This window comes from Companilactobacillus ginsenosidimutans, assembly GCF_001050475.1.
Taxonomy (GTDB): domain Bacteria; phylum Bacillota; class Bacilli; order Lactobacillales; family Lactobacillaceae; genus Companilactobacillus; species Companilactobacillus ginsenosidimutans.
Genome location: NZ_CP012034.1, coordinates 1,726,955 through 1,784,625, shown reverse-complemented (window position 1 = coordinate 1,784,625; position 57,671 = coordinate 1,726,955). Strand labels below are relative to the sequence as shown.

At 37.2% G+C, this 57,671-nt stretch carries 29 protein-coding genes, 2 tRNA genes and 3 rRNA genes (2 of these 34 running past the window's edge); 28 read left to right on the top strand and 6 right to left on the bottom strand.

Translation table 11 applies throughout. From position 1 onward, the window contains the following. The 3 genes from ABM34_RS08995 to rpmH form a co-directional block, all read right to left on the bottom strand. On the bottom strand, nt 1–466 hold the 5' portion of the coding sequence (locus ABM34_RS08995; RefSeq protein ID WP_048705143.1) for a YidC/Oxa1 family membrane protein insertase. 389 nt of this gene lie to the left of the window's left edge; the window shows 466 of its 855 coding nt (coding positions 1–466); its start codon is at nt 464–466; the stop codon falls past the left edge of the window. Nucleotides 467–480: 14 nt separating this feature from the next. Beyond that, nucleotides 481–825 carry a ribonuclease P protein component gene (gene rnpA, locus ABM34_RS08990; protein ID WP_048705141.1) on the bottom strand — a complete coding sequence of 115 codons (345 nt, stop codon included), beginning with the start codon at nt 823–825 and terminating at the stop codon, nt 481–483. Between the two features lie 68 nt (nt 826–893). Beyond that, complete coding sequence (gene rpmH, locus ABM34_RS08985; RefSeq protein ID WP_025085419.1) at nt 894–1,034, bottom strand: 50S ribosomal protein L34; 141 nt, start codon at nt 1,032–1,034, stop codon at nt 894–896. 519 nt (nt 1,035–1,553) lie between these two features. Between rpmH and dnaA the strand changes: the two genes are divergently transcribed. From dnaA to ABM34_RS08920, 13 genes are all read left to right on the top strand, one after another. Further along, complete coding sequence (gene dnaA, locus ABM34_RS08980; protein WP_083988293.1) at nt 1,554–2,936, top strand: chromosomal replication initiator protein DnaA; 1,383 nt, start codon at nt 1,554–1,556, stop codon at nt 2,934–2,936. Nucleotides 2,937–3,095: 159 nt separating this feature from the next. Next, nucleotides 3,096–4,232 carry a DNA polymerase III subunit beta gene (gene dnaN, locus ABM34_RS08975; RefSeq protein ID WP_048705140.1) on the top strand — a complete coding sequence of 379 codons (1,137 nt, stop codon included), beginning with the start codon at nt 3,096–3,098 and terminating at the stop codon, nt 4,230–4,232. A gap of 282 nt (nt 4,233–4,514) precedes the next feature. Next, a complete protein-coding gene (yaaA, locus tag ABM34_RS08970; RefSeq protein ID WP_048705138.1) occupies nt 4,515–4,724 on the top strand; it encodes a S4 domain-containing protein YaaA in 210 nt (69 codons plus the stop codon). Nucleotides 4,725–4,730: 6 nt separating this feature from the next. Beyond that, entirely contained in the window at nt 4,731–5,852 is a 1,122-nt protein-coding gene (gene recF / locus ABM34_RS08965; RefSeq protein ID WP_048705136.1) for a DNA replication/repair protein RecF, read from the top strand. Then, nucleotides 5,852–7,804 carry a DNA topoisomerase (ATP-hydrolyzing) subunit B gene (gene gyrB, locus ABM34_RS08960; RefSeq protein ID WP_048705135.1) on the top strand — a complete coding sequence of 651 codons (1,953 nt, stop codon included), beginning with the start codon at nt 5,852–5,854 and terminating at the stop codon, nt 7,802–7,804. The genes recF and gyrB overlap by 1 nt, the downstream gene beginning before the upstream one ends. A 19-nt stretch (nt 7,805–7,823) precedes the next feature. Continuing rightward, the gene (gyrA, locus tag ABM34_RS08955; RefSeq protein WP_048705133.1) at nt 7,824–10,433 is read left to right on the top strand and encodes a DNA gyrase subunit A; all 2,610 of its coding nucleotides are present in this window, start codon (nt 7,824–7,826) and stop codon (nt 10,431–10,433) included. A gap of 204 nt (nt 10,434–10,637) precedes the next feature. Beyond that, nucleotides 10,638–10,934 (top strand): 30S ribosomal protein S6, encoded by a 297-nt coding sequence (gene rpsF, locus ABM34_RS08950; protein WP_048705131.1) that lies wholly within the window; start codon nt 10,638–10,640, stop codon nt 10,932–10,934. Nucleotides 10,935–10,970: 36 nt separating this feature from the next. Then, complete coding sequence (gene ssb / locus ABM34_RS08945) at nt 10,971–11,552, top strand: single-stranded DNA-binding protein (protein WP_048705130.1); 582 nt, start codon at nt 10,971–10,973, stop codon at nt 11,550–11,552. Nucleotides 11,553–11,576: 24 nt separating this feature from the next. Then, nucleotides 11,577–11,813: a 30S ribosomal protein S18 gene (rpsR, locus tag ABM34_RS08940; RefSeq protein WP_010625570.1), complete on the top strand. Its 237-nt coding sequence runs from the start codon at nt 11,577–11,579 to the stop codon at nt 11,811–11,813. Between the two features lie 146 nt (nt 11,814–11,959). After that, on the top strand, nt 11,960–13,981 hold the full coding sequence (locus ABM34_RS08935) for a DHH family phosphoesterase (protein WP_048705127.1): 2,022 nt from the start codon (nt 11,960–11,962) through the stop codon (nt 13,979–13,981). Between the two features lie 15 nt (nt 13,982–13,996). After that, the gene (gene rplI, locus ABM34_RS08930) at nt 13,997–14,452 is read left to right on the top strand and encodes a 50S ribosomal protein L9 (protein ID WP_048705125.1); all 456 of its coding nucleotides are present in this window, start codon (nt 13,997–13,999) and stop codon (nt 14,450–14,452) included. A 7-nt stretch (nt 14,453–14,459) separates the two neighbouring features. Continuing rightward, nucleotides 14,460–15,836, top strand: coding sequence for a replicative DNA helicase (gene dnaB, locus ABM34_RS08925; protein WP_048705123.1), 1,377 nt, complete (start codon nt 14,460–14,462; stop codon nt 15,834–15,836). A 19-nt stretch (nt 15,837–15,855) separates the two neighbouring features. Beyond that, the gene (locus ABM34_RS08920; protein WP_048705121.1) at nt 15,856–17,139 is read left to right on the top strand and encodes an adenylosuccinate synthase; all 1,284 of its coding nucleotides are present in this window, start codon (nt 15,856–15,858) and stop codon (nt 17,137–17,139) included. Nucleotides 17,140–17,196: 57 nt separating this feature from the next. On the opposite strand, the gene ABM34_RS08915 is transcribed toward ABM34_RS08920, so the two are convergent. Further along, complete coding sequence (locus tag ABM34_RS08915; protein WP_048705119.1) at nt 17,197–18,123, bottom strand: hypothetical protein; 927 nt, start codon at nt 18,121–18,123, stop codon at nt 17,197–17,199. Between the two features lie 76 nt (nt 18,124–18,199). On the opposite strand from ABM34_RS08915, the gene ABM34_RS08910 reads away from it, so the two are divergent. Beyond that, nucleotides 18,200–19,498 carry a hypothetical protein gene (locus ABM34_RS08910; protein WP_048705117.1) on the top strand — a complete coding sequence of 433 codons (1,299 nt, stop codon included), beginning with the start codon at nt 18,200–18,202 and terminating at the stop codon, nt 19,496–19,498. Nucleotides 19,499–19,506: 8 nt separating this feature from the next. After that, complete coding sequence (locus ABM34_RS08905) at nt 19,507–22,131, top strand: transglycosylase domain-containing protein (RefSeq protein ID WP_048705115.1); 2,625 nt, start codon at nt 19,507–19,509, stop codon at nt 22,129–22,131. Nucleotides 22,132–22,188: 57 nt separating this feature from the next. Here the strand turns inward: ABM34_RS08905 and ABM34_RS08900 are convergent, their stop codons facing one another. Together ABM34_RS08900 and ABM34_RS08895 are read right to left on the bottom strand one after the other, a co-directional pair. Then, complete coding sequence (locus tag ABM34_RS08900; RefSeq protein ID WP_048705113.1) at nt 22,189–22,662, bottom strand: threonine/serine exporter family protein; 474 nt, start codon at nt 22,660–22,662, stop codon at nt 22,189–22,191. Nucleotides 22,663–22,673: 11 nt separating this feature from the next. Then, nucleotides 22,674–23,432 carry a threonine/serine exporter family protein gene (locus ABM34_RS08895; protein ID WP_048705112.1) on the bottom strand — a complete coding sequence of 253 codons (759 nt, stop codon included), beginning with the start codon at nt 23,430–23,432 and terminating at the stop codon, nt 22,674–22,676. Between the two features lie 239 nt (nt 23,433–23,671). Here ABM34_RS08895 and ABM34_RS08890 point away from each other — a divergent pair, with 239 nt between their 5' ends. From ABM34_RS08890 to ABM34_RS08835, 13 genes are all read left to right on the top strand, one after another. Continuing rightward, the gene (locus ABM34_RS08890) at nt 23,672–24,829 is read left to right on the top strand and encodes an LCP family protein (protein ID WP_083988291.1); all 1,158 of its coding nucleotides are present in this window, start codon (nt 23,672–23,674) and stop codon (nt 24,827–24,829) included. Between the two features lie 66 nt (nt 24,830–24,895). Beyond that, on the top strand, nt 24,896–26,437 hold the full coding sequence (locus tag ABM34_RS08885; protein WP_048705110.1) for an ABC-F family ATP-binding cassette domain-containing protein: 1,542 nt from the start codon (nt 24,896–24,898) through the stop codon (nt 26,435–26,437). A 445-nt stretch (nt 26,438–26,882) separates the two neighbouring features. Next, nucleotides 26,883–28,456, top strand: a 16S ribosomal RNA gene (locus tag ABM34_RS08880). Nucleotides 28,457–28,541: 85 nt separating this feature from the next. Then, nucleotides 28,542–28,616 (top strand) — tRNA-Ile (locus ABM34_RS08875). A gap of 27 nt (nt 28,617–28,643) precedes the next feature. Next, nucleotides 28,644–28,716 (top strand) — tRNA-Ala (locus tag ABM34_RS08870). Between the two features lie 152 nt (nt 28,717–28,868). Then, nucleotides 28,869–31,787: ribosomal RNA gene (locus ABM34_RS08865) — 23S ribosomal RNA — on the top strand. A gap of 70 nt (nt 31,788–31,857) precedes the next feature. Continuing rightward, nucleotides 31,858–31,974, top strand: a 5S ribosomal RNA gene (rrf, locus tag ABM34_RS08860). Together the 16S, 23S and 5S rRNA genes with 2 tRNA genes alongside form the textbook arrangement of a ribosomal RNA operon. Nucleotides 31,975–32,277: 303 nt before the next feature. Further along, entirely contained in the window at nt 32,278–32,421 is a 144-nt protein-coding gene (locus ABM34_RS13250; RefSeq protein ID WP_157023285.1) for a hypothetical protein, read from the top strand. Nucleotides 32,422–35,561: 3,140 nt separating this feature from the next. Beyond that, nucleotides 35,562–43,079: a hypothetical protein gene (locus ABM34_RS08855; RefSeq protein WP_048705108.1), complete on the top strand. Its 7,518-nt coding sequence runs from the start codon at nt 35,562–35,564 to the stop codon at nt 43,077–43,079. Between the two features lie 39 nt (nt 43,080–43,118). Beyond that, entirely contained in the window at nt 43,119–54,071 is a 10,953-nt protein-coding gene (locus ABM34_RS08850; RefSeq protein WP_157023283.1) for a hypothetical protein, read from the top strand. 497 nt (nt 54,072–54,568) lie between these two features. After that, a complete protein-coding gene (locus ABM34_RS08845; RefSeq protein ID WP_048705105.1) occupies nt 54,569–56,182 on the top strand; it encodes a helix-turn-helix domain-containing protein in 1,614 nt (537 codons plus the stop codon). Nucleotides 56,183–56,423: 241 nt separating this feature from the next. Then, nucleotides 56,424–57,617, top strand: a complete 1,194-nt coding sequence (locus tag ABM34_RS08840) for an MFS transporter (protein ID WP_048705103.1) — start codon at nt 56,424–56,426, stop codon at nt 57,615–57,617. A gap of 8 nt (nt 57,618–57,625) precedes the next feature. Further along, nucleotides 57,626–57,671 carry the beginning of an alpha/beta hydrolase gene (locus tag ABM34_RS08835; protein WP_048705097.1) on the top strand. It continues 863 nt past the right edge of the window, so 46 of the gene's 909 nt are visible here — the first part of the coding sequence; the start codon lies at nt 57,626–57,628; its stop codon lies off the right edge, out of view.

Sequence of the window (57,671 nt, the reverse complement as noted above, 5' to 3'; positions counted from 1 at the left end):
CTTGATAAAGAGCAAACATAACAGGCAACTGAACTAATAATGGTAAACATCCCGCGACTGGGTTAACCCCGGCCTCTTTATATAATTTCTGAGTTTCTTCACGTAACTTAGCTTGAGTGTCAGCATCTTTAGCAGAATATTTTTCTTGTAGAGCCTTTGTTTGAGGCTGAATCTCCATCTGCTTATTCATACTGCGGATTTGGAACCAGTTAAGTGGTAACAAGATAATTCTGATGATAATTGTGAAGATGATAATAGCCCAACCGGAACTGTTACCTACTAATGAACCTAGCCAAAGAATGAATCTTGAGAAGTTCCACAAAACAACGTGGTCCCAAAAACCAGTACTGTGACTTGTAATAGGCTCATTAAGATTTGAACAACCGGCCAGCACTAAAACAACACTCAGAAGCAGTGCTACACCTATGTATTTCCTTAATCTTTTTTTATTCACTTTTGCACCCATATTATAAATTTAATTTAGTCTTCTATTATTTTACCTAACTTTAGAACATGTACGATGTTTTTCTTTGTTTCAAACATATCTAATTTTACAGATGGCTTTCTCGCGATAATTAGAAAATCCAATTCTGCTGGTAAATCAGGTTTTAATTCTAATAGAGATTGACGCACGTATCTTTTGATTCGATTACGTCCTACAGCTGTATGTGAAACTTTCTTACCTACAGAAAGACCAACGCGAAAGTGTTTTTGCCCTGGCTTTTCTATTTGATAGAGGACAAAGTTACGGTTTGCGACAGAATGGCCTTGTGAGTAGACATATTGATACTCATTTTCTTTTTTAATACGATAGCTTTTTCTCATATGTCACCAGACTAATCTCTTAAGTTTGTAATAAAAAAAGACCACCAAAAATTAGTGATCCTTCAAAACTAAGCTGATAATACTTTTCTGCCTTTTTTGCGACGTCTTGCAAGAACCTTGCGACCATTACTTGTACTCATTCGTTTCATGAAACCATGGACGCGTTCGCGATGACGCTTCTTTGGTTGATATGTTCTCTTTGTTGTCATCAATCAAACCTCCTGAATTAATTTATCACTTCTCCAGACAATTGCTTAAACAGTTTATCATGTTTGTCAAAAAATTTAAACAGCAAATTTACGTCTTTCCTTAAATAGTAGGAAAACCTTAATAAGTTATCAACCATTTTGGCCTGTGGATAAATTGTGGACGAAAGTTATTAACAAAGTTATCAACAGGTCCGTGAACAGACTTTTATGCAGAATAATTTTACTGTGAATTAGTTATCCACAGGTTTTGGAATTTGGTGGTTAAGTTGTCTTAATCCCAGTAGAATAGGACTTCTTCATGTGGATAACTGTGGAAAACTCTGTGAATAAGTTGAATTGTTAACAAAAATCCACAGAATTCTTACAATTGTTTTAACAAGTTGTTAAGTAAAAATAAATTAAACATACGTTCTGTGGAAAACTTTTTTATTGAATGATAAACTTTAATTTGTCTTTTTAGGGGAAATAAAACTTATCCACAGATATAGATACAGAATTTCAAAGATTGGAGGGGACTTTTTGCAGGAACCAAATGACTCATCTACACAAGAATTAAAAAAGTTTTGGAACTATTTCACTTCAAAAATCAAAAAGGAAATAACTTCTACTAGTTATTCAACCTGGGTTGAAAGTGCAAAACCACTATATATTGATGGCAACGATATTCATATTTCAGTTCAATCAGAATTACACAAAGATTATTGGGAACGTAATTATGTAAAAAATATTGCGATCGATTCTTACCAATATAATGGAACTGAATTGAATCCTATCATCGAAACTGAAGAAGATAGGAAAGAATCAGAAAATTCGTCTGAGCCTGCTCCTCAGAATGATAGTGATAGCAACAATACTGATTCATCTTCGCATTTATTTGAAAATACACATTTGAATCCAAAATATACTTTTGACACATTTATTGTTGGTGGTGCCAATAATATGGCTCATGCTGCTGCCGTCGCTGCTGCAGGTGAACCTGGTCAAATTTATAATCCGCTATTTATTTATGGTGGTGTAGGTCTTGGTAAGACCCATCTAATGCAAGCCATTGGACACGAGATGTTAAAGAATAATCCAAAAGCCCGTGTTAAATACGTGACCAGTGAAACTTTCACTAATGACCTGGTTGTTTCGATTGGATCAGGATCTCAGGATGCATTCCGTGAAGAATATCGAAGCTGTGATTTGCTATTAATTGATGATGTTCAATTTTTCGCAGATAAACGTGGAACTCAAGAAGAGTTTTTCCACACATTTAATCGTCTTCACGAAAATAATAAACAAATCGTCTTAACTTCAGACCGTCTTCCAAATGAAATTCCCAAGTTACAAGAACGTCTAGTTTCTCGTTTCAAATGGGGTTTATCTGTTGATATAACAGCACCTGACTTGGAAACTCGTATCGCAATTTTACGCAACAAGGCCAAGGCAGAACATCTAGAAATTCCAAACGATACTTTGTCTTACATTGCTGAGCAAATTAGTACTAACGTCCGTGAACTAGAGGGCGCCTTACTAAGAGTTCAGGCATACTCAACTATGAGAAACGCTGATATAAACAAGGCTTTGGCTGCTGATGCACTAAAAGCTTTGAAATTGTCTAAGGCAAAAGGTGGTTTAACTGTCACCACTATTCAAAATAAAGTTGCAAAATACTACCATGTTTCAATTGCTGACTTAAAAGGTAAGAAACGTGTTAAGACTATTGTTTTACCGCGTCAAATCGCTATGTACTTATCTAGAGAATTGACAGATCGTTCACTTCCACAAATTGGAATGGAGTTCGGTGGTAAGGACCATACGACAGTAATGCACTCGTGTGATAAAATAGGTGAATTAACCGCAAAAAATGATGACGTCAAACAAGCAGTCGAAGAATTGCGTGACGAATTGAAAAATTAGATTGTGTATAACTTTGAGTTAATGACAGAGTTATCCACAGCTGTTAATAACATCATTTTTTCAACTGTCACATGGCGCCAACGTAGTTTTCCACAGAATTAACAGGTTCTACTACTACTTCTATCTATATATTAATTAATTAAAAGGGGAAGTTAGATAATGAAATTCTCAATTGACCGTACCAAATTCATTAATCAGACTAATAATGTTCAACGAGCTATTTCAAGTAAGACGACAATTCCTATACTTACAGGTATGAAATTAGATCTTGCTGAAAATGGTTTAACAATCACAGGTAGTAATTCAGATATCTCAATTACTTCATTCATTTCTAAAGAAGATGCAGACAACGATTTAACAATCGAGAGTCTAGGATCAATCGTTCTACCAGCTAAATTTTTTAACGAAATTATTAAAAAGCTACCTGGGGATAACTTTAACTTAGAAGTCTTGGACAACAACCAGACTTTAATTACATCTGGAGTTTCTGAATTTACTATTAATGGATTAGACGCTAATAACTATCCACACTTACCTGAAGTTGCTACAGAAAACCAATTGATTTTCCCAACTGATTTGTTCAAAGAAGTTGTTAATCAAACAGTTATTGCTGTATCAAATCAAGAAAGTCGTCCAGTGCTTACTGGTGTTAACTTCATTATTAACGCCGATGGATTAACATCTGTTGCTACTGATAGTCACCGTTTGGCTCAAAGAAAAATTGATATCACTAGTGATGAAGAATACAACTTGATCATTCCTGGTAAGAGTTTGACTGAATTAGTTAGAACTATCAGTGATTCAGTTAAAGAAATCTCAATGTCAATTTCTGAAAACCAAGTTCTATTCAATTTTGACAACGTTATGTTCTATTCACGTTTGTTAGACGGTAGATATCCAGAAACTGATCGCCTAATTCCTGATGACTCAAGTACTACTTTGACTTTTGATTCATCAAATCTACTTTCTTCAGTTGAACGTGCTTCACTTCTTTCACACGAAAGTAGAAATAATGTTATCAAGTTAGTAATTAAAGCTGCTGACAATAAAGCAACTCTATTCGGAAATTCACCTGAAGTTGGTACTGTTGAAGAAGCACTCGACTTTAAAACCCTTGAAGGTGAAGATTTAGATATTTCATTTAATCCAGATTATTTGAAAGATGCACTTCGTTCATTTGGTGGAAACACTGAAGTTGAGATCAGTTTTACATCTGCTCTTCATCCATTTACCATTAGACCAATGGAAAACAAGGACACCTTTGTTCAATTAATTACTCCAGTTCGTACATTTTAAAAATATCCACATGTGGATAACTTTTTTAAGCGAAATACAACGTCACATTGTAAAAAAGACAGAAACCGTCAGGTTCCTGTCTTTTTTCTTGACCAAATGAAATTTTAATGCTGTATTTTTTGTTCTGCGTGTTTTTTAGGCTTTTTTAATATCCCAGTACTGAGATAGTTGAAAATCGCTCCTAGAGCCCAAAATATGCCTTCAAGTTGTTTTTTAGTTTAAAAACATCTATAATATAGAATATGTCATTAATGGATAAATCTAATAAAAAGGGTGTTAAAAATGTCGCAAAAAATCGCAATTGAGACCGAATTTATTACTGTTGGACAGTTTTTGAAGGAAGTCGGTATTATCGGTACTGGTGGACAAGCAAAATGGTACTTACAAGAAAATTCGATCACTGTAAACGGCGAGCCTGAAAATCGTCGAGGAAAGAAACTTCACAAGGGCGATACTATCGTTGCTGAAAGTCAGACTTTTGAAATCGAATAGCATTACTTGTTCGTAAAAGAACTTGAGCTTCAGAATTATCGCAATTATGAATCTTTAAAGATTGATTTTTCGCCTAATATTAATGTTTTTTTGGGACGTAATGCACAAGGCAAGACGAATTTATTAGAAGCTATGTATTTTTTAGCTTTGACCAGAAGCCATAGAACATCCAATGACAAGGATTTAATTAGATGGGGAAGTGATTTTGCTAGAATTTCAGGTACGGTTATCAAAGATAATTCTAGTCGATTGAAGATGAATTTGGTCATCAGCAAGTCCGGTAAGAAAGCTAAGTTGAATAACTTAGAGCAACGCAAGTTGTCTAGTTATATAGGTAATTTGAACGTTGTTTTGTTCTCACCAGAGGATTTGTCGATCGTCAAAGGTAATCCGAATGTAAGACGGAAATTTGTTGATATGGAATTTGGACAAATTTCGGCACAGTATCTAAAGACGGTTAGCCAATTTAGATCTGTTTTAAAACAAAGAAATGTTTATCTGAAAAAATTACAACATCGCGAGACTAAGGATTTAGTCTATTTAGATGTTTTATCTGATCAGCTTGCAGCTTATTGTGCAGAGGTAACTGAAACACGTTTAACTTTTCTGCAGCGGCTGCAAGTTTTTATTCAGAAAATTCATGCAAACATTACTGATAACCAAGAAGTTTTGCAGCTTCACTACAGTAGTTTTTTTAACGTGGAAGGTAAAAGTGTAGAGGAAATCTACAACCTATATAAGGATACTTTCAAAAAGAACTATCGCAAAGAAATTCATCGTGGTGTCACTCTTTTTGGCCCACACAGGGATGATATTAAATTCTTAGTTAATGATAAAAATGTTCAAGACTTCGGATCTCAGGGACAGCAACGTTCAGTTGCATTGAGTCTGAAGTTGGCTGAGGTTGAGTTAATCAAAGAAGAAGTAGGGGATTATCCAATTTTGTTGTTGGATGATGTTTTATCAGAGCTGGACGAAAAACGACAAACTCAACTGTTGTCGTCAATCGGTTCAGAAATCCAAACTTTCATTACTACGACATCTATTGATGATGTTGATCAAACTTTGATTAAAGATCCTAATGTTTTAACGATTATTGACGGAAAAATCAAACAGGAGGAAATTTAATGGCTGAAAACAGCAGAAAAGAAGAACTAGAAGCAAAAGAAGAAAAAGCTGAAGAATATGATGCCAGTCAAATCCAAGTTTTAGAGGGACTCGAAGCTGTTCGTAAGAGACCTGGTATGTATATTGGATCTACTAGTGCACAAGGACTTCACCATCTTGTTTGGGAAATTATCGATAATGGTATTGATGAGGCACTTGCCGGATTCGCTACAAAAATCGATGTAACTGTTGAACCTGACAATTCCATCACAGTTTTTGATGACGGACGTGGTATCCCTGTTGATATTCAAAAGAAGACTGGTAAGCCAGCTCTTGAAACTGTTTATACAATCCTTCACGCCGGTGGTAAATTCGGCGGTGGCGGATACAAAGTTTCTGGTGGACTTCACGGTGTTGGTGCTTCTGTAGTTAACGCCTTGAGTAGTTCACTTGAAGTTGTTGTTACCCGTGCCGGTAAGAAATATGGCATCGAGTTTGAAAAAGGTAAAGTTAAGAATCCAATGCATGATGCTGGTACTGCTCCAGAATTCGAGCATGGTACCTTAGTTCATTTCGTTCCGGATCCTGATATTTTTACCGAAACAACTGTCTATGACGACAAGACTTTGGTTACAAGAATCCGTGAACTAGCTTTCTTGAACAAAGGCTTGAAGCTTACATTTACTGACAAACGTAAAGATACCGCTGAAAAACTTGTTTTCCACTATGAAGGTGGTATTAAGAGTTACGTTGAATACCTCGACAAGGGTAAGGATGTCTTATTTGACGAGCCTATTTACCTTGAAGGTATGCAAAATGATATTACCGTTGAAGTTGCCTTGCAATATATCGACGAATATCACACTAACTTGATGACTTTTGCCAATAACATTCACACCTATGAAGGTGGTACTCACGAAGTTGGATTTAAGACTGCGTTGACACGTGTTATTAACGACTATGCTCACAAGAACAAGCTTATGAAGGAAAATGAAAAACTTTCCGGTGAAGATGTTCGTGAAGGGATGACTGCTGTTGTTTCAGTTAAGCATCCAGATCCACAATTCGAAGGTCAGACTAAGACTAAATTAGGTAACTCTGACGCAAGAACTGCGACTGATCGTTTATTCAGTGAACACTTCATGAAGTTTATGATGGAAAATCCTGGCGTTGCCAAGAAGATCATCGAAAAAGGTACTTTAGCAACTAAAGCTAGACTTGCTGCTAAACGTGCTCGTGAAGTTACCAGAAAACAAAATGGTCTTGAAATCAGTAATTTGCCTGGTAAATTAGCTGATAATTCAAGTAAAGATCCAGAAATTTCAGAATTATTTATCGTCGAGGGTGATTCTGCCGGTGGTTCTGCTAAGACTGGTAGATCTCGTTTAACACAAGCAATCCTACCTATTAGAGGTAAGATTTTGAATGTTGAAAAAGCCACAATGGATAAAATTTTAGCTAATGAAGAAATCAGAACTTTGTTCACAGCGATGGGAACTGGTTTTGGTGAAGAATTCGATATTTCTAAAGCACGTTATCATAAAGTTATTATTATGACCGATGCCGATGTCGATGGTGCACACATTCGTACCCTTCTATTGACACTACTTTATCGATACATGAGACCAATTGTTGATGCAGGCTATGTTTATATCGCCAAGCCACCTTTGTATCAAGTTCGCCAAGGTAAGATTATGAAATACCTTGATACTGATAAAGAAAAAGATGAATTTATTTCTCAACTTCCAGCAAAACCAGAACCAAAGATTCAACGTTACAAGGGTCTTGGTGAAATGGATGCTGAACAACTCTGGGAAACAACTATGGATCCAGAAAAGAGAAGATTAGATCGTGTTCGACTCGATGATGCAGTCGAAGCTAGCGAAATCTTTTCAATGTTAATGGGTGACAAGGTTGCTCCAAGAAGAGAATTCATTGAAGACAATGCTCGTTATGCCGAGGTTGACTATTAAGGGGAGGGGACTAATTTAAATGGACGATAGAAGAATTTCAGACGTTAACTTAACGGAAGTCATGAAAAGATCCTTCGTTGATTACGCTGCCAGTGTTATCGTATCTCGTGCTCTTCCAGATGTACGTGATGGTTTAAAGCCAGTTCACCGTCGTATTTTATACGGTATGAATGAACTTGGTGTTACACCTGATAAGCCATACAAAAAGAGTGCTCGTGCTGTCGGGGATATCATGGGTAAGTATCACCCCCATGGTGACTCATCTATTTACGAAGCAATGGTAAGAATGGCTCAGGACTTTAGTTATCGCTATCCATTGGTTGATGGACACGGAAACTTTGGTTCTATTGATGGTGATCCACCTGCTGCTATGCGTTATACCGAAGCTCGTATGAGTAAGATGGCCGTTGAAATGTTGCGAGACATCAACAAAGACACTGTTGATCTTGTAGCTAACTACGATGGTGAAGAAAAAGAACCAATGGTCCTACCTGCCAGATTCCCTAACTTACTAGTTAATGGAGCAACTGGTATTGCCGTTGGTATGACAACCAATATTCCATCACATAACTTGAAAGAAGTTATTGATGCATTACATATTTTGATGAGAAATAAGGATGCTGAACTTCCAGAATTGATGAAAGTTTTGCCTGGACCTGATTTTGCCACTGGTGGTATTATCATGGGTCGCTCAGGTATCAGACGTGCATATGAAACAGGTAAGGGTACCATTACCTTACGTGCGAAAGTTGATATTGTTGATAAGAAGAATGGTGCGGAACAAATTATTGTTACTGAACTACCTTATATGGTCAACAAAGCTACTTTAGTTGAAAGAATTGCTGAACTTGCTCGTGACAAGAAAATTGAAGGTATTACTGACCTCAATGATGAATCTGACCGTGAAGGTATGAGAATCGTTATTGATATCCGTCGTGATATGTCAGCTTCAGTTATCTTGAATAATCTTTACAAGTTGACACAGTTACAAATTTCATATGGTATCAACATGGTTGCAATCGTTGGCAAGACTCCAAAAGTTCTTTCATTAAAACAAGTCCTTTTGGAATACTTGAAGCATCAAGAAATAGTTATTCGTAGAAGAACAGAATACGATTTAAAACGTGCTGAAGCTCGTGCTCATATTCTCGAGGGATTGAGAATTGCTTTGGATCACATCGATGAGATAATTAAGATCATCCGTGGTTCACAAACTTCAGTTATTGCTAAACAAACATTAATGGATAGCTTCAAACTATCTGACAAACAATCACAAGCTATCTTGGATATGCGTCTTGTTCGTTTGACAGGTTTGGAACGTGAAAAAGTCGAAGCCGAATATCAAGAGTTAGTTGCAAAAATTGCTGATTACAAAGATATTTTGGCTAAGCCAGAACGTATCGATAAAATCATTTATGATGAATTATTAGATATCCAAGAAAAATTTGGTGATCCCCGTCGTACTGAAATTCGTGCGAGTGAAATTACTAATATCGAAGATGAAGATCTCATCGAAGAAGAAAATATCTTGATTGTTCTAACTCATAATGGATACATCAAGCGTCTTTCTGCCGATGAATTTAGAGTTCAAAACCGTGGTGGACGTGGTATTCAAGGTATGGGTGTTCATGATGATGACTTCATTGAACAACTAATCTATGCCTCAACACATGACCGTCTATTGTTCTTTACTAATACTGGTAAAGTTTATAGAACAAAAGGTTACGAGGTTCCTGAATATGGTCGTACTGCCAAAGGTATTCCAGTTATAAACTTATTAAACATTGAAAAAGGTGAGAAGATTCAAACCATTATCAATGTCGGTAGGGATGTCGATCGTGATAACTCCTTCCTATTCTTTGTTACAAAATATGGAACAGTTAAGAGAACGGCAGTTAATGACTTCGCCAATATCAGACATTCAGGTCTGCGTGCAATTGCATTGAGGGATGAAGATGAGCTTAACAACGTCTTTATGACAGACGGTAGCAAAGTTATCTTTATCGGAACACATAAGGGTTACGCCGTAACCTTTAGTGAGACTGATGTTCGTCCAATGGGAAGAACTGCATCTGGTGTTCGTGGTATCAAATTGCGTGAAGAAGATTACGTAGTTGGTTCATCAATTCTTTCATCAGATCAAGAAGTCTTAACGATTTCCGAAAATGGTTATGGTAAGAGAACTGCAGCAACTGAATATCCAGTTAAAGGTCGTGGTGGTAAAGGTATCAAGACTGCCAACGTTACTGAAAAGAACGGACCTATCGCCGGTGTTGCAGCTGTTAGTGGGGATGAAGATATCATGCTTGTTACTAACACAGGTGTCATGATCAGATTTGATGTAGAAAATGTTTCTCAAACTGGTCGTGCAACTCTTGGTGTTAGATTAATCAAGGTTGATGACAAAGCATTCGTTTCAACTATGGCATTAATTGCTCACGAAGATGAAGAGGAAGTCGATGAAGAATCTGCCGATGCTCCTGAAACTCCATCATCTGACGACAGCGCAAATACTGAAGATGGAACTAATAATGAAGAAACACAAGATTCAACAGACTCATCTGAAACTGCTCCAGACGAAGATGACTCAGACAATAATGATTCAGGCTCAGACAATCCTGAAGAATAAAAAATAAATAAATCGTTTCTGCGTAATTTGATAGTGTATCGGTTCGGATACACGTCAGGCAGAAACGATTTTTTATTTACGAAAATTCAACTAGAAATAAGGGAGGATGTATGATACACTCATAAACTGTGAGTATAAAATTAAGTTAATTTATATTCCTTGTCCTTTAACTAGGACCATTAGACCATAAGGAGGTGCACAGTCATGGCAGAAACACGCTACGAAATTACATATATCATTAAGCCTGATATCGAAGAAGAGGCTAAGAAGACTCTTATTGATCGTTACGACAAGATCCTTACAGATAACGGTGCAAAGATTATTGATTCCAAAGACTGGGAAAAGAAACGTTTAGCATATGAAATTGCTAACTATAAAGAAGGTATTTACCATATTGTCAACGCAACAACAGACGACGATACAGCTTTAGGTGAATTTGACCGTCTTTCAAAGATTGATGACAACGTTTTACGTCATATGATTATCAAACGTGAAGACTAATTTGTTTCACGTGAAACATTTTAAGGAGGCAGACATATGATTAATCGAGTAGTTTTAGTCGGACGCCTGACACGTGATCCCGAACTTAGATACACTGCCAACGGAGCAGCGGTCGCATCATTTACCGTTGCTGTTAACAGACAGTTCACTAACGCTCAAGGTGAACGCGAAGCTGACTTCATTAACTGTGTTATTTGGAGAAAAGCTGCTGAAAACTTTTCTAACTTCACTCATAAAGGTTCATTAGTTGGCGTTGATGGTCGTGTGCAAACACGTTCATATGAAAACCAACAAGGTAACCGTGTTTATGTTACTGAAGTTGTTGTAGAAAACTTCTCACTTCTCGAATCTAGATCCGAAAGTGATAGAAGAGCTGCAAATGAAAATGCAAATGGTGGCAATCAAAGCAACCAAGGTTCAGCTCCAAGTCAACCAAATAATAGCCAGTCTCCATTTAGCAATAATGCTAATAATCAAACAAATAATAATCAAAGTAACAATCCTAGTACCAATTCAACTGGTACCAATAATAATCAGAATTCTGGAAATAACATGAGTGATCCATTTGCAGATAATGGCAAACAAATTGATATTTCAGATGATGATTTACCATTTTAATCTAGTAAGAAGGGAGAACTTACAATGGCCCAACAAAGAAGAGGCGGACGTAGAAGACGTAAAGTTGACTTCATCGCTGCTAATCACATCGAATACATCGATTACAAAGACACAGACTTGTTGAAGAGATTTATCTCTGAACGTGGTAAGATTTTACCAAGACGTGTTACAGGTACAAGTGCAAAGAACCAAAGAAGACTAACTATTGCTATTAAGAGAGCAAGAATTATGGCTCTTCTACCATTCGTTGCAGAAGACTAATTAAAAAGACCACATTGAGTGGTCTTTTTTTATTGGACTTTTTCATATTAACTTATTAATATATGTCAGCCATTAAAAACTAATAAACAGTGAGGTACAGGCCTAGCTGTGATAAAATTAGGAGGTATATTAAAAGGGGTATTGATATGAAAAATATAAAATCTAACCTTCGATATTTCCTTTCGAGAGTTGATCATTCAACACAACTCACTGCCGCGTCGCTGGTAGTTATGTTGATCTCAATTTTTATTGTTGGAATTATTCATGGTCATGTTAGTGGTTATATCCAAGGGCTACTAGTAGTGATCTCCTTAATACTATTCGTATACTTATTTCTACTTCTTGGGGAAAAAGCTGGTAAATATACTACTGATTTGCAATACCGAATCGACCGAGGTACTGACAATAGCTTTGTTGAATATCCATTAGGTATCTTGCTTTATGATGCTGACAGACAAGTTCAATGGGTTAATCCTTATTTCGTCGAGAAAACCGGATTAGAACCTATCTATAGTATGAACATTGCTGACATTTCTCCAGAGCTACTTTCATTTGTCACTACTGATGAAGAAGAGGACTCTGAACATGGTAGTAGTAAGACCATCAAGATTGGACATAAGTATTACTTAGTACAAGTCCAACGAGAGTTACGTGTGATTTACTTATTCGAAATCACTCAATACTCTGAAATGGAAAATCGTTATGAAAATAATAGATCGGTTATTGGACAAGTTTATTTAGATAACTACGCTGAAATAACTCAATCAATGAGTGACCGTGATATTTCTAATTTGGACAACTACGTTACTAATGAATTAACTAACTGGGCTACACGTGGAAAAATGTTTTTGAAGCGAATTGATGATGACCATTTCTTCATCGTTGCATACTCAGGTAAATTGTTTGATTCAGAAGAACATGGTTTCAAAGTTCTCGATACCATTCGAGAATATACATCACAACAAAACGTACCATTAACATTGAGTATGGGATTCTCATATGGTGTTGATGATTTATCAGTTTTAAGTGATGAAGCACAAAAGAACCTTAACTTAGCACTTGGTCGTGGTGGTGACCAAGTTGTTGTACGTGGAATTGGCGAGAAAGCTCGTTTCTATGGTGGTAATACTGATCCAATGGAAAAGAGAACTAGAGTCCGTGCACGTATGATTAGTGAAGCACTACAAGAGCTTTTGAAAGATAGCGACCAAGTTATAGTTATGGGTCACAATCACCCTGACATGGATGTTATTGGCTCCTCATTGGGTATTCGTAGAATAGCTGCAATGAATAACACTCCATGTAAAATTGTTGTTGATCGTAAATCACTTCACACCGATGTCGCTCGTTTGATCGACATAATTAAAAAGGAAGATCCTGAAGCTGACAAAGATATTATTTCATCTGATGAATCCAATAACATTGTCACGAAGAATACTCTAATAGTTATGGTCGATCACTCGAAACAAAGCATCTCAATCAACCCTAAGATTTTTGACCAAAGCAGTGAGAAAATCGTGGTTATTGATCACCATAGACGTGGTGAAGAATTCCCAGAGAATCCTATGCTGATTTATATCGAACCATACGCATCATCTACTAGTGAATTGATTACAGAGATGCTCGAGTATCAACCTAAGAATAAGAAGTCTATTGATAAAATCGAGGCTACAGCAATGTTGGCTGGTATTACCGTCGATACTAAATCCTTCTCACTTAGAACTGGTACAAGAACATTCGATGCTGCCAGTTACTTGAGATCAGTTGGTGCCGATGAAACTTTGATCCAAGAAATTCTCAAGGAAAACATCAATTCATTTATTGAGCGAAATCATTTGATTGAAACCATTACGATGGTAGGAGATAATATGGCTGTTTGTTTCGGCGAAGAAGATAAGACTTATGATCCAGTTATAGTTGCTCAAGCTGCCGATACATTGCTATCATTAAATGGTGTTGAAGCTTCATATGTAATTAGTAAGCGTCCTGACGGTCGAGTTGGTATTTCTGCCCGTAGTTTGGGTAAAATCAATGTACAAGTCATTATGGAGAAGATGGGTGGCGGTGGTCACTTGTCTGATGCTGCTACACAAATTTCCGATGCTACAGTTGCTGAAGCTAAGGACCAATTAGTTGAAGTGCTAACAGATACTATGAATAATAAATAAACGGAGGTTGTCACTGTGAAAGTTATTTTTACTGAGGATGTAAGAGGAAAGGGTAAACGTGGTGAGGTGAAAGAAGTCACATCAGGTTACGCTCAAAACTTTTTAATTAAGAATAATAAGGCGATTGAAGCCAATAAGCAAAATATTGCCCAATTAAAAGCTGAACAAAATCGTGAAGAAAAAGATTACGAAGCTGAAATTGCTGAAGCTAAAGTTGTTAAGGCTAAAATTGAAGATGACAAAACTGTCGTTGAAATTCCAGCCAAAGCTGGTACAGATGGACGCTTGTTCGGATCAGTTACAACTAAGAAGATTGCTGAAGAACTTAAGAAGCAATATGACATCACTGTTGATAAGCACAAGATGAGTTTAGGAGAGGGTGCCAAAGCACTTGGTTTCGTAAACGTTCCAGCTAAAATCTTTGATACAGTTGAAGCTGTTATCAGAGTACATATTGTTGAAAAGAAGTAGGTAGTCAATGAATAATGATATAACTAGAATACCGCCGAACGATAAAGACGCTGAACAAGCTGTCCTCGGGGCGGTTTTTCTGAGCAAAGATGCGCTAACAGAAGCAATGGAGTATTTGGAGCCAGAAGATTTTTACCAACATGCCAATCAGTTAGTATTCCAAGCTATGGTTACTATCAATGAGCGGGATGATGGACCAGTTGATGTTGTTACAATTCAAGATGAATTGAATCGTGCTAATCAATTGGAAGATGTCGGTGGGATTTCATATCTTGCTGACTTAGCTAATGCAGTACCAACTGCAGCCAATACCGGATACTATGCCAGAATCGTTAAGCAAAAATCTGTTTTACGTAGCTTGATTGGTGCTGCAACAAATATCGTTAATCGTAGTTTCGACGAAAACGAAGATTTAGACTCTATCATTGATGCATCCGAACGTGATATTATGGATGTTTCTGAGAACCGTAGCCATAAGGGATTCAGAAAAATCAGCGATGTTGTTAAATCATCTTTTGCTGAAATTGATAAGTTGTATGACCAGGACAGTGATGTTACTGGACTATCAACTGGCTACAAAGATTTAGATGCGATGACTACCGGTTTGCATCCAGATGAACTAATTATTTTGGGAGCTCGACCTGGTGTTGGTAAGACGGCTTTTGCCTTGAATATTGTTGAAAATGCAGCGGTTAAAGACCATGCAACTGTCGCAATGTTCTCACTTGAAATGAGTGCGGAGTCATTGGTAAACCGTATGCTATGTTCGACGGGGTCAATTGATGCTACAGCTCTTAGAACAGGTCAATTAGATGAAAGTCAGTGGAACAGTTTAGTCGTTGCCATGGGTAGTCTATCTAATACAGAAGTGTATATTGACGATACCCCAGGTGTTAAGATGTCTGAAATCCGTTCCAAATGTCGGCGTTTGGCCAAGGAAAGTGGAAAGCTAGATTTAATCGTTGTTGATTACTTGCAGCTTATTGAAGGTACTGGACAAGAGAACCGTCAACAGGAAGTTTCTGTAATTTCTCGTAATATGAAGAAATTAGCCAAAGAATTACATGTTCCAATAATCGCGCTATCACAACTAGGTCGTGGACTGGAAGCTCGACAAGATAAACGACCAATGCTTTCAGATATTCGTGAATCAGGTTCAATCGAGCAGGATGCGGATATTGTTTCCTTCCTTTATCGTGACGATTATTATCGTAATGAAGATGAGGATGGGGACTCTGAGCCTCAAGATCAAGAGGATCAAGATGTAGGTGAAGTAGAAGTAATAATTGCAAAGAACCGTTCAGGTCCGCGTGGAACAGCAAAGCTATTGTTTGTTAAGTCATACAATAAGTTTTCGTCAATCGCGAATATTCCCGAAAATTAATAGTATAGGTGGATAAGATATGACAACAGTCGTAGTAGTAGGTACCCAATGGGGTGACGAAGGTAAAGGTAAAATAACTGATTACTTTAGTGGCGAGGCAAATATCATTGCCCGTTATCAAGGTGGAGACAATGCCGGACATACATTAAATATTGACGGTAAAGTATATAAACTCAGATCAGTTCCATCAGGAATTTTATATCCAGACAAAGTAAGTTTGATTGGAAACGGAGTGGTTCTAAATATCGAATCACTATTAGAAGAATTGAAGCGCTTACACGATCAAGGTGTAGATACTTCAAATCTTAAAATTTCAAACCGTGCCCACTTGATTATGCCTTATCATATTCAATTAGATAAATTACAAGAGGCTTCTAAGGGAGATTCTAAGGTCGGTACGACTAATAGAGGTATAGGACCAACCTATGCGGACAAATCAGCGCGCGTAGGAATCAGAATGGCTGATATCCTTGATAAAGACATCTTTAGAGACCTTTTGAAAGAGAATTTGGACGAAAAGAACGAATTGTTTACAAAGATTTACAATGCAGAGCCAATGAACTTTGATGACATGTTCGAAACATACTATGAATTCGGACAACAATTAAAAGATCGTGTAATTGATACATCAGCATATTTAAACAAAGAATTAAAAGCTGGCGAGAATGTATTATTTGAAGGCGCACAAGGAATCATGCTTGATATCGATCACGGAACATATCCTTATGTAACTTCATCTAACCCAGCTGGTGGTGTAACAACCGGAGCAGGTGTTGGTGCACCGCTTATCGACAAAGTTATCGGTGTCGTAAAGGCTTATACATCAAGAGTTGGTGCTGGTCCATTCCCAACTGAACAAAACAACGAGACAGGCGATTTCTTGCGTGATGCAGGACACGAATATGGAACAGTTACACATAGACCTAGACGTGTTGGTTGGCTAGATACAGTCGTATTAAAGCACTCATGCAATGTTTCAGGCGTAACTCATCTCTCATTGAACTGTTTAGATGTTCTTACAGGATTGAAAGAAATAAAAGTTTGTGTAGGATATGATTACAATGGTAAACAAATCGATGAATATCCAGCTAACTTGAATTTCCTTGCAAAATGCAAACCAGTTTACAAGACATTTAATGGTTGGGATGAAGATATCACTCAAGCGAAAAGTATTGAAGAATTGCCAGATGCAGCTAAAGCTTATCTAGAATTTCTAAAAGAAGAACTAGATGTAGAATATGCAACAATTTCAGTTGGTCCTGATCGTGATCAAACAATTATCGTAAATGACGTTTGGAAATAATTTCCGGAATATTTCCCGGGAAATATAAAAGGCATCCTCGTAAATGAGGGTGCTTTTTTAGTTGGTCAATCTATTTGAGATAATACCTTGCTTAAGGGATGTAAATTTTGAAGTGTTTCGATCATAGGATAAAGTATAATAGTGATTAACGTCATTATTAATCTGCTTGATGTAGATACGACTATATCTAGGAACATCAGACAATTCATAACCAGTAACTGCAAAGTTAGTTAATCTGGAATTAGCATTCTTCGCTAATGAGTATAATGCTTTGTTACTAGTTTCATTGTTCAAACCAATGTTGATTGCAATTTGATTAAAGTCACCAGGAACAATGCTGTTATTAGAAATGAGGTTTGAGTTAATGATAGCTGTCCTAGTTTCTTGCATGAAAGATTTGGATTGCTTGACGCCATCATTACCAGTGACAACTCCATCTATAATAAACTGAGGTGGATATTTAGCTGAACGTTTACCAATATATTTTGAGGTCTTAATTTGATTCTTGTCATAATGTAAAATGTATCTATAGCTGACAATAGATTTGGTGTCATTATATTGATTACAACTAATGGTAAAATATTTACCCGAGTGATCACGGCCAAAGTTTAATAATGTAATCTTGTAGATATACTGATGTTCTTGCTTATCAACTTTATCCATTAAGGACTTTTGTTGATCTTTAGATAAAAAATATAGTTTCTTGTTATCTTGGAAAGAAGTATCAATGTTATTTGTGAGTTTAACGACGTGATTCTTTTCCGAGTTTAAATCATTCACATCTGTATTAACAGATTTGGGAGTAACACCCTTATCGATATTCTTTGGATTAACAATCAAAGAGAAGGGAATAGTTATTTTAGAAATAGCATCAGTTGATTTGTCTCGAATTCGAAATACATTGAAAGCAAATAGTGAAATGATGATTAGTAAGATTAAGATACTGATAGTCCAACGCCATTGGTTTTTAGTTAAATTTTTCAAGATGTGCCACCTTTATCTATGAGATACTTTAATATATATATAGTATACGAAACAAATAAACTAAATGGGGAAAATGATGAAAGATAAAAAAGACTTACGAAACAACATAAGAACAACTAGTTATTTCATAATCGCAGCAAAAGTAATTATTGTTATTACTGCTGTAGTTTTTTTGATCACTTTTTCTCTGGGAACAGCAAATGCTGCAATTTCAAAAGAAATCTCTAATCAGTATCAAGATAATCAATTAGATGTATTGAAGAAAAGCGTAAATCAAAATGCAATGGGATTCATTGGAAAGCTGATTGATGTTAGTGGAACAAATATCCTTTCAAAGGATAATGTAGATAAGTATAAGAATGTCCAATCTGAACTTGCAAATAGAGAAGACAGAAAACATCAAATTAGTTTGTTATTTGATGGTAAGAATGAATACAAGGTTACAGTTACTAAAGATCAATTAAATGGTTTGGATAAAACACTTCTAAATGAAACTAATCAAGACGTTTATCAAGTACAAAAGAATCGACTAGATACAATCAGGATTTGGTTTGAACAAACAAACGATGCTGAAAAATACATCAACAATACATGGAATGACTTTTTAGATAGTAATAAGTCATTAACGATGAAGAAAATCTCAATGGTTAACACATACAATAAATTAATCAAAAACAAGAACGTTAAAAATGATATGCAAGATAAAGTAGCAAAGATGAACGAATACTTCAATAATAATTCAGGTGAAGATAGTAAAGTTCAAAATGCTAAGGCAGAATTAGAAGCTTTAAAAAATTCTCCTTTGACTGAGAAGTATAAACCAGCTAACGTGGACATCATCTCTAAACTGGATAACTCTGCAAAGGCTGATGATGCTTTAAGTGATGCAGGTATTAATGATAAGCACGTGTTGTATTTTGATAAAGCTAAAGGTCAAATTTCCTACATGACATTAACGGGTGGTAACTATGTCTCTGATGGATCAGACATCTCAGTGCAATCTGATAATATTTCAAGTGGTAAGTATACAATCAAATCAGTAATAAGTTCAGCTTCAAGTAATGCAGCAATTGTTACTGATACGAGTTCAAGTAGTTTTGGCAAATATTTATCTAATGCCACAGATGACGTATTGTCTGGCATGGGTATAACTAATGCTGATAATTCAACTGCTAATTTCAACACTGCCAAACCAGTTTTCTGGTTTAAGAATAATCCTGCACTCAATAACTCAGTATACTTTGGAACTTCTGGAACAATTGGATTTATCTATACAGGTGGTTCATCGTATTCAAATGGAATACAAGTTTCGACAAGTGGTTTAAGTACTATTGAAAGCAAGGCTTCATCAGGATTGCTACTATTTGTTAAATAGGGGATAACATGCGAGAGAATAGAAGAGTTGGTAAAACGGTCAAAAAGAAAAAGTGGCCTAAGATTTTATTGATAGTTGTAATCTTGGTTGTTGCTGCCTTTGTTGCTATTTGGTTAAAGATAGGAACACCGGTAAAAGAATCCATTGCAGATGGATACTCGTATAGCAACAGATTAACTAAGAAAGATTTTTATCCTAAAAACTCTACGATTATTTATGGTGCTGATGGGAAGGAATTGAAACGATTCTCTCAGTCAGATGTTGATTACACAGATGAATCTAAAGTTAACCCTCTAATCAGTAAAGGATTGGTTGAAGTGGAGGACAGCAGATTTTACATCCATCATGGAATTGATATGTATGCCATTCTTCGTTCAATGGGAGCTCGAGTATTTGAACATCGAGTACAAGGTGGATCGACTTTAACACAGCAGTTAGTTAAAAATGTTGTTTTAAAAGATCAATCTCAGACATTCTCTCGTAAAATCAAAGAAATGGTTATTGCCCAGGAAATAGAAAAGAAGTTTAGTAAGAAACAAATATTGGAATTCTACATCAACGATGTTTACATGGGTCATGCAACATATGGTTTCAGTAGTGCAGCTAAATACTATTATTCAAAAGATCAAAAGGATTTGGACATCGGACAAATTGCCATGCTCATTGGTATTCCAAATAATCCAGTTTATTATGATCCAGTTGCTTATCCTGAACGTTCAGTCAAACGTCGCAACATGGTATTAAGCATCATGAATAAGAACGGATTAATTAGTAAGAAACAATACATGAGTTCTCGAAAGAAACCACTGGGTCTTAAACTTAATAAGCATACCTTTGATAATGATGTTTCGAAAAACTATGCATTAAACTATGCAGTGTTTAATGCTACTGAAGAGTTAATGAAGTCGTCTGGATTTACGATGAAGTATACTTTCAACGATGACAAGAGCCGTAAGGATTACTATGAAAAATATGCTCAAGCCTATGATCGTGCTCGAGGTCAGTTGATGAATGGTGGGTATAGTATTCGAACGACAATTGATCCGGTACTTCAAAGTAAAATTGAAGAGTTAGTAGATAAGGTATATGCCTCAAATCAATCTAAAGATAAGTATGGTAAATTACAGCCGCAGTTAGCTAGTACTGTAATTGATAATAAGACAGGGAATGTAATTGCAGTTGTCGGTGGACGTGGAACAGAATACGATCAAATTAATCGAGCTGTCACTGGATACAGACAACCTGGTTCGGCTGCCAAACCATTGGTCGCATATGCACCTGCCTTTGAACGTGGCTATCTTCCACAAAGTTCTGTAACTGATTCACCAGTCCAAGGAATCTCCAACTGGTATCCCGGTTACACAGGACAGACGACGGTCAGACACGCGCTAGAAAATTCAATTAATACTGTTGCCTTCAAACTTGCGCTTCAAGACACTAAGAAGACGTACTACGACGACCTTGCAAAAATGGAGTTTGCACGTCTAACTCCCCAAGATCGAAATCCCATCATCGCATTAGGTGGATTTACTGATGGAACAACCACAACTGAAATGGCATCAGGTTATAGTAGTTTCTCACGCCAAGGTAACTTCATTCATCCATCGAATATTCAAAGTGTTTACGATGAATCAAATGACAGAATGCTTTATGAAAACAGACATCTTGAAAAGAAGATTTACACAACTGATGCAAGTTACTTGATGCTTAACACTTTACAATCCGTAGTTTCAAATGGATTGGGTAAAGCTGCTAGTTTGGATAACTTTAAATACACAGCTGGCAAGACAGGAACAACTGATGCACACAAGGATTCATATTTTGTCGGAATGACACCTGATTTTACCATTGCCAACTGGACAGGTAATGATCAGCCATCATCTCTAACAACTGCTCAGGAAAGTTTGGCCATGGCAGCCTTCAAGTCAGAGGGTGAATACCTAGTTGACTACTTAAAAGAAAAGAACACTGACTTCAAGAAGCCAAGTACAGTTAAAGTTTTAGGTGACAAGTTGACTGTTGATGATAGTAAGAAGAAACAAACTATCCAAGATGTAATTGATACAGATTTTTCTAAATTTAACAACGCTCAAGAAGAGAAAAACAAACGAAGACTCTTTAATATGGATTACCGAATTATCTATCACTTATCCAAAAAAGAAGAGTACAGTCGAGAGGCGAAAGTTAAGAAGGCTTTGAAGAAATATGAGGACTCTCCAATTACTAAAGAGTCTCAATACTCATCTAAGCTTGATGAATTGCAAAAGATTCGTTATCTTAACATTAACGTTAAACGACAGACAGCCAAGAAGCAGTTTACTGATAAGATTGTTGATCTTCAGAAACAGTTGAATTTGAAACAAGCTCAGTTCCAAGCAGATAAAGACAATGGCAAACTTTCCAAGTACAATTCTGAGAAAAGAAAGATTCAAGATCAGCGTAATGAGCAACGTAAGAAGATGGTAGATAAACTTATGCCTGAATATAATGCCCAAGTTGAGAAGGTTAAGGATGCATATAAGAACAATGACTCCGACAAAGAGGCTCAGAAGCAAACCTTGATTAACTTAATGAATGAGATTAGAAGTTATGGTGGAAGTGTACCTGACTTGAAGCTCAATATTGATGATTAATTTTCCCAACAAAATAAGACACTACATACCAGATGATAATCTCAGGTATATGGTGTCTTATTTTTTCCATCTATTTAAATACTTATTCCTCAAACGGATAGCCTTAAGTCTTTGGATGGTTGCTGCAGTGTACGGAACAGTGAAGAGTCCCATTGCAATAAATGATGCGATTAAAAATGTTTGTAGGCCCTGACTGATTGATCCTGGATAATTGTTTTGAACCATGTAGAGGATTGTTCGGTAGGCATTACCTCCGGGGACCAAGTTAACTAAGCAGGGAATAATAATAATGTTTTCAGGTAGTCTAAATTTTCGAGCAAAGAAGTAGGCTAGAATTCCTATGATAACTGCTCCAACGTAGTTAGAGATTAGAATGTTGATGTGTGAGTAGTTCTTTAATAGGTAGAAGACTGTCCAACTCAGTGCTCCTGTAATTCCGATGATTCCTGCTGCTCTTCTGGGGGCATTAGTTATCAGAGAAAATCCGATGGCTGACAAAGCACCCAGTAGCAAGTTTAAAAATATATCCATGAGCGCCCCTCCTAAAAGACAATTAAAGCGGTTGCAATTCCGAATCCAATGCTACTAGCCACCAATAAGGAGTCCAGAAATTTAACCATACTGCTTAGAGCGTGCCGCATAACTAGTTCACGAATTGCATTGGTGATGGCAACACCCGGAACTAACGGCATGATTGCTCCAATTATTATCGTATGGTACTGAGTGATAATGTGTAAATCTTTCATGGCAATTGCTAAAATTGCGATGACAAATCCGGAAATGAATAAATCAGCGTATGGAAGCATAGATAGTGTTGCTAGGTAGTAAGAAATAGAGTAACCAATAATTCCTACGAAAAAACAGTAGATGAAATAATATAGGGGCATTTCAAATAGCAACATCGGAGCCATTGAAACGAAACCAGCTCCAATTGCTTTTAACCAAAATGGAAAGTCTGCTGTGCGTTTGTACTTATATAAATGTTCAATATGTGCAGTGAAGTCTTCGACGTAAATCTTTTTTTCAGCAAGTTGGCGAGACATCGTATTAATCTCATCAATCATTTGTAAATTGGTTCCGCCAAGGCGTGATTTCAAAAATTTATAGTTCTCACTGTTGATTTCTACAAATATGGCTGTTACTGTTACATAACACTTAACGTTGCTACCGAGAGATCTGCCGATTCGTTCAACAGTATCCTCAACACGATAAGTTTCAGCACCACCGTTTACTAATAAGTAGGCAGTTTTGAGACATAAGTCAGACAATTGCTGAGTACTAAGTTGCTCTACGTTTTCCATATTTTCACCTACTTTGCTATGTTTCGAATTCATCGAGTTTGACAGAAAGCGTGAATCTTCTATAATTATTTGAGGACATTATTGCTAACTATTAAGTCGATTTAAAAAATCATAAACAAAAATAATTATTGACTATACTTAATATATAACAAAATAGCTGACTGTAACTATAGTAAACCGGTATAATATTAAGTTATTATGTTTAAAGACAGACAGTATTTAACTAATGGAGTTAATTTATGGATAACAACAACAATAACATGTCGAGACGCAATCGGAAGTTAACACATAATCATGCGCTAGAGTCCGAAAACGCCGGTATCGTCAAAAAACCTTTTCTCAAAATATTAGGTTTAGTACTCTTACTAGTAATTTTTGTTTCCGGCGCATATGGATTTAGATTATATGCTCAGGCACAAGGATCATTCGACAAAACGTTTAAGCAGCTAGCTGGTAGACAGACATCTGAAAAGATTTCTCAAAGCAAGCCAGTATCAATCTTGCTACTAGGTGTTGATACCACTGATAATGGTGTCAGAGATACTGAGACTAATTACAAGGGTAATTCCGACACTATGATAGTAGTAACCGTCAATCCAAAGACAAAGAAAACTACCATGATGTCAATTCCGCGAGATACCATGACACAAATTTGGAAAAACGAGAACGATAATACTCGTAAAATCCAAAAGATTAACTCAGCGTATAACATAGGTACAGAAAATAGTGCCGTTGTTACTACTCAGAAATTAATCAACGTACCAATTGATTATTACGTCAAAGTTGATTTCAACTCACTAGAGAAGATAGTTAATAGTGTCGGTGGAGTAGACGTCAACGTACCATTCAGCTTTTCATATGGAGATGCAGGCCAAGTTCCATCTAACTTTAGAAAAGGTAAGATGCATCTAAATGGTAAGCAGGCGCTAGATTATGCCAGAATGAGACATGACGATCCAAACGGTGACTATGGTAGACAGCAGCGTCAACGTCAAATCATCTCGGCCATCGTCAAGAGTGCAGCTAGTGCCAAGACATTTACTCACTTCAAGAAGGTACTAGATAGCATCTCAGACTCAATGACAACAAACCTAAGTTTTAATGATATGCAGACAATGTTCCTAAATTATCGTGACGCATCAGGCAACATCGACTCAGACCATCTCCAAGGTTATGGACAAATGGTTGGGGATGTTTCATATGAACTTGCGCCTACGAAGGAAATCCAGCGTGTATCTGATAAATTACGTAAGCAACTAGGTTTACCAGAAGAAACAGTAAATAATGAAGAAACAAAACTCAATAGATTGAATCAAAGACACGGATTCTCATTCAATTATGATGGGGACATACCACAAACGTACAAAATCTATAAGAGTAATCAAACATCGGAATAAAATAAGTTTGAGGCTGAGACGATCCGCAGTTGTCTTAGCCTCTTATTATGTGAAGGATATAAATTTATGAGTGTTTTAGAAGTACATAATCTCACACAACAATTTTTGGACAAAAAGTTGTATGATGATGCCAATTTACAAGTTAATAAAGAAGACCATTTAGGAATCACAGGTCAAAACGGTGTAGGTAAGAGTACCTTCATCAAAATTTTGACAGGCCAACTCGAACCCGACGAAGGTAAAATCAGCTGGCAAAAACATTTAACAGTAGGTTATTTGGATCAGCAGGCTAAGCTTGTCGCAGGGATGACTATTCGTGAGTACTTGAAGACTGCTTTCCAAAATCTATACAACGCTAACGATGAGTTAACTGAAATATATATGAATAACCCTGATGAAGAGGCACTAGAGAAAGCGGGGAAACTCCAAGAACTTCTCGACGCCAATGATTTTTATGAAATTGATACTAAGATTGATCAAGTTGCTACCGGACTAGGACTAGATGCCATTGGATATGAGCATGACGTCTCAGAACTATCAGGTGGACAACGTTCGAAAATCATTTTGGCAAAAATCTTATTAGAGAATCCTGATATGATTCTGCTGGATGAGCCAACTAACTACTTGGATACTAACCATATTGATTGGTTAAGCGATTATCTAAACAATTTTGAGGGCGCATTTATCGTAATTTCCCATGATTATGGCTTTTTAGATAGAATTGTAAATTGTATTGCTGATATTGAGTTCGGAAAAATCACTAAGTATACCGGAAGTCTCAAGCAAGTTACCAAGCAAAAGGCAGCTAACAAAGAGGCATATATGAAGGCATATACTAAGCAACAAGAGAAAATCTCTAAGACTAAGGCTTATATCCGTAAGTTTAAGGCTGGATCTCGTTCAAAGAGTGCCAAGAGTAGAGAGAAACAGCTCTCTCATATGGAAGTACTAACACCACCAGGTAATAAGACCATCGCTAGCTTTAACTTCCCATATAAGGAGATCCCAAGCTCACGTATGGTATTGGAAGTAAATGACCTTATGATAGGATACGATAAGCCATTATTTGACCAGAAGCTTAATTTCTCCCTAGTAAGTGGAGAGAAGATGGTTATTAAAGGATTCAATGGTATCGGTAAAACTACTCTGATCAAAACTCTATTGGGGATGTTACAACCTAAGAATGGTAACTTTGATTTTTCCGATGTAGTTAAGATAGGTTATTTCAAACAGGATCTAACTTGGAAGAGTAATATGGAAACTCCGTTCAAAGTGGTAAGTGAAGACCATCCAGAATCAGATAGTAAAGAAGTCCGTCAATATTTGGCGAGAACTGGATTAACGAACCAACAGATAATGTCTCCAATGAAATCATTGTCCGGTGGTGAGCAGACAAAAGTTAAACTAGGTGATTTAATGTTCGAGCCTACAAACTTTCTATTTATGGATGAGCCAACTAACCATTTGGATGATGAAAGTAAAGCATCACTCAGAAAAGGTCTCCGTAGTTACCCAGGCTCTATGATTTTGGTTACTCACGAAGAGGACTTTTATAGTAGTGATTGGATCGATAAAGTACTAGATATAGAGCAAATAAAAAAGAATTGATTTATTTTAAAAAAAGCCTTGCATGCGACGTATCAAATTGGTAAGATATTATTTGTTGTCACGAGAGAGCAATCGCATCAGTCGTAGCAAGCCTTGGCGAGCTAAGCGGATGAAAAATTATTTTAAAAAGTTGTTGACATGAGGTTGATGATTCGATAAGATAATTAAGTTGCTTTAACGAGTAACGACAGCGAAAGATGAATTAATTCATCAGGAGCTTGAATAAATTATTTTAAAAAGATGTTGACATTGAGTTGATATCATGATAAAATAATTAAGTCGCTTGTTAAGAGCAAATGCGATTAACAAGAAGTAGACCTTTGAAAACTGAACAAAGTTTTAACGCTAATTGTGTAGGCCTTATTATATAAGGTCAAAGAAACAATTATAACGAAGTCAGTTCGTTAGTAATAATAATTAATAACAAATGAGTCACAAACAATCAAAATATGAGAGTTTGATCCTGGCTCAGGATGAACGCTGGCGGCGTGCCTAATACATGCAAGTCGAGCGAACTCTGGTAAATGAATGAAGGTGCTTGCACCTGATTGATTTTACATTTGAGTGAGCGGCGGATGGGTGAGTAACACGTGGGTAACCTGCCCTAAAGTGGGGGATAACATCTGGAAACAGGTGCTAATACCGCATAACAACAATTTCCACATGGTTATTGTTTGAAAGATGGTTCTGCTATCGCTTTAGGATGGACCCGCGGCGTATTAGTTAGTTGGTGAGGTAACGGCTCACCAAGACGATGATACGTAGCCGACCTGAGAGGGTAATCGGCCACATTGGGACTGAGACACGGCCCAAACTCCTACGGGAGGCAGCAGTAGGGAATCTTCCACAATGGACGAAAGTCTGATGGAGCAACGCCGCGTGAGTGAAGAAGGTTTTCGGATCGTAAAACTCTGTTGTTGAAGAAGAACATGCGTGAGAGTAACTGTTCATGTATTGACGGTATTCAACCAGAAAGCCACGGCTAACTACGTGCCAGCAGCCGCGGTAATACGTAGGTGGCAAGCGTTATCCGGATTTATTGGGCGTAAAGCGAGTGCAGGCGGTTTATTAGGTCTGATGTGAAAGCCCTCGGCTCAACCGAGGAAGTGCATCGGAAACCGGTAAACTTGAGTGCAGAAGAGGAGAGTGGAACTCCATGTGTAGCGGTGGAATGCGTAGATATATGGAAGAACACCAGTGGCGAAGGCGGCTCTCTGGTCTGTAACTGACGCTGAGGCTCGAAAGCGTGGGTAGCAAACAGGATTAGATACCCTGGTAGTCCACGCCGTAAACGATGAGTGCTAAGTGTTGGAGGGTTTCCGCCCTTCAGTGCTGCAGCTAACGCATTAAGCACTCCGCCTGGGGAGTACGACCGCAAGGTTGAAACTCAAAGGAATTGACGGGGGCCCGCACAAGCGGTGGAGCATGTGGTTTAATTCGAAGCAACGCGAAGAACCTTACCAGGTCTTGACATATCTTGAAACACTAAGAGATTAGTTTTTCCCTTCGGGGACAAGAATACAGGTGGTGCATGGTTGTCGTCAGCTCGTGTCGTGAGATGTTGGGTTAAGTCCCGCAACGAGCGCAACCCTTATTATCAGTTGCCAGCATTAAGTTGGGCACTCTGGTGAGACTGCCGGTGACAAACCGGAGGAAGGTGGGGACGACGTCAAATCATCATGCCCCTTATGACCTGGGCTACACACGTGCTACAATGGTCGGTACAACGTGTTGCGAACTCGCGAGGGCAAGCAAATCACTTAAAACCGATCTCAGTTCGGATTGTAGGCTGCAACTCGCCTACATGAAGCTGGAATCGCTAGTAATCGCGGATCAGCATGCCGCGGTGAATACGTTCCCGGGCCTTGTACACACCGCCCGTCACACCATGAGAGTTTGTAACACCCAAAGCCGGTGGGGTAACCTTTTAGGAGCTAGCCGTCTAAGGTGGGACAAATGATTAGGGTGAAGTCGTAACAAGGTAGCCGTAGGAGAACCTGCGGCTGGATCACCTCCTTTCTAAGGATAGGTACTTAGGTACCACGGAATACACAAGTTAAAACTTTGTTTAGTTTTGAGAGGTCTACTCTCGATCAGGCTTATTGGGCCTATAGCTCAGCTGGTTTAGAGCGCACGCCTGATAAGCGTGAGGTCGATGGTTCAAGTCCATTTAGGCCCATAAAAGTAGAATATAATAAAGCACCACGGGGGTTTAGCTCAGCTGGGAGAGCACCTGCTTTGCAAGCAGGAGGTCATCGGTTCGATCCCGTTAACCTCCATAGTCGCTTTAGGGAAATACATAGTATGACTCTAGAGAGACACTCGTACCTTGAAAACTGGATATTAAGAAATAATGAATTAAAGAAACACCGAAAACTGCGGGCGGAAGCAATTCCGCCAAAAAAGAAATAAGAATTACCTTTGTAATTTAGGTTAAGTTATAAAGGGCGCACGGTGGATGCCTAGGCACTAGGAGCCGAAGAAGGACGTAACTAACGACGATACGCCACGGGGAGATGTAAGTAATCTATGATCCGTGGATTTCCGAATGGGGGAACCCAATCATCGTAATGGATGATTACTTAAAAGTGAATACATAGCTTTTAAGAGGAAGACGCAATGAACTGAAACATCTAAGTAGTTGCAGGAATATAAAGAAAAATCGATTCCCTGAGTAGCGGCGAGCGAAACGGGAACAGCCCAAACCAGAGAGCTTGCTCTTTGGGGTTGTAGGACAGACGACATGAGAAAAAAGGAAAAGATAGCAGAATCAGTTGGAAAGCTGAGCCAAAGAGAGTGAAAGCCTCGTAAGCGAAATTGGATCCACTCTAGTCTGTATCCTGAGTACGGCGGGACACGAGAAACCCCGTCGGAATCTGGGAGGACCATCTCCCAAGGCTAAATACTCCCTAGTGACCGATAGTGAACCAGTACCGTGAGGGAAAGGTGAAAAGAACCCCGGAAGGGGAGTGAAATAGATCCTGAAACCGTGTGCCTACAAGTAGTCAAAGCCCGTTAATGGGTGATGGCGTGCCTTTTGTAGAATGAACCGGCGAGTTACGTTTGCATGCAAGGTTAAGTAGAAGATACGGAGCCGTAGCGAAAGCGAGTCTGAATAGGGCGACTAAGTATGTAGATGTAGACCCGAAACCAAGTGACCTACCCATGTCCAGGTTGAAGATGCGGTAAAACGCATTGGAGGACCGAACCCATGTATGTTGAAAAATGCTGGGATGAGGTGTGGGTAGCGGTGAAATTCCAAACGAACTTGGAGATAGCTGGTTCTCTCCGAAATAGCTTTAGGGTTAGCCTCGGGGAAAAGGATCGTGGAGGTAGAGCACTGTTTGGACTAGGGGCCCGTCTTGGGTTACTGAATTCAGATAAACTCCGAATGCCACAGATCTATACCCGGGAGTCAGACGGTGAGTGATAAGATCCATCGTCGAAAGGGAAACAGCCCAGATCACCAGTTAAGGTCCCAAAATTCATGCTAAGTGGAAAAGGATGTGGAAATGCACAGACAACTAGGATGTTGGCTTAGAAGCAGCCATTCATTCAAAGAGTGCGTAATAGCTCACTAGTCGAGTGATTCTGCGCCGAAAATGTACCGGGGCTAAGCATGATACCGAAACTGTGGATGTATCGTAAGATACGTGGTAGGAGAGCGTTGTAAGAGCATTGAAGCTGTACCGTGAGGAGCAGTGGAGTTCTTAGAAGTGAGAATGCCGGTATGAGTAGCGAAAGATCAGTGAGAATCTGATCGGCCGAAAGACTAAGGTTTCCTGGGGAAGGCTCGTCCTCCCAGGGTTAGTCGGGACCTAAGATGAGACCGAGAGGTGTAATCGATGGAAAACAGGTTGAGATTCCTGTACTAGTTTATTTTGTTTGAACGATGGAAGGACGCAGGAGGATGATGTGTGCACACAGCTGGAAAAGTGTGTTCAAGCAACAAGTCTTGATACGAGTCAAATGCTTGTAACTATAAGGACAAGTTGTGATGAGGAGCGAAATTTAAGTAGCGAAGCACAGTAACTCACACTGCCGAGAAAAGTTTCTAGTTAGAAATAAACTACCCGTACCGCAAACCGACACAGGTAGTCGAGGAGAGAATCCTAAGGTCAGCGAGTGAACTCTCGTTAAGGAACTCGGCAAAATGACCCCGTAACTTCGGGAGAAGGGGTGCTGGTGTAACAGCCAGCCGCAGTGAATAGGCCCAAACAACTGTTTATCAAAAACACAGGTCTATGCTAAATCGTAAGATGACGTATATGGGCTGACGCCTGCCCGGTGCTGGAAGGTTAAGAGGATCAGTTAGCATTTATGCGAAGCTGAGAATTGAAGCCCCAGTAAACGGCGGCCGTAACTATAACGGTCCTAAGGTAGCGAAATTCCTTGTCGGGTAAGTTCCGACCCGCACGAAAGGCGTAATGATTTGGGCACTGTCTCAACGAGAGACTCGGTGAAATTATAATACCCGTGAAGATGCGGGTTACCCGCGACAGGACGGAAAGACCCCATGGAGCTTTACTGTAGCTTGATATTGAGTTTTTGTGTGACATGTACAGGATAGGTAGGAGCCGTAGAGATCGGAACGCTAGTTTCGATGGAGGCATTGGTGGGATACTACCCTTGTTATATGAAAACTCTAACCTACGCCGATAATCGCGGCGAGGGACAGTGTCTGGTGGGCAGTTTGACTGGGGCGGTCGCCTCCTAAAAAGTAACGGAGGCGCTCAAAGGTTCTCTCAGAATGGTTGGAAATCATTCGTAGAGTGTAAACGTATAAGAGAGCTTGACTGCGAGACTGACAAGTCGAGCAGGGACGAAAGTCGGAGTTAGTGATCCGGTGGTACCGAATGGAAGGGCCATCGCTCAACGGATAAAAGCTACCCTGGGGATAACAGGCTTATCTCCCCCAAGAGTTCACATCGACGGGGAGGTTTGGCACCTCGATGTCGGCTCATCGCATCCTGGGGCTGTAGTCGGTCCCAAGGGTTGGGCTGTTCGCCCATTAAAGCGGTACGCGAGCTGGGTTCAGAACGTCGTGAGACAGTTCGGTCCCTATCCGTCGCGGGCGTAGGAAATTTGAGAGGAGCTGTCCTTAGTACGAGAGGACCGGGATGGACATACCTCTGGTGTACCAGTTGTTCTGCCAAGAGCATCGCTGGGTAGCTACGTATGGACGGGATAAACGCTGAAAGCATCTAAGTGTGAAGCCCCCCTCAAGATGAGATTTCCCATTCCGTTAAGGAAGTAAGATCCGTTAAAGAATATGACGTAGATAGGCTGCGGGTGGAAGAGTAGTGATACTTGGAGCTGAGCAGTACTAATAGATCGAGGACTTAACCGCGTCACGTAGTTTGAAGTGTGAAGAATTCATTATGATTAATATCTAGTTTTGAAGGTACGAGGAAACGAAGTGTGGTGGCGATAGCAAGAAGGATACACCTGTTCCCATGCCGAACACAGAAGTTAAGCTTCTTAACGCCGAAAGTAGTTGGTGGGAAACTGCCCGCGAGGATAGGTAGTTGCCACGCTTCTCATTAAGAGAGATGATCGCAAGATCATCTCTTTTTTTTTGTCTAATTTTTTACATGTATTAATATAAACAAAGATAACAAATTGTATTTCTACTATTATATAAGGAACAATAGATCATCCGAATACGAAAATTTTAGGAAGGTAACAATAAGTAACAGTCTACGACGTGTCAATATATCCAAGCGATTACATATCATCACAATGTGAAGACAGTATATGGACATTTGCACGTATGAGGAAATCCGATTGATAACAATAACAAACATTCTTCAGCTTAAGGAATAAATTGTTGACCTTAAATGACATATAGAAAAGTAATTATGGAATTAGAAGAGAACGGCTGCATAGACAAGCTCACCACACTAAAGATGGAATTGACTGACTCCATCGATGTCATCTTGAGTAGATCTTCAACATACATGAAAGTAGAAAATATTATGTAAAACAATCACGAGGTTACCAAAATATATAATCTTGCTACCAAGTAACAGTCAAATAGATTAGAAGCATTCAAAGATACTCTGTATGAACCATATGTATGAAAATAGTAATGAAATATGAACTAAATGGAACAAAAGTAAAGCGGCATAAACACAAGTACACCAAAGGATTAGCTTTGTATTTGGCGTTTTTTTTACGTGTTCTAAGAGCGTGCAGGACATCAAATGAGATAGTCATACACTAATTGTTAATAGAAAGCATATATCAAAAGAAAAAAAGAGGATCTTATACGAACATAAGTTCGTATAGAAGAAATTGATAGACGTTATTAAAAATTGAAACCAGAACTAATTCTTCAGAATCTTGATTTGAATTTAAAATGTGTAAATGACTAAGAAGAAAATAAATTCCACAATCGGTGAATGAAAAAAGAGATCAACTCGAAGTAAACAAAATAGTAGATATATACAATGGTCTGTGACAAAATTTGTATAGACTAAATTTAAAAAAGTAAAACAAGAATAAGAAAGTTGAAAAGAATAAATTAAAAAAAGGTTTCAAAATACAAAAACCGGATTAATTTAAAAAATAGAAGCGTTAAAATAAACGGTTTAAAAATGAAGGATTAATTGAAGATAAATCAAGAAAGATAATCTTGAACAATAAATAATAAATAATAAATAATAAACAATAAACAAGAATGAAAAAAAATCATGAGTGAATAGTTCAAAATAAAATGAAGACTGTTATCCAAAATTGAAATCAGTTGAATGAAATCGGCTCGAGCTAGTTTTGAAATTACAACATATTTCCCGGGAAATTATTTGTAGTTATCTCATTGAAATGACTCGACAATTAACACAGAATATTCTGTTTGCTTTCTGCAAGATAATAGTTGGAAATTTATGAATGAAATTTTGAATGAATAATTACAAGATGTGCAGGTGAATGATTAACTTTTCAAAACAAGATACTAGACTAAACCTACATTTGATTTTGAAATTGAAGACGGCTGAAATTGATTAAGCAGATATTGGAGATGACTTTTAACTAACATATTCTAATTATCATTTTGAAGAATGTCTGCATTTCGGATCTCATGTTTTAGTTTAAATAGTATATCATCTAGAAGTATAAATTAACTATCAAATCATCACACCACAGAATCAATAATATTGATCTAAGACGTTAATTTGAAGATCAAGCTTATTTCAAATCCTCATTAACAAAATCATTAATTGTTAAAGGACAAATGTGCATGAATTGATTATTTATAATAAGTATGTATTCAAATATTCTATATTTACAGATGAGATTCTAAGTTGCTGCATAGTTCTTTTGATCAAGCATGCCTCAACTCGAACAATAGAACGGTTGAATATTCCGTTATGCACTCATTTTCTTGTTTTTTTAGATTTTTCCAGGTATGCCCCTAGTACACCGATTCTAGCTTGTTTTTATCCATGCGTAACTATGGCATAACGAAAAATCTGACTTAAATTGTATTTAAGTCAGATCATGGTTTTGATTCTCTGTTTTAATATCAAATTTTAACGAATTCTGTTATCTAGCGGGTTATTGCTACATTTTGCAAATGTCAGTTCATTACGAATACTATTGATGCCTATTGTCCTCATTTAAATGATGTTTAGTTTATGCACTTTGTAAATCATTACTCTGCTACTTTCCATTGCCGAGTTGCTGATTTTGCAATTGAGTACAACGATAGTTTTCCTTCTATAATGTAGTTTGATTTGTTCTTGATTAAATTGACGATTTTATTTCTCAATCTCTCAAATTTTGGCTGATTTTTGTTTTCTCAATTTGGAAAATGTCTGAATTTTTGCTGTGCACGATTTACTGATTTATGTTTTTTTAAAAATCGGAATTTAGATTACACTTTTGCTTAACTTATCGTATCTTTTTTTTTCTCGTTTTTGATTATTGACCGTATGCTTAATTATTTCTTTAACATACCAATATCTCATTTATCTAACACTTGTATTCTTAATTATTTGAGTGCGCATTTTGTGCATTCTACGTATCTAAAATAACCAGTTCTACGTCTCCAGCTACAGGCCTTTGATTTACTACTAATGTTAATGAATCGTATGCTGCATATTTGCTCGGAAAAGCATCGTTAAATCTACCCACGCCAGTTACTAACCAACGCTGGACTAATCAGTTCTACCATTCCTTGGTACGCTCTTGTCCGTTTATCAAATTAACTTTTATACGCGTTGCTGAATCCTTCATTGCTTTGCTTTCAATTGTTAACTGTATCTACTAGTTGCTGACAATAGGAGATTACAGTGGGTTCTTGAGAAATTTCCAGGTAATACTACCTTGAGGTAATCTGTATGATCTAGACACGGTAATACAGCATTTCGAACAAAATTGCGTAGGATTATTGATCTACTGCCTTGTGTCAAAGTTTCTGTGTGGTTTATTAACACGAATATAGAAAGTTGTATCTGTTATTGTGTTTGGTTTTATTTGAATCTCGGTACATTTAAAAATTGATTTTTCTTCTATATATGTCGTGTTCAACGGATAGGCTTGAATCTCTGATTTATAATCGTCATACTTTAACCGCTCAAAGACTATTTGGATTACGAGAATATACTTAAACTGATTTGTTTTATTTCCGGGCAATATTTGTATGCTGTCAGTTATTGTCTTCGTATGATTATTGGTGGCTTAACACGTAAGCATCCTTAGAATGTGCGTTCAAAAACATAATATCTGCTATGAATGCCCGATGTAGTAGGGTTGAGTAAGAATCCATTTCTAACAATGTAGGAAGTACTTACTATAATCATGGCAATTTTGAAATCAAAAACTTTTGTATCATAAAATGACATTAATCAAAAAGTGACTTATATAGTGAACCTGTACATAAGCTGCTATAAACCGTGGTGCCATGGGGTTTGATAAATTTTAATCATATTTATCAAAAGATAAATTCGTAAAAATTGACATACTCGTGACAAACTTAGTCGAAAAAGTTTCATAAAATGACAATCTACTCTTGATATAAATAAATTAATGGACTAATATCATATTTGTATCATTATTCTGCATGGATATATTTATATATTTCCTAGGGAATAATCAAACACAATTCGGGGAGATTTATATTATGAGTACATTATTTGGCGAAGGTTCACTCACAAAGAAAATTATGACTTGGGTTTCGACGGTAATCATTATTTTACCTATCGTTGCTTATTCATCTGTTGAAGCAGTTGAGGCTGCTACATACAACAGTAATGAACAAACAGAGAACGTTGATCCTAGCGTTCCGTTAAAGACAACAACGAGAAATCCCAACAAGATAGTTGGACTTTCAATGACGCAAAAGAAGGGCATCCCAGTTATGAGGATGAACATCTCGGCGTCATCAAATGATGTTATTAAGAAGGGCGATAAACTTAATATCAGGTTCAATAGTAAGAACGTTGATACTAAGAAAATCCAACAGCTTGCTGCTCAAGACAACAACAAGTTGTATGACATTTCTAAGAAGGGTAACGAGTTACAAGTTAACTTCAAGAAAGATGCAAGCAGTGGAAACTATCAAGAGGTTTTCGCCATTGCAACAAAGAATGTCAAAGCTGATACCAAAGCATCAGCTACCTTCGCCGGTAAATCAATTAAGATTGATAACAACAATATCAACTCACAATATAAAGCTCCTCAAAAACAAGCACCATCAAATCAAACACAAAGAACTTCAAATAACCAATCTTCAAATAATCAACAAGGTTCCACACAAGCTGCTTCATCAAATGATGGTTCTTCATCATCCGAAGGTCAGCCTGCTCAGACCCAAACTCAACAACAAGCAAATCAAACAACAGCTTCTAATAATGGAGCAACAACTCAACAACAACAATCAAATCAAAATGATCAACAAGTTACTCCTTCATTCTCACAAGCTGAATCAGCAATTAACACAAGAACTACTATTCAAGTAACAGGAACTGCAACATCAGATCCTGCAGCTGAAGATTCAGCCACAAACGGAACAGCAAATACAACAGCTGCTCAAACAACAACTTCAACACCAGCAGCAAGCACAGCAACAACTGCTCCTGCACAAACAACTAATACAGCATCAGCAACAACTCAAACAGAATCAAATGTTGCTAACGTTGCAGCTACACAAAGTGAGACTTCGGCACCTGTTCAAACAACAACACCAGTTGCAAGTTCAACAGTTGCTCTTAGTCAAACTACAACTACTGAAAATCAAAGTGCAGTACCTGCACAAACAGAAACAACACAAAGTACTTTTGAACCACAAGAAGTTTCAACAACATCTAACGTTGCTTCAACACAAGCAAGTCAAGATGGATACGTTGAAATTGCTAACCAAGGTTATGTCTCACCAAAGACAACCTTGGATAACTACTTAACTTCAGATTCTGACTTGGATAACAAACAAGCTACGAATAATGATGATACATATGAAGACAACTCACAATTCAATGCGATTTATCAACATGTGCAAGATAAAGCCCAAGGTGCTACTTCTGAAGAAGTAAATGAAATCACTAAAGACTTGCCTACAATGTGGAATTACATTTATCAAAACGATAATGAAAATGACACACAAGGCCAAGTATGGAAATTCCATACATTGCTTTCATCTGGTAGAGATATGTTCTTTACTATTGATGGAACAGCTCAGCCTGATAGCACTGACGTTCTTCAACGCCAGATGCCAGCATTGTTGAGATCAATGGGTGAGGATATCGAACCCGGCGCACTCAATGAAGCTGTCGACATCAATGCCTTGAAGAAGTCACAAATCTATCAAGACTACGTAGACGGTAAATACACTGGTCCAACCAGTGAAAATACTGCCAACACTGCCGATGCTTTAGCTGCAGTGTTGAAGCACACGTCTATTGGTCTTAATAGACCTGACAATGGTGCACCTGTCAACCAATTGCCTGATGTCGCTAAGGTTAATCCTACGGCTCTATTGAATGCTGCTAAACAATCATCAGCCAATGGAACTACTACAACTAACCCTACAGACAACAAGACAAATGCTGATAGCCAAGCTGTATACAACACTATCAAAAATGATACATACAGCAAGATGTCACCATGGGGTTCTGACGATGAAAAAGCAGAAATGCTTAAATCAGTACCTTCAATTTGGAATGATGTCTCAACTAAGACAGATAAGAATGATAAATCTGGACAAATCTTCAACTATGTCTTAAATGGCACAGATGGAAGACAGATCTTCTATACTATCGACGGTCGAGTAATTCCAAACGGTAACAAATATGAACAACAATTACCTTCAGTTCTTAACTCATTAGGTAAAAACATGACAAAGGGTGAATTTGACCCTATCGTTAACAACGAAATTTTGAGAAACTCTAAAGAATACCAAGACTATACACAAAATAGTCAAGGAAATGCTGCTACAACACCAATCGCAACGGCTGCTAAGGCTGCTGCTGCACCATTAGCTGGTGGATTAGGTGGTTTAGCTCCACTTGCATTATTACTACCATTTGCCGGTTTAGGTTTATTAGTACCTGGCTTATTGCTTGCTGTACCTGCAACTGTAGGTGCATTAGCAACACTTCCAATCGCTGGTCTACTATTACAACCAGTTATTTTACCTGCATTATTAGCTGCACCAATCTTATTAACATTGCCTATTACATTGCCTGCATTGGCACTTGCATTGCCTCTAAACATTGGTCTTAAGCTATTATTTGCACCTATCGATCTATTGAACACAGTGGTATTGAGCAACGTTGCTTCAATCCTATTAACAGCTCCACTTACATTCTTCAATACACTTGTAGGTGTTGGTCTTGGATTGTTCAACACATTAGTAGGTTCAATCCCACTAGCTCTATTAGACTTTATCGTTCCAGTTGTACTTAACTTCTTGATTGTTTCATTGATCAGCCACTTAGTACAATTGACAACATTCAACATTTTATTACTTGCTAACTTGGCAAAAGCTTTACTCAATGGAGCTATTGATTTAGCACTTGCATTATCATTGATTGGCTTGCCACTAGCAATCATCAAGGGACTATTTGATTTATTCAACTTAGGTCTCGGATTATTTAATGGACTATTATTACCAGCATTAGCTGGAATCTTAACATTCCTTGGTTTATTGCCAATCGCATTGTTAAACACATTATTCTTAACATTATTCAATATTTCAGTTCCATTGTTATTAGGATTCTTAACATCATTATTGTTGAGTAACTTAGTAGGTGGACTAACATTCTTAACACTTCTTGGACGTAAATTGTTCAATGACTTCATTAAGAATGGTTTGAGACTATTACTTAGCCTCATCGCTGCTGGAACAATCCTTGTTGGTTTACCATTATTGATTGTTGCCGCACAAATTCTAAACTTCTTCCTTCTATTGGTTGCTAACGCAGTAGGTGGATTGATCATCTGGAACTTGTTAACATTGGCAAAAGCCTTGATGCTAGCCGGTCTTGGACTTGCATTGTTCTCATTACCACTTGCAGGACAATTCTTGATTAACACAATTGCTAAGTGGAGCATCAGAGCATTGATTCACATCTTTAGATTCTTCATCGGGGCATTCAAACTAGGTGCTAGATTAGTACTTTCATTTGTTCTTGGTCTATTGAACTTAATCGCTGGGGCAGCAGCTGCTGCTTCTGCAATTACAGCCCTTATTTCAGGTATTGCTGCTGCATTAACAGCATTAATTCCTGTTGTTGGACCGGTCCTTGCTCTATTACCATTACTAATTTCATTATTATCAATCGCAAACACACTAATCCTATTACCAGTTAAATTATTATTAGGATTATTAAACTTAATCGTATTAGGCCTCAACTTATTAGCAATTCCTCTATACATCTTTGTAAGACCATTGATTTCAATCGCCTTAGCATTAGGTGCAGGATTACTATCAGACTTATTACTTCCATTACTAACATTGCCACTTGTATTATTTAACCAATTGACATTGTTCAACTTATTATTCCTACCACTTCTATTATTGAACCTATTAGGAACATTCCTAGTAGAACCTTTACTACTAGCCGGATTAGGACTACTTAATGCCTTAGCATTACCATTCTTATTGGCACTTGCAGCATTAGGTCTTAACGCAATCATCGGATTGTTATTATTAGCAATCAGATTGCCATTAGTTGCATTAGCATTATTGGCACTACCAAGCTTGATTCCATTCTTCAACTTGATCATGGACACAATCTTCTTAGCACCATTAGTTACATTAGTTCTTTCAGTATTAAATCTATTCATCGGTCTTCCATTGATGATGTTGATTGATGCTCTTATTGACATCGTTGCTCCATTCATCGTATGGCTTGCTGCAATGCTTCTATTGGCTCCAGTATTTGGACCATTAGCATTCCTTAACCCATTAACATGGATCAACTTACCAATCATTTCATTAATCGGAACATTCTTGACAAAATTAGCTCTTAAGTTAATTGCATTGCCATTTGTATTCTTCTTGAATGGACTACTAAGCTTAATTCCAGCTGCAATCGCTGCATTCTTAGTTGGTTTGTTACGTGCACTATTTGGTGGACTACCATTCTTACTACTTGCACCATTGTTCTTGCTACCAATCATCCTTAATGGATTATTGACAGCATTAATTCCTGGATTGAACTTATTCACAGTACCTGCAGCCCTAGTAGCACAATTCTTAGGACTTCCACTCGTACTTCTTGGATTATTAAATAATATTCTTGGAAAACTTATCTGGAGAGTACTTTCATTCGTAACTGCATATCTTGCATCTAACGTATTGAAAGACTTGTTGGCATTGTTCGGTGTTCCATTATTAATCGACCTATTGTCACCACTTCTATTCCTTCTAAAATTGTTTACAACACAATTCTTGATTTTCCCAGCTCTATGGCTTGGATTACCATTATTGGCACAATTATTAACATCAGTATTACTTTGGGGATTAACATTCATTAAAGGCTTTGCACAAATTGCTCTTGATCTATTCAATATCGGTGCAACATTATTGACATTGCCACTATGGACAATCCTTCCAGCATTAAATCTTTTGAGAAGATTGGCTTTAGCATTCGTTGCTCTTGTTGCTCTTCCATTGAGATTACTTAAAGATGTCTTCGATATTCTTAGAGCTGTTGTTGAAATCGGCGCAATCTTATTATTACCATTGCTTGTCGGTATTCCAGCATTCTTACTTCTATTGCCAATCACTACATTCAACTTCATAGCATTGAAGTTATTGAACATGGCAATTCCATTAGTTCTATCATTGTTAGTTACATTAGCTGCATCATTACTCATCAACTTATTAACATTCATCGCCATTCTTGGATTGATGTTATTTAATAAGTTCATCGAATTAGGTGCTAAGTTATTGTTACTCGGTGCTATCACACTTCTTATCCTTGGTGCATTACCAATCTTATTAGGTGGAGCATTATTGAACTCATTATTATTACTTGCTTTGAACGCCTTCTTAGGATTCAATGCATGGTTGATCACAACATTGATTAACAACTTGATTGTTGGTGCATTACTACTTGGCTTGTTCTTATTGCCATTAGTAACACAACTAATCATCAATACAGTTGTTAAGTGGACTATTAGAGCCGTTGTTCACCTAATCAGATTCTTTATTGGACTATTCAGACTAGGTGCAAGATTAGTTCTTCAATTCATCATTGGATTGATCAACTTAGTACTTGGTGTCGCAACCGGAATTTCATTATTAGCAGGTGTTGCTAACTTACTATTAGCTCCAATCTCATTACTTGTTCCCCTTGTCGGCCCAATCCTAGCTCTATTAAATCTTTTGAATGCCGGATTATCATTCCTTAACTTCTTGATTCTATTGCCACTTAAGTTATTGGCAATGCTCATCAACGGTTTGACATTATTAGGATTATTACTATCAATCCCATACTGGTTATTCATCAGACCATTAATTTCAGTATTATTAGCAATCGGTGCCGGAATCGTTTCAGACATCATCATGTCATTGTTAGGACTTCCATTAGTACTATTCAATCAATTGACATTGTTCAACTTGTTTGGAATTCCTGCATTATTGCTTAAAGCCTTCAACAACTTGGTATTAATACCATTGTTGATTAACGGATTAGGTTTAGCATTAGCACTTGGCTTACCACTAGCATTATTGCTTGGTGCCTTAGGCGCATTAGGACTATTGAACCTTGGACTATTAGGTCTTGGATTCCCACTAATTGCCTTAGTACTATTGTTATTACCAAACTTGATTCCATTCCTAGACTTAATCATGTTGGCATTGAACCTATTAGGTTTGTTCAACTTGATCAGCAGTTTAGTTAAATTATTATTATTACCATTCAAGATTCTCTTGGATCTATTAAATAACTTATTATTACCATTGCTTGTAGCAGGTTTGACATTCTTGTTCTTACTACCATTACTTGGTGTAATTACATTCTTGAACCCTCTAAGATGGCTAAACTTAGCTATTCTTTCAGCTATTAGCACATTGTTGACAACACTATTATTAAACTTAGTATTATTACCACTAAGCTTGATCAATAACTTGTTATCAAGTCTTATTCCTGCAGTATTGAACGGATTATTAGTCGGCCTCCTCAGAGCATTATTCGGTGGACTACCATTCTTACTATTGGCATTAGGTCTATTACTACCATTGATCCTTAACGGTCTTCTAACGGCCTTAATTCCTGGATTAAACTTATTAACAGTTCCACTAGGATTGTTAGCATTATTACTTGGTCTTCCATTAGTAATTCTTGGAATTCTAAATAACTTACTCAAACAATTAATCTGGACAATCGTTGGAACAATTCTTACACAATTAGCTCTTAACTTAGCTAAAGACTTGTTAGACTTGCTTCTATGGTTACCATTACAATTATTATTAGCATTACCATTGTTCCTATTGAATCTTGCATTGAATGCATTTTTACTCAGACCATTATTGTTATTCGGACTACCATTATTGGCAGCTCTATTAACAAACTTAGCCTTAGTAGCATTCAACTTGATCAGAAGGGGACTAGAGTTACTCGCTGAATTGTTAACATTAGGTGCTACATTATTATTAACACCACTAACACTTGGCCTACCTCTATTAAATCTTTTGAGAAGAGTTCTTAAGTTTGTTGCCGCATTAAGACTTATTCACAACTTGATTCACCAACTCTTTGACCTATTAGCATTAGTTGTTCTTCCATTCTTTAGTGTCTTGCTATTCGGTCTTGTCGGCTGGATTCCAGCTTTGATCGCATTAGTAGCTACACAAATTCTTGAACACTTACCAGACATCTTAATTGGTGCGCTAATTGGATTATTAACATTATTACCAATTGCTTTATTAAATGCTTTGATTTCAACTATTCTTAATCTCTTACTCAGCATCTTGCCAGCACTTCTTGGTGGATTGCTAAGAGGATTAATTACATTACTATTTAATGGCTTACCAGTATTCTTCATTATTCAATTGCTACAACTTCCATTGATTCTTAACGGTTTGTTAACAGCATTGATTCCTGGTTTGAACTTATTAACAGTTCCACTAGGTCTATTAGCTCTATTGGCATTACCATTAACATTCCTTGGTATCGTTAATAACATTATCTAAGCTATCCTTCATGGATTACTTGCATTTGTATTAACACAAGTGCTATTCAATACAATTGCTGACTTATCATTGTTAGCATTGCCACTATTGTTACTATTCTCACCATTATTAGCAGCATTAGCAGCATTAGGTTTGATCTTGCTTTCATTATTAGCAATCATCTTACCAGCCATCATTCTTTCACTATTATTCTTACCAATAATCTTCCTATCAATGTTGGCATTAGCACCAATACTATTACCATTGTTACTTCCATTGATTCTTATCGGATTATTACTATTTATCCCATTCGTAATCTTTGGTATCCTATCATCCGCCGTATTGGCATGGTTCTTAGCTCCAATTATTTTACAAATTGGTGTTAACCCAATTGCTGATTTCGTAACATTTATCTTGTTATTCTGGATGATGCTTGAACAACCAGTATTATTCTGGTTCTTCCAATTCATCAACACTCCATTATTTATTCTTTCATTTATTGGAATGTTCGTTAACTGGCTCAATCCTCTAAACTGGTTATTCCACATTATTGCTATCGGTGCATTAGTTGGATTACCACTCACATTGATTGCTGACTTCTTAGTACTCACATTCATCAAGTGGAGTTCACTATTAACAATTAACTTTGCTGCCGGATTATTAGCATTTATTACATTAGGTCTTGGTCAATTAGGCCTACTCAACTTAAACTTAACTTACATCATTAATACCTTTATCGTTACATTACCAATGATTGCTTATGTATGGATTGTCTTAATCCCTGCATTAGGTATCGTTCTTGCAACTGCCATTTTGACATTAGGTATTAACGTAATTAGTATCTTCGATATCTGGATCATGGTTCCACTATTCACAACTGGTGCAATTCTTCTTGCATTGTTCACTATGGTTATTGGTTTGACACTCGATGTCATTATGACATTGGTTGAAGCACCATTTATCCTTGGTAACTTACAATTTGGTTTGCTCATGGCTGCATTAGCAAATCCATTGGCAACACTTATCGGAATTAACATCATGGCAACTCTTGGACTTGTATCAATTGTTCTTCTATTAGCAGGACTCTTCATGCTAGCTCAAATCTGGTTACCATGGACATTCAACATTATTCCATTCCTTCTATACCTAGTAATGGGTAGTCCAATGTGGTTCGTATTGAACATGGCTGGTTTAGTACCAGTTATCGGTTGGATTGTTCAATTAATTACTGATATTCTATGGATGTTAATCGGACTATGGGGCACAGCTCTTGTTACTGACAACTTCTTTGCTACATTTGTCCACATCGCAATTCCACTAGCATTCTCTGCTGTTACAGGTATCATGCTATTGTTAGCAACACTTCCAGTTCTATTGTTAGTATTGCCATTAGCATTGATCCAAGCAGGTATCCTACTACTAATTCTCTTTGGTGGTATCGGATTATTATCATTGCTAGTTATCATTCCATCATTCATCTTTGGTGTATTAGCAACTGCTACTATGCTATGGTTCTTCGCTCCATTATTGTTGAACTTATTGGTTGACCCAGTTGCCGACCTTGTAGCATTTGTATTGTTACTATGGATGATGTTTGAAGACCCAATCCTTTACTGGTGGGCATTCGAATACATCACAGTTCCTGCAACAATCTTGTCATTCCTTGGAATGTTCTTTAACTGGATCAATCCATTAGGCTACATTTTCAAAGCAATTATTGCTTTCGCCTTTATCGGAATTCCAGTATCAATATTAGCTATTCTATTAACAATTAATATCGCAAGATTCTCATCATTGTTGACAATTAATTTTGCCGCAGGATTGATTGGATTCCTTGCACTTACAGTAGCTAAATGGTTGATGATGTTATTAGTATTTAACATCTTCAGAAACACATTTATCGTTACATTACCAATGATCGGATATGTATGGCTTGTAGCCGTTGTAGGTACTTTGACAGTTGGTGTCAATGCCTTCGCTACATTAGGTATTAACGTACCAGCCATCTTCAGTATCTGGATCGAAGTTCCATTCTGGGTAACCTTCGCTATCCTTACAGCTTTGACATTCATTCCTATTATGCTTGTCGTTGATCTATTGGATATCATTCTTGGTTTCGTACCAATCGTTGGTTTACTCCAAATCGGATTACTAAACTTAGTCTTAGCAAATCCAATTATGGGACTCTTAACAATTAACAACTTCGCCATTCTCGGTGTATCATCAATTGTCTTGTTCTTAGCAGGATTATTCATGTTAGCCGGAAACTGGCTCCCATGGACATTTAACATCGTTTCATTTATCTACTATGTAATTCTTGGTTCACCATTACTAATGACTCTCCACTTTGCTGGATTGGTTCCTGTAATTGGTTGGATCGTTCAAATTATTCTAGATATTGTCTGGATGCTTATAGGCCTTTGGGGTACAGCATTAATCACAGATAACAACTTCACACTATTTGTACACATCTTTGTTACATTAGTATTTGCTACAATTCCTGGTATCTTCTTACTAGCTGCAGTACTTCCAGTACTATTGTTAGTCTTACCAGTAGGTATCATTGGCTCAATCATCTTCTTACTATTGATTAACTTGCCAATCTTCCTATTCAATTTAGTAATTGCATTACCAGCTCTTATCTGGGGTATCTTCGTAGTCGGAACTATCATCTGGTTCTTAGCTCCATTACTACTACAATTAGCTGTTAACCCACTAGCTGATTTCGTTGCCTTCCAGTTATTATTCTTCTGGGCACTCGAAAGTCCATTCTTCTTCTACGTATTTAAAGACATTAATGTTCCATTATTATTCTTCACATTTACTGGTCAATTCGTTAACTGGATCAACCCATTAAACTGGTTGTACCACGCACTTAACGCATTGCCTCTAATCGGAATTCCATTAACAGTTATTAATGCATTGTTAGCAATTAATGTATTAAGAATTACTTCATTGTTCACTATTAACTTGTTTGCTGGATTCCCAGCATGGCTTGCTCTAACAGCTGCTAAGTGGTTAATGATTGGTTTAGGAGTTATTTACTTCATAAACACATTCATCGTCACATTACCAATGATCGCATATGTATGGCTCATCTTAATCCCAGCTGCAGCAATTATGTTCATAGTTGCCTTTGCAACAATCGGTATTAACGTTCCAGCTATCTTTACACTTTGGGTAATGCAACCACTATTCACAATTGGTGCTATCGTATTAGCCTTAGGACTAATTCCAATCATGTTGTCACTCGACTTTATCATGACATTGCTTGCAATCGTTCCAATTACTGGATTACTCCAAATCGGTTTGATTCTTGCAACATTAGCAAATCCATTGAATGGTTTAATCGCAGCTAACATTTTTGCAACACTTGGCTTAACTGCATTAGTTCTACTATTCATGTCATTGTTCATGTTAGCTGACACATGGCTACCATTTACATTTGGTATTAATTCGATTCTTCTATACTTCTTACTTGGTGGACCACTCTGGTTCGCAACTCAAATGTCTGGATTATTCCCAGTCGTTGGTTGGGTCGTTCAATTAGTTGTCGATCTAATCTGGATGTTAGTTGGATTGTGGGGCACAGCATTACTTACAGATAATAACTTTGCATTGTTCGTACACATTTTCGTAACATTAGCATTCTCAATTATTCCTGTAGTATTTATGCTAATCTCCGTATTACCAGTCTTATTACTAGTATTACCAGTTGCTATTATTGGTACATTAATTAACTTATTGTTAATTAATCTTCCAATATTCATCTTCAATTTGATTATCGCTATTCCAGTACTATTAATCAGTGTATTTACTTCAGCAACAATCATCTGGTTCTTAGCACCTGCAGTATTACAATTAATGGTTAACCCAATTGCTGACTTTGTAGCATTTGTATTAATGCTATTCACAGCTATTGAACAACCATTGTTCTACGTAATCTTTAGTTTCCAAACAATTCCACTAACAGTTGGATCATTCATGGGTATGCTTATTAATTGGTTGAACCCAATTAATATCTTCAACCACGCTTTAGCAATATTTGCAATTATTGCTATTCCACTAAATGATCTAAACATCTTGTTAGCAATTGACGCATTAAGATTAATCGCTGTATTCAGAACTCTTACATTAGGATTCCTTACAGCTGTTCCAGCATGGTTCGCATTGACTGCTGCTAAGTGGTTAATGATAGGTCTTGGAGTATTGTACTTTATCAATACATTCATCGTTACATTACCTATGATTGCTTATGTATGGCTCGTATTAATTCCAGGTATTGGTATTCAATTCTTGAACGCCTTTGCAAATATTGGTATTAACGTTCCAAACATATTCTCACTCTGGATCATGGTTCCATTCTTCGTAGTCGGTGCCGTTATGATTGCATTGACAACAATTCCACTAATGTTAGCTATTGATACTGCGGTAACACTTATCGCCTTAGTACCAATTGCCGGATTATTACAAATCGGCTTAATCGCCATGTTGCTTACAAGTCCTATTGCTACAATCTTGTTCGCCAACATCTTTGCAATTCTCGGTCAATCATCATTAGTTCTCTTCTTTGCAGGACTATTCATGTTAGCTGACGTTTGGTTACCATTAACATTTGGTATCAATTCATTTATCTGGTATCTAGTTCTAGGTAACCCAATGTGGTACATGTTACAAATGGCTGGATTGTTCCCAGTAGTCGGCTGGGTTGTTCAATTGATCGTTGACCTCATTTGGATGTTAGCTGGTCTTTGGGGAACTGCTCTAATTACTGATAACAACTTCGCACTATTTGTACACATCTTCGTAACAATCGCATTCTCAGCAATCCCAGGTATGATGTTATTGCTCGGTGTTGCTCCAGTACTATTGTTATTACTACCAGTCGCAATTATTGGTTCAATCCTTTACTTAGGATTGCTCAACTTACCATTGTTCTTATTAGGTATTCCAATTGCATTATTGACATTTATTATTGGTATTGCAGCCGGATTATTCCTATTCTGGTTCATGGCTCCAATCTTTACTTACTGGCTAATCAATCCAATAGGTGACTTCAAGGCATTTATTGAATTGTTCTACACAGCAATGCAAAACCCTGTATTGTTCTGGGCATTCAGAATCTTTACACTTCCAGCTATCATCTTTGATTTCATTGGAATGTTTGTAAACTGGCTCAACCCATTGAACATCTTGATGCAAGGTATCAGCATCTTCGCATTTGCTGCACCATTAATTACAACTCTATTATCACTAGGTCTCATTAACTTATTGAGATTAGGATCATTAGTATTACCATTTGCATTTAACTTTGCAGCCGCACTTGTTGCTAATATCTCATTGACATTAGCTAAATGGTTGTTACTATTCATCTTTATCAACACTGCATTTATTATTCCAGCTGTTGTAGTTGGTATTCCATTTGTACTCTTAGTTGATATCTTCATTATCTTAGTAGCCGCTGCTATTGTTGCAGTTGTAGCTATTGCAAATATTGGTATTAATGTACCCGCAGTATTCGCACTTTGGATTTCCGTCATCTTCTACGCAACATGGGCCGTAACATTTATGGTTCTTAGATTCGTCAGAATGATGGTTTACGACATCCTATTCATGCTATTCAACTTACCAATCGTTGGATTCTTGCTAGGTGTTGGCTTTATCGCCGCAGCTATTGCACATCCATTGATGATTCTTCCAATTATCATTGCTCAATTAGCTCTCGGATTTGTCTCAATTGGTTCGTTCTTAGCCGGTATCTTCATGTTCGCTACCCAATGGGTTCCAGCAATTCATGATCTTCTTGCATTCGCAGTATTTATTGTCTTTGCAAATCCAATCTTCATGATGCTTCAATGGATGGGACTTGTCCCAGTCATTGGTTGGATTATCCAATTGATCTTTGATTGGACATACATGCCAATTGCATTCTGGTTACCAGGTGCATTAACAGTTGATGGATTCATTCGTCACTTGCTATTCGGTATTTGGCCATTCTTCGTTGCCAACATGTTTGGTATCTCATTGTTAACACCATTGCTAGGATTTATCCTTCCATTGTTGTTACCATTAATTCCATTAGTATTATCAATTGCATTAGGACTCATGGCCCTTGCTAATACATTAATTGCTATGGCATTCCTACCATTCCTAATGAGCTTGTTGCTCGAACCAATTTTGACATTGTTATTAGGATTGTTGACATTGTTACCATTCCTACCATTACTATTGCCACTATTGTTAATTCCACTAGCATTGTTAGCCTTACCACTATTGTTAGGTCTCAACTTCTTAAGAAGACTTCTCAACTTTGGTCTTGGACTACTTGCAGCACTTCCTGCAGCATTGCTATCAAACCTTGTTGGACAAGCAATTCCTAACTTGATTAGATTACTTCTATTCGGACTATTGCTCGGAATGAACATCATCAACTTAGTATTGACACTTATACCTGGTTTGCATCAATTATTCACATTGCCATTACAACTATTAAGCCTTGCACTATTGCTTCCTTACTTGTTGGCATTGCCATTGATCTTGTTAGATATGTTTAATACCCTTGTAATTTCAGCATTATTGAACTTGTTGAAGACAATCGGATTAACAATTCTTAACACCTTCTTATTAAACGCAATTAACTTATTCTTAGTACAAATTCCATTACTATTACTTGCAATTCTTCCTACATGGATTATTGGAACAATCATTGCAGCATTATTATTCCCAATTACAAAACTTGCATTGCCTATAATTAATGCCTTAATAGCATTTGGTTTAACATCACCATTACTCGCAATTCCTGTTCAAATCTTCGGATTGATTGCCTCATTATTAAGAGGTTTAGGTGTATTGATCGACTTAGGTGCATTCTTATTATTAGGATTACCTGGATTGATTCCATTCATCAACTTATTGAATGACGCATTATTCTTAATCCCATTACTATTGAACTTGATTGCACTATTCAACTTATTGAGAACACCATTGAAGTGGATCCTTGATATCTTTAACCAATTAGCTCTTCCATTAGTAGTTATGGCTTTGACATTCTTGGCATTAATTCCATTCTTCGGTCTAATCTCATTGTTGAACCCATTCAAGTGGCTCAGAATGGCATTGTTATCAGCTTTGACAACATTCAATGTTCAATTATTATCAACATTGTTATTGTTACCATTGAAGCTTTTGAACAATAAATTATTGAGCTTGATTCCTGCATTATTGAATGGTCTTCTATTAGGATTCTTGAGTAACATTCTTGGTAGCTTGCCATTAGATCTTCTTGGATTATTAGCATTACCACTTCTTAATATCCTTGGCTTGCTTGGTACCTTAACACCAGGTCTCAGATTATTAGGATTGCCTCTATTGCTTCTAACTCAACTAGCATTATTACCATTATTGTTAGATACATTGAGAAACTTAATTGCTCCACTTCTATGGGGCGGATTAGCAGGATTGTTGACATATCTTGCAGCAAACGTAATTAAAGACATTCTTGATCTTCTATTACTTCCATTGCTCGGATTGTTAGCAACACTTCCAATCTTCTTATTGAAACTATTCAACAAAGCATTTATCTTGCGTCCATTGTTGTTATTCGGCTTACCATTATTGGCACAACTAATAGCAGGTATTGGATTAGCATTGTTCAACTTAGTCAGAAGAGCTATCAAGCTTGGATTGAACTTGTTGAACTTCGGATTAGCATTATTGACATTGCCACTATGGCTTGGACTACCAGCACTCAACTTATTGAGAAGATTATTGATCCTTCCAGCATTGTTATTAACATTGCTTAAAGCATTCAACAATATCCTTGGTTTGCTTGGATTACCATTGTTGGGATTAGCTCTTCCATTATTAGCTGGTCTTGCAGAATTCTTGTTGACACTTCCAGTTATCGCATTGATTAACATGTTATTATCATTACCAATCTTATTAACATTGTTATTACCATTGCTTGCAGCATTATCAATCTTGCCACTCAAGTTATTGGCTGACTTATTACTCTTACCATTATTGATTCTTGGAAACATCTTGATTTCTGTTCCATTAGCAATCTTGGCCGGAATTCTATCACCATTAACATTATTAATAGGACCACTAGTAACATTGCTTGCATTGCCACTATTGAACCTATTAAATGGAGTACTTGGACTATTGTTATTACCACTATTAAGTGGACTTCTAACATTGCCATTATTCCTATTGAACTTAGCATTATTAACATTGTTGGTATTCCCAATTGCTAAGGGTGTATTACCATTCTTAATCGCAAACGGATTATCAGCATTAGTAGCAAACTTCTTACCAGTATTAATTGGATTGTTACTCAACCCAGTTATCGTATTGGCAAATGCATTGAGATTGTTACTTGATCTAATTAAGACATTCAACAGATTCGTCTTGTTAGGACTTCTTGCATTACCAGGATTCATTCCATTCCTTAACTTGTTAATCGATGGTTTGTTCTTGATACCAGCATTGATTAACGGATTATCATTATTAAATCTATTACTCATGCCACTCAAGTTCTTACGTGACTTATTGAGAAATACAATTCTTCCATTATTAGTAGCAGGATTAACTAACTTATTGTTGTTACCAATCTTTGGACCATTGCAATTCTTGAATCCTATTAACTGGATCTTAGTACCAGCTCTTGCAGCTCTAAGAACATTTAATACTAAATTATTAGCTAAATTGCTCTTAGTTCCTGGATTAATCTTGTTGAACTTATTAACAAGCTTAATTCCAGCAATCGCAGCCGCTATCTTGACACCATTGTTGAGAGGTTTCTTAGGTGGCTTACCACTTGATATCCTTGGATTACTTGGACTTCCATTGCTAAACTTATTAGCATTGTTAGGTACATTGATTCCTGGTGTAAGATTGTTAGCTCTTCCATTGTTGTTATTAACACAATTGCTTGGACTTCCACTCTTACTTGATACCTTGAGAAACTTAATTGCACCACTTCTATGGGGCGCACTTGCAGGATTACTAGCATATCCTATTTCAAACTTAGTCTTAGATGGCCTTGGTCTTCTTGGATTACCATTGTTAGACTTGTTAGGATTTATCCCATTGTTCCTATTGAAGTTAGTAGGTAACGTATTACTCGGAAATGTATTACATCTAGTCTTGCCATTGCTTGCACAAGCATTGACATTCCTAGCATTATTACCATTGAACTTATTAAGAGCCGGATTGAAGTTATTGAGAAACTTGATCCCATTAGCATTAGTCTTATTGACAATGCCACTATGGTTCAACTTACCATTACTCAATATCTTGAGAAGAGTTGCCTTCTGGGCACTACTTGGATTAGAGTTATTAACTCTTCCATTCAAGCTTTTGAACAATCTATTGAGAACATTTGTTGGCTTACCACTATTGTTGTTAGGTCTTCCATTGTTAGCAGGATTGATCAACTTCTTAGTAACATTGCCATTAATAACATTAGCAATGATGTTATTGAGCTTACCAATTGGATTAACATTGTTGTTACCTCTATTGGCATTGCTTGGCAACTTACCAATTAAGCTTTTGGCAGATCTATTATTATTGCCATTGAAGTTCATCGGAAATGCATTATTAGCATTACCATTAGCACTATTGTTAGGTAACTTAATACCATTAGTATTAGGTGCCTTGAACGGATTGATTAAGTTACCATTCGATCTACTCGGATTACTTGGATTACCATTACTTCTTGGTCTAAGTGCATTGATTGCATTACTTAACCCAATCTTATGGCCATTACTACCATTGATTTTGCCATTACAAGCAGCATTAGGTATGTTGATACCATTCAAGTTGGCTGACATCTTGAAAGATATCCTCGGACCATTGTTCTCATTGCCAATTGATTTATTCAATGCATTAGCAATTCCAGCACTTGGATTATTAACATTGTTAACAATGCTTAACCCATTGTTCTGGCCATTACTACCATTGTTATTACCATTGGCATTGGCACTTGGATTGGTAGGAACACCAATCGCATTCTTGAAGGTCTTGAATGATCTAATTAAGTTGGCTCTTCCTCTATTGTTGGCAGCATTATTGTTCCCAATTATTCATACAGGATTGAACATCTTAGGATTGTTGGCATTGCCATTAATTTCAGGACTTCTCACATTACCATTGTTCTTATTAAACTTAGGTCTCCTAACCTTGATCACGTTACCAATCGATAAGGCGATATTGCCTATCTTGATCAACCTTGGCATCATGTTAGCTATCGCTAACATTCCAGCCTTGATCATCTTACCTATCGTTGTATTGCGTAATTTGGTCAAAGGATTGAGATTATTAGGCGACACATTAGCTATCCTCTTGGCATTGCCTGGAGTACTCAAAGACTTATTTGACTTAGCAATCCTCCCTCTAAAGATCCTAATCAAACCTCTATTAGTACTCGGCTTACCATTGTTAGCCAATGGATTGACATTCTTAGCATTAACACCATTGATGCTATTGAATAACTTGTTAGCACATCTAATCGCTTTGCCATTAGTAGGCTTGTTAGCATTAGGTAACGCATTACTACCATTGTTAGTACCATTACTATTCTTGAACGTGTTGGTTCGTCCGTTAATCGCTCTTGGATTGATGTTACTCAATCATGTAATCTTGCCATTGCTATTGAAGTTAGCTATCGCAATTCCACTACTTGGATTGATGTTATTACCATTATTAATTAGTCTTTTGACATTACCATTGTTCTTGTTGAGCGTAATTCCATTGGTATTTAACCTTGGATTACAACTACTCGGCTTAGGCTTAGTAATTCCAGGATTCGGATTAATCTTAGGTGGACTCATCTTATTACCAGTAGGATTGATTGGTATGTTAGGTGGTATGGCTGGAACACCTGGTGCAGTAGTACCAGGAACTCCAGGTACACCAGGAACTCCCGGCGAGGTACCAGAACCTGGCTACGGAATTCGTGGAATACCATCAGTAGGATTCTGGGTACATAACGATCCACTAGTCTTAGACTAGAAAATCGTTATTGTGGAAGAAAACCACTCACAAGTTATACTCATGTTTACGGATTGAATTTAGTGATCGGTGTGGAAGCCTTCCTAGATTCAAACCCAGCGGATACGTAAGTATCTGATTCGTAAAATGTCTCAATAACATAAAAAATTGATACTATGAATCACGAATTTAGTCGCATACAAGTTTTCAATACTCATTGATATTATGCGAAATGTTTATGAACCGAACAAAATAACCACCCCTAAGCGGGTGGTTATTTTTTTGTCATAAAAATGTAATATTTGGATTGGATAAGGAAAATCACAAATGTAAGCCGGTTTGAAAATTGGTGCAAATACCTACATCATAGTATTCCTAGGGTCCAGTTTTGTGAAAATTTATGAAAAATAGTATCGAGAATTGTATCTGAGATTAATTAGATTATGATTTTTTTTCACATCAATTTAGTAAAAAAATAATACCGTGATATAATCTATATGACTCGGGAGGTGATACTATTGGATAGTTTTACTGATTTATTCTTGTCTAAATCTGAGGTAGAAAAGATTCAGTTATTCAATAAAATTAAACTAATTCGTACGAACCAATTGGCTAGTGCTGATTTGATTGGTACTTATAGAAACAGAGACATTAAAGTTAAAGATATCAACTTGAGAAAAGCTGCATATCAAATGAACAAGAGTTACGGAAGTGTCTATAATACCTTTTTAGGTATTCAAGACGACTTCAAAGAAATTCTCAAAAAAGATGATTATACGATCGAAGAAATGTTTGCCGTTACAAGAGACGGTTACCACGCATTTTTAACAACTAGATCAGATGGTTATCGTTTTTTGGATGCCATTGTGAAGGGCAACGAGAGCTCATTCAGACAGTTCTATACTGACTTGAATAGTAGTAAAGCTACTGTTTTGCGTCACTTGAAACCTGTTAGAGGATATCTCAAACGTTTCGGCGTTAGAATTGCCTATGAACCAATGCGCTTTGTGGGAAATGAGGAAGCAATTCGTTTGGCTGTGGCTGCATTGTACTGGAATGCAACTCGGGGATACGTATGGCCATTTGAACTATTCTCAAAGAACACAGAATTTAAGGTTGTTGATATTGCTTTAGAGAAATATCGTTTACAACCAATTAATACAATTACAAAATTGTTTTATGCTTATGTTGTTATGGCACATGCTTACCGTATTCTGGGCGGCAATCATATGCAAAATATTGAAGCACTAAGTGTTATCAATTATCCTTTCCCTAATATTTTTGAAGGGGCAAGTGCGTTATTTGATGATTCAAATAACAACTCTGACGATGTTAAAGAATTAAGACGTGCCATGAGCTCAATCAGCTATGAAGAGCAAATGTTCCAATCAGCTGACTTTTATATTTTGCTAATGTGCGTGCCTACAACATTCGAAGTATCAGAAGAGTACCTACAAACAGTCTCAAGACAACTTGTGAAATATAATCCACTTTTCGCCAACTTTATTGATGATTTCTTGGATCTTATTCCATATGATGTTGAGCAAACTGTGTCTGATTTTGCCTTGTCACACAAGGAATTCATGCGTTACAAGTACAACTTAACTACTTGTATCATTGGTGTTTTAGCATTGGATCAAAACTTCATCGAAATCCTTAACTTGTTCTCAGGCTTTGGGGATGCGATGAGTAGTTTGACTGATGAAAACTTGAAGAGCAAGGTCGGCTCAACAGTTCAACACTTGATGAGACGTGACAAATATAGTTCATTGAAAGGTAAGTCAAAACTTATCTCAGATGCACTTTATGCAATTGCATACCGTTTCTTCTCACTATATAACGAAAATATCCAAGTTCACGTTTACCTTGAACTTGAATCATTCTTCTTAGTATATTCTGACTTGGCAATCACTCTTGAAGCCTTACCATATGTAAGTATCGTTAGTGATTCCAAAGATGCGGATATTGTAGTTACAGCTAATAGCAGCAACCTTCCAGCTGAAGAAATGAAAGACGACGTATGTATTTACCGTTGGATGTACAACGGGGTCGATGGTCAAATGGGTGGATTGCTCAACTTGATCTATAAGATTTGGACAGATGAAAAAGTTGCCGGAACTACAACAATTTAGTTGAAGTTTGGACGTAAATAGCTTAGTATGTACTGTATGCGATGAGTCGAGAGTCATCGATTTAGGATGACATTCGAAGGTAGGGTATCAAGCAACACTCACCGGAAAATTGTGAGCGATACTTACGGCAAGTTGTGTGAACCTTCTTAGCTGTTTACTCATATGAGTACTACCAAAGAAATACCATGGTTTAACTACCACGGTATTTTTTTTTGACAAAATTATGTAAGGAAGTGAAAAAATGCGATCACAAAAATTATGGTTATTGATATTAAATATTACATTTAATATGGTTATGGGGTTTATACTGCCTGTTAATATGATCTTTATTAATAAAAATTTAAACCAACCTTTGACTACTGCTGGGTTCTCACTTATGGTGTATTCCGGATTTATGATGTTAGGAAATGCCCTTGGGGGAGTACTGTTTGATAAAATCTCGAAGAAGTGGACCTTGCAGATTGGTTATATAATCGCCGTCATTTCATTGTTAGGGATGACAGTGCATCATATTTGGCCAAGCTACTTGTTCATGCTAGTGATGTTGGGATTTGGAATGGGAATTTCCTATACTGCAATCAATGCTTATACTGCTTTTGTGGCAGAACAAACAGTTGGTGACAGCCGAGTCTTATTCAATAACATGTATTTAGCAGCTAACATGGGAATTGCCATTGGGTCAACCGCTGTTGGATTCATTTTTGAGTACAGTGTTTTTCTCACTTTCTTTATACCAGTTATCCTATTCGTATTGTGCATCTTAATTGTCTTTTTCAAGGCAAACTTGCTTGATGCTACAAACGAAGAGGCCGAAAAGACTCATGAGTATCATGTCAGTGCAGAAACTGCCGATCCCAAGGAAATCATTGGTGGGCGTCGTTATTTGACCAACCTGATCATCATCAGTTTAGGCGTATTTGTCATGTGGATGGGCTACACCCAGTGGGACAGCAACATGTCCGTTTATATGCTGAACGAGGGATTTAGCAAGCGAGAATACAGTATCGTCTTCACCGTTAATGCTGGTTCACTGCTACTAATTCAACCAATTATGAATCGTATCATGTCGAAAATGTTTAAATTGTTGAAACATCAAATTTTAGTCGGAATAATTATTATGGGATTATCATTCTTAATCCTTCCGAACGCCAATAAATACTGGATGTTCATCGTATCAATGTTGATACTGACCGTTGGAGAGTCAATGGTTTTCCCAACCATACCAGCTCTATTGAACAAAATGTCGACTAGTAAAAATCGTGGCTCTTTACAAAGTTTGTATACAATAATGGGCTCGCTTGGTCGGGCAATTGGTCCATACGCCGGAAGTATTATCGTTACAGTGCTATCTTTTGGAAATTTATTTTACGGTATTACCGCAGCGATGATCGTAGTTGCGTTATCATTAAATGGTGTTAAAGAATTGGAAAAATGAGGGATTTTATGACAATGACTATCGTGATTTTAGTTGTAGTATTGCTACTGATTG

What these genes read in the sequence shown, in the direction of transcription:
- rnpA (WP_048705141.1), bottom strand. Translation starts at nt 825, where the DNA reads ATGAGAAAAAGCTATCGTATTAAAAAAGAAAATGAGTATCAATATGTC.
- rpmH (WP_025085419.1), bottom strand. Translation starts at nt 1,034, where the DNA reads ATGACAACAAAGAGAACATATCAACCAAAGAAGCGTCATCGCGAACGC.
- dnaN (WP_048705140.1), top strand. Translation starts at nt 3,096, where the DNA reads ATGAAATTCTCAATTGACCGTACCAAATTCATTAATCAGACTAATAAT.
- yaaA (WP_048705138.1), top strand. Translation starts at nt 4,515, where the DNA reads ATGTCGCAAAAAATCGCAATTGAGACCGAATTTATTACTGTTGGACAG.
- gyrB (WP_048705135.1), top strand. Translation starts at nt 5,852, where the DNA reads ATGGCTGAAAACAGCAGAAAAGAAGAACTAGAAGCAAAAGAAGAAAAA.
- gyrA (WP_048705133.1), top strand. Translation starts at nt 7,824, where the DNA reads ATGGACGATAGAAGAATTTCAGACGTTAACTTAACGGAAGTCATGAAA.
- rpsF (WP_048705131.1), top strand. Translation starts at nt 10,638, where the DNA reads ATGGCAGAAACACGCTACGAAATTACATATATCATTAAGCCTGATATC.
- ssb (WP_048705130.1), top strand. Translation starts at nt 10,971, where the DNA reads ATGATTAATCGAGTAGTTTTAGTCGGACGCCTGACACGTGATCCCGAA.
- rpsR (WP_010625570.1), top strand. Translation starts at nt 11,577, where the DNA reads ATGGCCCAACAAAGAAGAGGCGGACGTAGAAGACGTAAAGTTGACTTC.
- ABM34_RS08935 (WP_048705127.1), top strand. Translation starts at nt 11,960, where the DNA reads ATGAAAAATATAAAATCTAACCTTCGATATTTCCTTTCGAGAGTTGAT.
- dnaB (WP_048705123.1), top strand. Translation starts at nt 14,460, where the DNA reads ATGAATAATGATATAACTAGAATACCGCCGAACGATAAAGACGCTGAA.
- ABM34_RS08920 (WP_048705121.1), top strand. Translation starts at nt 15,856, where the DNA reads ATGACAACAGTCGTAGTAGTAGGTACCCAATGGGGTGACGAAGGTAAA.
- ABM34_RS08910 (WP_048705117.1), top strand. Translation starts at nt 18,200, where the DNA reads ATGAAAGATAAAAAAGACTTACGAAACAACATAAGAACAACTAGTTAT.
- ABM34_RS08905 (WP_048705115.1), top strand. Translation starts at nt 19,507, where the DNA reads ATGCGAGAGAATAGAAGAGTTGGTAAAACGGTCAAAAAGAAAAAGTGG.
- ABM34_RS08900 (WP_048705113.1), bottom strand. Translation starts at nt 22,662, where the DNA reads ATGGATATATTTTTAAACTTGCTACTGGGTGCTTTGTCAGCCATCGGA.
- ABM34_RS08895 (WP_048705112.1), bottom strand. Translation starts at nt 23,432, where the DNA reads ATGGAAAACGTAGAGCAACTTAGTACTCAGCAATTGTCTGACTTATGT.
- ABM34_RS08890 (WP_083988291.1), top strand. Translation starts at nt 23,672, where the DNA reads ATGGATAACAACAACAATAACATGTCGAGACGCAATCGGAAGTTAACA.
- ABM34_RS08885 (WP_048705110.1), top strand. Translation starts at nt 24,896, where the DNA reads ATGAGTGTTTTAGAAGTACATAATCTCACACAACAATTTTTGGACAAA.
- ABM34_RS13250 (WP_157023285.1), top strand. Translation starts at nt 32,278, where the DNA reads ATGACATATAGAAAAGTAATTATGGAATTAGAAGAGAACGGCTGCATA.
- ABM34_RS08855 (WP_048705108.1), top strand. Translation starts at nt 35,562, where the DNA reads ATGAGTACATTATTTGGCGAAGGTTCACTCACAAAGAAAATTATGACT.
- ABM34_RS08840 (WP_048705103.1), top strand. Translation starts at nt 56,424, where the DNA reads ATGCGATCACAAAAATTATGGTTATTGATATTAAATATTACATTTAAT.